We start from the raw sequence: 57,671 nt of genomic DNA, 5'->3' as shown, positions 1-57,671 counted from the left end.
GTCGCTGTCGAAGCCGCGTACCAGCAGGCGACCATCCAAGTACACGCGCTCCGAGTTGGCCAGGATGATGATGAACTGCTCACCGTTGGGCCCGCGCAGGCGGTACGGGCCCTGTACGTTCTCGATGGGTTCGACGGTAGTGCTGGCAAACTTACCCTTGGCTACGCCGGCGGCCACAGCCGTGGAACTGCGCCAGCCCGCGCGCTGCTGAAAATGCGCTTCCCCAGCTGCACCCTGTACGTTTTTGTAGAAGCGTAGGAAATAGTCCGGCTTGTTACGTAGCACCACGTCGCCAGCCGTCAGGGTCCAGTTTGGGTGGGTGAGCGTTACAAAAATGCGGTCAAACTCCTGCAGCTGCTGGGTGTTGCCTTCGGGCTGAAACGGTACGTTCTGGTCGCTGATAGCGGCCGTTAGGTTGATTTTTTCGGTGAGCTTACCTTCCAGCTGTAGGTTTAGGGCAGAATTGACGAACACATTCTGCGCGTTGCCGAAGGAAATACCACGCGTCAGGCTGCCGGTTTTGTTAATGCCCGGCGTGGCCAGTATCTGCTCTTGCTGCCCAAACGAGCCGTAGCCCATAAAAGGCCGCTCCTGAAAGCCGATAGAGTCCATGAGCGCCCGCGGCCTGCGCGCCATCGGCGCCGAGAGGCGCAACGGCAGCACGCGGTAGCAGACCAAAATGGAATCGGGCCGGTTGGTGACCAAGCGCATTTCCGCCTCCCCCGGCTCCGGCGACGCAATGCGGCTGCTAGGCCAATGAATCCGGTACCGATCCGTACGGGCATCGTAAGCCACCACGCGCCCCCGGGCCGTGACGGACGATGGCACCACCGTCAGTGCATCTCCCAGGCTGAACTCGGTGGTATCGCGCCCGGCCGGCACCCGCACCCACACGCACCGCCGCGACGAAGGCACCGCCTCCTGCGCCCACGCCCGCGCGCCCGCCAGCAGCAAAGCCAGCAGCACGGCAAAGCGCAGACAACAGCGTAAAGGATGCGGCATAAAACAACTCAACGAACGACGGGCAAACGTAGCATAGCGCAAGAAAAATCCACGGCGCGCGTGTGCCGCTGCGAGCTACTTTATCAACAGTTACAAGAGCCTCTGCGCTTGTCTATTTCGATTGATTGCTGCACTAGCTGAGCACCCTAGCGCGGTGCCTGAGGTAGTTCAATAAAGAACGTAGTGCCTTGCCCCTCCTGGGTTTCAAACCAGATCTGGCCTCCGGCACTCTCAATGCCGCGCCGTGCCACGGCCAGCCCGATGCCGGAGCCTTTTTCTTTGGTAGTAAAATTGGGCTTGAAGATTTTGTCGCGTACTTCTTCCGAAATGCCACTGCCGTTGTCCTGAATACTGATGCGCACCTTCCCCGGCGCATTTACCTCCACGCATGCCTGCACCTGGGCCTTCCGCTCTTCCGGCACTGACTGCAGCGCATTCAGTAGCAGGTTATTGAAAGTACGCACCAGCAAGCTTTCATCCGCAAACACTTCCGTATCCTCTGCCTGTGGCGCTACTTCCATGGTTACATGCTGATGCAGGGCTACGCAGCGCCGCAATACCGATGCAATGGCCAGCCGCTCGGGGCGCATAGCCGGCAGATTAGTGAAGTTTGAAAACGAAGTGGCAATGTCCGTCAGCACGTCGATCTGGGTGATGAGCGTTTGGGAAATGCGACCGATCATCTCCTCCAGGTTGCCGCGTTTTTCTGCCAAGGCCCGCTGCAAGAACTGCAAGCTCAGCTTCATCGGTGTAAGCGGGTTCTTGATTTCGTGCGCCACCTGGCGGGCCATTTCGCGCCATGCCGCTTCTTTTTCCTGCATGGCCAGCTCTTGTTTGCTGTCTTCCAACTTGTGCAGCATAGTGTTGTACTCCCGCACCAGCAGCCCAATCTCATCGTTCGACTCGTAAGCCAGCGGCTCGTTTTGGCCGGTAAGCGTGGTATGACGCAGCTTTTCCGTAATCAACTTAAGCGGCTGCGTGAGTACACGAGTGGCCACGAACGTGAGGAAAAGGAACAGAATGAACATCACAGTAAAGATGTTCAGGATGGTCGTTGTCAGTTCCGTCAGCTTGGTATCCAGTTCCTTTTCCGAGTCGAAGAACGGAATGCCTACGTAGCCCACTACTGCCCCGCCCCCCTGCGAAGCCGACTGCGACCGAATCGGCAAATACAACGTATTGAACGACAAGGTACCGGCCTGCTCCGTAAGCAGAATGCGTGGTTGCCCCCGCTCCGCCAGCGCCACCACGGCCTCCGGGTTCATCAGATTGCTGAGCAGGCCGGCTTCAAAAATGAGCGGCTGACTGCTTACCAGTAGCTGCCCCTTCGCGTCGTACAAGTTCAGATCGGTTTCCGTCAGCGTCGATACGTTTTCGGCCAGTTGAGCTAAACGCCCCCGGGTGGTAGAATCGGCAAGCAATGCCCGGTTCTTGAGCAGGTTGGCCTGAGCCAATTGGCCGCGTCGGCTGTAGCTGCGGCGCAGGTCCCGCTTGTAAGTATCGGTAAAGAGGCTGGCCGTAGCCAGGCTAACTACCAGCAGCGTCAATAAAATGCCTACGTTCAAGTACACTTGAATCTTGGCACTGAAGGTGGTTCGGAACAACCGCACATGCTTGCCGCGCACCGGTAGCAGCACCAGCCCGAACAGCAACCCACCGACTATGTGCAGCAAAAACCAGAACGAGAAGTTGGCCAGCCACTCCGTCGAGGCATAAGTGGGGGTAGATACCACCACTGTGCGGCGCTGTGGGCCGTTCACGCCGAGGTGATGCGCCCCGTTCAACGTAAGGCCGGTAGAGTACAGCCGCTCGTCATGGAGAATGGAGAACGGCAGTTGATTCACGTAGTCGAAGTCTCCTTCGCTGTACATCAGCCGCTGGTTTTCATAGCCGGCATAGCTTAAGTCTTTGCCTAGCTCCGGCTGAAAGTATTTCTGATCGACGAGCAGCTCCGGAACCAAGCTGTTAGCCGTGAGCTTCTTCAGCGTAAGCTCCAGCAGCACGGTAGCCGTGGTGCCGCCCACGGTAGGTACCGGCACAAAGGCCAAGTAGCGCCGCGATTCAAACGAGCCGGCTCCAGTTTGAAGGTAAAGGTTGGGCAGATCGGTAGGTAGGGCTTGGCGCAGTAGTTGGGCCCGGACTTCAGACAGCCTTGGCGCTGACGCGGGTGCTCCCATTGGACGGCCACTGCCGTCGTAGAGCGTTACGCGCACTTCGTACTTATCGAAATAACCGCGTAGGTAATACTTGGCAATTCTCAGACGCACTACATCCTGGTTGTCAAAAGGGCTGGCCAACTTGACGCGCACCAAAGGGTCGGCAGCAATATCCCGGGTCAGTGTAGCCAGCAAATACTCGCCCTGCAGGTCGTTATCGACAAGCAGATTACCCGCCAAGCGTTGTTTGTTCAGGATCAGCTGTTCATTAAAGTGCTGATACAGTGCCAATGCCCCAAGGCTGGCACTCATACCCAGCATCAGGAACACGAATACATACACCCGAAACGGTAGCACAACGGCCAGCTGACGCAACGCCGCCACGCGCAACAACAGGAAAAACAACAGCGTGAGCCCCAGCAGCACCACCAGCATTTCCCCCAGGGCAAAACCCACCGGTAGTACGAGGAATGGGGGCACGCCGAGCAGCAACAAGTGCACAGGCTTGGGTTGGTCGCGTACGGCCGCCAGATATAACTGCGTAAGCAGCCAGAAACCTACCATGTAGCTACCAGTATGCAACACAATTGCCAGGCATAGCAGTAGCTTAAAACCCGAAAACTGAATGCTTTGGGTTACATCGAGTACCAGCTGCGAATTGTTGACCGTGCTGAGGTAGAAATAGTATAGCGCTACCAGCACTCCGTAAAAGAGTAGCAACGCTACTCCAGCCAGCCCTGTGCGCAGCGGTCCTAGCGGTACCCGGCGCACGTAGCGTACCACCCCGTAGCGCCTAAATAACAGCAAGGCATACCAAGCAACTACCAGTAGCAGCATTGCATTGATGAGCAAGTCACCCAAGGATGGGGAAACCCACGAAGCTGCGAAAACCTTAGGGTCGAAGAGCGGCAATTCAATAAACGAGAACGGCAGGTTGTAGCTCAGCAACACTGAACGTAGCAGCGTTAGCGCCAGCACAATGGACAAAGCACCTGCCCACGATTGGCCGCGTCTGAACAGCTTGCGCGCCACCATTGTAAAAGCTGCTACGTAGAGCCCGATGCCTAACAACAGTAGCGCAAGCGGCACATATTTGCCCGTTATGGGATTTGGCTGCAGGCTTTCTACCGAAACGAGGTAACGCCCTTCGTGCGAATACAGCTGAGGTAGGTCTGGATTCTTTTCGGCATTGATTACCAATCGTATTTCTGTACCTCGGAACAGAGCCTGTTCACCACCCTCGCGTAGGTAACGATTACTAATCCCGTACTGCTGCCGCAGCGGTATGTAAGTCAGGATAACGTAACTGCCAGCGGTTCGCCGCACAGCGAGGTAGCTGCCAAAGCGCATTTCCACCAACCGGTCATGAAAGGCTTGGCGGGCATTTTCCAAGTCCGGCCGCATGGTGTGGTCCGACCAATACAACAGCGCATTGTTACGAACCACAAAAGTGGGGTAAGTAGCCGTTCGCAGGGTACTAAAGCTTCCCTGCCCGCGCAAGAGCTGCACAGCCAGCGTGGCCGCTTCGCGTTCTGCCTGCTGCTCGGCAGCAGAAAGCAGCCGTTGTAACCGGGCCACATCGGTGCGTACCAGCACCCCGGGGGCGGTAAAATGGTTGCTTAGATAAGCTCCCGTAAAGCAGAGTATGGCCGCCAGCAACAACGCCAGCGGTAAAAAGCGCTTGGTCACAAATTACGCCAATCAGATAAATGATGGGAAATGAGCCGCTTCGCAAGCGGCATTAGCCCGGCAATAAGCAAAAATGCCGCCATCAGGCGGCATTCCCATGCTCTAATTACTTGAAAGCCAGTTCTAGGTAACTACTACGGATACTATAGCGAGGCCTGCTGGCGCTTACGACGCACGTTACGATACCAGAAAAAGCCAACTAAGCCTCCCATTACATAAGGCGCAGCCATCATGTATAAAATGCCCTTGTTCAAACCAGAAATGTCGTAGCCATCCTTATCGGTGCGCGCCGACTCTACATTGTTCTTACATAACGTGCACTGCGCCACAGCTGCGAGTGGTGCGGCGCTCAGCAACATAAAAAGCAACAAGGGTAGCAGCGTGGCAAATACCTTTTTCATACTTCTTTCAACAGCAACGGGCAAGCAGAGTTCCGTCCGTTTTAGTGAGTGTAATACGGGGCAATCATGAAGTATACGATTACGCCCGTAACCGATACGTACAACCAGATGGGCAGGGTCCAGCGAGCAATGCCGCGGTGTTTGCCAAACTGGTTCGTAAGTGCAAAGTACAGCGTAAAAAGCACCAGCCCTACTGTCACCGCGGCCAGCAAAATGTGCGTGAGCAGTATGAAGTAGTACACGTAGCGGATCAACCCTTCGCCACCGAAACGAGTCGTTTCAGTTTGGGAGTGGTACACCACGTATGAGACTAAGAAGACCGACCCAAGTAGGAATGCAGTTCCCATCATAGCTCGGTGCTTGGCTACATCCTTGTTTCGGATGAAATAATACCCGGCTACCAAGCACAAGGCTGTTAACGAATTCAGGCCGGCGTTCAGGCCCGGCAGAAAGCTTACGTCTGCGCCTTCGATGCGGAAAAGCTGCGGAAAGTAATACAGAACGGCCACTGCCACCGGAATAATAATTCCTAAGGCTAGCATCACCACTTTATACCCGCGCGGCGTTGCGGGTCCAGCCGTCAGGCCGGGATTATTCGTGGTCATAGGTGTAAAGCAAAATGCGTATTTCGGTCATCAGCCGATCAACTTCCTTCGGGTCGAGCCCATCGTACATGCCGCGGATCTGCTTATCTCGGTCGACAAGCACCAGCCGCTGGCTGTGTACTAAACCGGGAGTAGAAGCAATAGTTGCGGGTCCGGGCAAGGCCACTTTGTATTCTTGCAAAGCCAGCCGATTGATACTGTCTTTGGCTCCCGTGAGAAAATTCCATTTCCCAGGAATAGCACCGTAGCGCTCAGCGTAGTCTGCCAGTACCGCTACTGAATCGTGCTGCGGATCCACGGTGTAGGATACCAGCTTCACGCGCGATTCTTTGCGAAACTTCTCTTGAACTCGCTGCAATTGGGAATTTAAACGAGGACAAACTTGCGGGCAGGTCGCAAAAAAGAAACTCGCGACATATATCCCGTTGTCGAGGTCTTTTTGGGTAATCAGTTGCCCTGTTTGATTGCGCAATCGGAAATTCCCGACCCGGTGAAAAATCGTATCGCGCTGCCACTTCCCCCCTACCTGCGTGGAATCCACACGGACGGGATAGTAAGTGCGCAGCGCGAAATGATTGGTACCGAAACTGAATAGGAACAGGAAGGCCAGTACCGGCGCAAGCAAGAGGAGGCCCAGAATCAGAACCTGCTGGGGCCTCATCCTTCTACTTGTATGCGCTGAAAATAGCTTCGCCTACAAAGCTACCCTCAGAAATCAGGGCCACCAGCAACCAAATGAGCAGGGCCATCGGAATCAGAATCGACCAGATCAAGCCTTTGGTTTCGTGGCGCAAGTGCATGAACTCGGCGACGATAAAGAAGGCTTTGAAAATGGTAAGGATGATAAAAATGCTGTTACGCAGCGTGCTGGCCGGCATGATGAAGGCCAAGAGGAATTCGAAGCCGGTGATGGCCACGATCCAGAGAAGCGCTTTCAGAATCGGCTTGACGTTTGGCTTGCCGTGTACTGCGTGCCCTTCGGCGTTGTAGTCGTGCTCGGAAGTGTGGTGAGCCATTTTATTGACAGTTTATATGGTGAAATGGCTAAATGGTTGATTGTTCTGCTTGAACATTCAGCCATTTAGCCATCGGGCCATTTAGCAAATTAGATGAGGTAGAAGAAGGTGAAGACGAATACCCACACCAGATCTACAAAGTGCCAGTAGAGGCCAATCTTTTCGACCATTTCGTAATGGCCACGCTTGTGAAAAGTACCGTTGGCGGTAGCAATGAAAGCGTACACCAGCAAGCAGACGCCCGAGAATACGTGCGTGCCGTGGAAGCCGGTGATAAAGAAGAACAGATCCGCAAAAAGTACCGGACCGTATTGGTTCATTGTAAGATTGGCCCCGAAGAAACGGGTGCCATCAGCCATCAGCGTACCTTCATCAGTACCGGTGATAAAGTGGCTCCACTCCCATGCTTGGCATCCTAGGAACATTCCTCCGAAGAGGATAGTCCACAACAGCCACTTCTGCACATCGTTTTTGTCCATGCGGTGGCCAGCCTCCACGGCTAGTACCATCGTCACCGACGACACGATCAGAATCATGGTCATCAGAGCCACGAAGGCCAACGGGATATCTACGCCGTGCAAACCTGGGAAGGAGTTGAACACCTTCTCTGGAATAGGCCAGTAAGCCGTGCTGAATTTGAAATCTTCGGGCGTGCCGGTGTAGGCAAGGTGGCGGTGACGCACCATGCCGTAGGTGGTCAAAAATGCCGCGAACGTGAAAGCATCCGACAGCAGAAAGAACCACATCATCAGCTTGCCATAGCTGGCCTTGAAGGGTTCATTACCGCCGTCCCAAGTGCCGCTGCGCGGGGCTTCGAGGGCCGCGGCGTTCTGCGGTGCCGTAGTGGAAGTGGCCATATTATGCGGGAAAAAACGAAATCAGTGGTTCAAAAGTAGAAACAAATACAGGTACAACCAAAGCCCACCGAGGAAGTGCCAGTAGATGGTGCCATTAGTCATAGCCATCATTTGCCGGGAATGCACCTGGTAGCGCAGGCTTTTCAGCAGAACTACCAACAGAAACACCAGACCTGTAATCAAGTGGAAGCCGTGCACTCCGGTCAGCACGTATACGAACGAGCCAGCCGGATTGCTGTCAGCCCCCCCAAAGAAAATCTTACTTTGAACTAATTCGCCCCAGACGCGCCACTGCCCGATCAGGAACAGAATACCTAAGGCGAAGGTGACTAGCATCGCCGTTTGTACGCGGCGCAACTCATCGCGACGTGCAGCATACCAAGCATATTGCATGGTGATACTGCTGGCAATAATAACCAGCGAGGTAAAAATCATACCGCCCGGCAAGTCAAATTCCAGCCAGTTGCCTTCGCCCCGCCGTACGATGTAAGCGCTAGTAAAGGCAGCGAACATCATGGTAATGCTGATAATCATCAGCCAAAGGAGGAAACGCAAAGGATGAATACCCAATGAAATTTCCTTGTTATTCAATGTTTCGGAGGGATGCATATCCGAAGAGTTAGAGTTTGTCGAAAACCAGGGCTATCTGTACTATCGGGAGGTACAGGAAAGAGCCGAACATGATGCGCATGGCCGCTTTCTTGGTACAAGTGCGCATTAGATAGAACGTCTGCATCAGGAATAAAACTCCGCACAGCACCGCAATAAGCGCAGAGGTTTTGCCTGTCATGCCAAACTGCATGGGAAGCAAACTGAGCGGAATAAGCAATAATGTATAGGTCATGATCTGAAAAGCCGTTTTCAGATTCCTTCCTCCTTCCGTCGGCAACATTCGGAAGCCAGCTTTACTGTAATCCTCATCAAGAACCCAAGCAATGGCCCAGAAGTGAGGGAACTGCCACATAAACTGTATTCCGAACAGAATCCAAGCCTCCACCGTAAGCATGCCGGTAGCCGCTACCCACCCAATCATAGGTGGCAGGCCGCCAGGTATCGCTCCTATTGCTACACAAAGCGGCGAGATACGCTTCATAGGAGTGTAAATGAACCCGTAAAGGATCAACGACACCAGTGAAATTACTGCCGTCATCAGATTGAAGTACAAGCCTAGCAGCAGCAAACCTGCTAGGCCGGTCAACAACACAAAAACCCACGCCTCAGTCACCGACAGCACACCTTGTGGTAGTGGCCGCTTGGCCGTCCGCTTCATCAAACGGTCCAAATCTTTTTCGTAGATCTGGTTGATGGTGTTGGCGGAACCGGTTACCAGCAAACCGCCCAGCATTACCAGTAACGCTTCGGCCCAATGAATGCGCCAAGCAAATTCATGCTGTCCCAATATGAAGCCAATGGCAGCTGAAAACGCTACTGTAAGCGACAGGCGGAATTTGAGTAACTGGAAATAGGCTCTGGCCTTGGTCATCAGCAGCGAAAACAAACAAGCTAGCCTTTCGGCTCCGAAACGGGCCGCAAAGTTACGCAACAACAAGCGGATGCTTGATGGTGTGGCTAGCTTCTACAGCTTGGCGGTAGCGAGTTAGGGTGAGAAACTGAACTCCAAATAGCAGAGTCCCCAACGTTAAGTGAATAGGTTGGGCAGCAGCAGGCATGGCAAAGTAGGCTAATGCGATGCCCGCAATTATCTCCAGAGCAATGACCACTAGAATACCAGTAGCCAACCGCTTCAGACCTGCCACCTGTGTTTGGTATAGCCGAATAGCAACGTAGACGTTAGCCAGTAACAGGACGGCAGAGAAAGTGCGGTGGAATCTGAAAACGCCACCCAATTGCTCCACCCATTGCTCGCGGTTTAGGTAGTTCAAGCTGAAAGCTACTACATCGATGTCCTCGCGCACCTGGGTGCCAAGTATGATTTGTAGAAAGGTCAATAATGTAATGCCAACCAGTCCCAACGTCAGCCCTGTAGCAACGGGCTTTTCGGATGATATTGAGAAGGGATTATCAGCTCGGATCAAGGCCCAAATCAACAGCGCCACTAGTACCAGCGCCAGGCTCATGTGAATCGTCACCATCACTGGCAGTAGGTTGGTTGAAACAACCAACGAACCCAGCCAGCCTTGTACGCCCACCGTAATAAAACTCAGGAATGCCGCCCAAAAAATATAAGGGTCTCGTCTGCGGTAGGGCCAAGCTGCTACGACTGTGGCAAAGATGAAAACACCAATAAGGGCACCAACCAACCGATTAACGTACTCAATCCACGTTTTAGTAGGATTAAAGTCTGTCTCGATGTACTGATTTGGGTGAGCAAAAATGTTGGCAGCAACTTCAGCGAAGCCAAATTTCTTAAGCGTATTTGCCAGCCGCTCGTTCTTCGCGACTCTTTGCGCGGTGTATATCTCTTTGTAATCAGCAGGTAGTTGGCTGATATGCGTTGGCGGTACCCATTGACCAAAGCACTTTGGCCAGTCGGGGCAACCCATTCCGGAACCAGTGCTACGCACTATGCCTCCTACCATGATCAGCACGTACACGGCTACAACAGTAAGCGTAGCTACCGCCCGAAAGCGGCGTGCAAAAACAGGTGTGTCCATCTTAAGTGTAAAACCAGAATAGCGCACGAAGTTCCGACCGAAATAGCTGAAAAAGAAAAGGGAAGCTCTTTTTCGAGCTTCCCTTTTCAGAAATCCTACAACTAGGATTATTCCATTTCCTTTTCGTACGGCAGGTTCGACGACACAGTCTGCGAATACGGTACGCTTTGCGGGATGAAGTCCTGCTCAGCACCAGGCTTGCTATAGTCGTAAGGCCAGCGGTATACAGCCGGAATAGCGCCGGGCCAGTTACCGTGACCGGGTTCTACCGGTGTAGTCCACTCCAGCGTATTCGAGTTCCAGGGATTTTCGGTAGCACGACGGCCACGGAAGATACTGTACACGAAGTTGAACAGGAACACGAACTGAGCGAAGAACGCCATGATGGCGGCAATCGAGATGAACATGTTCAGGTCGCCAAACTGGTTGAACGACTCGTACGCGGTGTAAGCGTAGTAGCGACGCGGGAAGCCAGCAATACCAACGTAGTGCATTGGCAAGAACACCAGGTAAGCTGCGAGAATGGTCAGCCAGAAGTGCACGTAGCCAAGCTTCTCATCCATCATGCGGCCAAACATTTTGGGGAACCAGTGATAGACGCCGGCGAACATGCCGAAGAAAGCTGAGCTACCCATTACCAAGTGGAAGTGAGCCACCACGAAGTAAGTGTTGTGCATCTGAATGTCCAGCGCCGCATTGCCGAGGATAATGCCGGTCAGACCACCCGAAACGAACAACGATACGAAGCCGATCGAGAAGAGCATAGCTGACGTGAAGCGGATGTTACCGCGCCATAGCGTAGCCAGCCAGTTGAAGGTCTTAACTGCTGATGGAACGGCAATGATCAGTGTTAGGAACATGAACACTGAACCGAGGAAAGGATTCATGCCCGTCACGAACATGTGGTGAGCCCACACTACGAACGACAGCAGCGAAATACCAATCAGCGAACCAATCATGGCGCGGTAGCCGAAGATGGGCTTACGAGCATTCGTTGCCAGAACCTCCGATACAATGCCCATAGCCGGCATGATTACGATATATACCTCTGGGTGGCCCAGGAACCAGAACAAGTGCTGGAACAGAATCGGGCTACCACCAACGTGGTTCAATGCTTCACCACCGATATAAATATCTGAAAGGAAGAAGCTAGTACCAAAGCTACGGTCGAAGATCAGCAGCAACGCAGCCGAGAACAATACTGGGAACGAGAGCAGACCCAGAATAGCCGTCAGGAAGAACGCCCAGATAGTAAGCGGCAGACGAGCCATGCTCATGCCAGCCGTCCGCAAGTTGATTACGGTGGTGATGTAGTTCACGCCGCCAAGCAGCGATGAAATAATGAACAGCGCCATCGAAACCAACCACATGGTTTGGCCAGCACCCGAACCCGGAATAGCCTGCGGCAATGCGCTCAGCGGCGGGTAGATTGTCCAACCAGCAGCGGCGGGACCCGTTTCCAGGAAAAGCGACATGAACATGATAACGCTCGACAGGAAGAAAAACCAGTACGAGAGCATATTCATGAAGCCCGAAGCCATATCACGGGCACCAATCTGCAGCGGAATCAAGAAGTTCGAGAACGTACCACTGAGACCAGCCGTCAGCACGAAGAACACCATGATAGTGCCGTGCATGGTTACCAGAGCGAGGTAGAACTCAGGATTGAGCTTTCCTCCTTCTACCCACTTGCCCAACAGCGGCTCCAGCCAAGTAAATTGAGCATCGGGCCAACCAAGTTGCAGACGAAATAGCGTAGAAAGCGTAGCACCAATAAAGGCCCAAATAATACCTGAAATCAGGAATTGCTTGGCGATAACCTTATGGTCGGTGCTGAAGATATACTTCGTAATGAAGTTACCTTCATGGTGCTCGTCGTGGTGCTCGTCATGGTGGTCACCAGCGACGTGGTGCTGGATATGCGGCGCACTAGTCGGCGACGAACCCATCGGAATATTAGTTGCAGCCATCAGAAAAGCATGCTTTGTGATTACTCGTTAGAGGGCGGCTTTCGCCATTTCGATTGAAGGCGTCACTGCAGCAGCAGCTTGTGCTTGTTCAACCGGCTGAGCCTGCTTCTGTTTGAAATCGGCCAGCACATCTGGGTTCTGCTCTACAAAAGGCTTCTGCTGAGCATACCAAGCGACGTAGTCATCCGGCTCGTCCACGATGATGGTCGCCTTCATAGCGAAGTGACCACGGCCGCAGATCTGATTGCAGGCAATTTCATAGTTGAAGTTAGGGTTACCCGTCTGGGCACGCATCTCATCCGTGGTCTTGGTAGGCGTAAACCAGAACTTGGTAGGCATACCTGGAACAGCATACATCTGCACACGGAAGTGTGGAGCGTACACTGCATGAAGCACGTCGCGCGAACGAATGCGCATTAGAACTGGGTGTCCTTTGGGTACGTGCACTTCACCAGCAGTAAAATCATCCATACCACGCTGATCGGCCAAGTCAAACCCAAACTCGTTGGTAGCGTCGATCAGGCGGTAGTTGATGTTGCCTAACTTTTGGTCACGACCGGGGTAGCGTACTAAGAAGTTAAACTGCTTACCCATGATTTCTACTTCGATAGCATCTTTGGGAGCGGGACCCATAATATTGGTCCACTCTTTCCAACCACCGAAGATCAGACCAGACATCACGACGGCTGGGATTACCGTCCAGATGATTTCAATCTTGTTGTTGTGCGAAAAGAAGAACGCCCGACGGCCTTCGCGGTACTGATAGCGGTACGAATAAACGAACAGTGCCACCTGAGTCAACACGAACACGATGCCGATAACAATCATCGTGGTCCAGAAGAGGCGTTCAGTATGCAAGCCGTGCACTGAGGCAATCGGCGGATTCATCTTGTCAAAGTTATCTACGAAGGAGTAGGCGAAAGCCGCACCACCCACAACTAAGAAAACCAACATCAAGATGGCATTAACCCGGTTGCTAAGGCCTACTGGCCGGTTGTAGCTACCTGAGAAAATGGAGGTGAGAATCTGGAGACGGAACAAGAGGCCGAAAACGACCAGCAAAAGCACCAACGCCAGTAGGATACCGAGAGCAATCATTAGTTCTACGTTGTGAAAGTCAGTCGTCCGAACAGCGCGACGCTTAGGTGGTGTGGTGTACGCTCTCCTCTACGAAGGGGTGGTTCACCGGAACCAACGGGGCCTGAGCAAGGCGCTTGGTCATCAAAAGCAGGAAGGCCCCTAAGAAAACCAATGCCGTACCGATTTCAATGATAAACCCGCTGTCAGCCTTCATCGTTCCGGGCATCACCATCATGTAGAAGTCAAGCCAGTGTCCGATCAAAATGGCCGTGGCAACCAGTTTCAGCATGATCATTTGACGCTTAGCGTCGCGGGTCATGAGCACCAAGAAGGGGAAGGCAAAATTGATGATTAGGTTGAAGAAGAACAGCCAGGTGTACTGATTGTTAAACCCACCTAGACGCTGATTGTAATACACAGCTTCCTCAGGAAGGTTTGCGTACCAGATCAGCATAAACTGCGAGAACCATATGTAGGTCCAGAAGATACTGAAGCCAAACATCAGTTTGCCGAGGTCGTGCAAATGGTTTGAATTCAGGAAACGCAGATAACCTGCTTGCTTTAGGTAGATAGCCGTGAGTGTGATGGCGGCAATGCCCGATACCCACCAAGAAGCGAATACGTACCAGCCGAACATCGTCGAGAACCAGTGGGTGTCAATAGACATAACCCAGTCCCAAGCGGCGATAGAAGAAGTTACAGCGTAGAGTACAAGGAACATCGCCGAAACATTAATGCTCTTGTCCCAAAAACCTGTGCCCCCGATTTGGTCTTCCTCTAGTGACAGCTTGCGCAGGCGCTCAGAGAAGAACCACCAGATGGCGATGAACGCCACCATGCGGAACAGATAGAAAGGCAGATTCAAAAAACCTGACTTACCTGCAATAATAGCATCATAGTGTTCCGAGCCCGGATCCATGATACCATGCGTACGCCAGTGAAAGATGTTGTGGCCGCTGGCAAAGAATACGATCAGCATGATGATGCCACCCGGAATCAGCCATACGCTGAAAGCTTCCGCGATGCGGCGCACCATGATTGACCAACCCGCGTAGGCTACCGTATTAATAGCTACGAAGACAGTCCCCACTGCTGAAATACCCAGAAAGAAAACGTTGCTTTGCCAAAGGCTGGTAAACAGACGACGCAGCCATATGGGTGTATCGCCATGCTCTACCGATGCACCAGCGCCCTCAGTAGCTGCGCCGTGCGCAGCACCGGCTACTTCGTGATGGCCACCAATGTTGAGAGCAGCCATAATAAGACCGATGGCCATAATCACGGCACCGGCGACAATGAACAGAATGAACCGACGCCGAGCGGCAGGAGCCAACTCCAGATACTCAGTCGTAATTGGTTCGTGGTGATGCGTTGCTGCCATATTGATTACTCTGCCGTGCCGTTACGTGCTTCAGTGCCACCTTGGCCCGGAGTCGCAGAACCCTTATTGGCCTGAGCTTGGCCATAGGGTTCCTGATTTTCGGGATTGGTTTTCTGTGATGGTTCGAGTTCGTCGCCTACCAGTTCGCTGATGCCCTCAGGGCCTTTGCCCTTTTGCAGCACGCGTACATACATAGCTATTTTCCAACGCTCCTCAGGGTTAACGATAGAGCCGTGAGGCATCATACGACCTTTACCCCATTGGATGACGTGGTAAATGTGCCCCTCGTTCATGTTGACGTAAGCTCCAACGGCGTAGTTAGGAACACCTTTGAACTTCTGGCCAACCAAGCCTTGACCGTCGCCCTGCTCACCGTGGCAATGCTGGCAAGCCCGGGTGTAAAGCACTTTCCCTTCCTCCAGGTTTTGGCGAGTATAAGGAACCGGATTACGCAGCGTAGCAGCGGCCGTCTCTACACCTTCCTTAGGAATGTGCGAGTAGTAATCCAGCTTGCCTAAAGGAACGGTTGCAATTGGAGGATTCCGCATGTTCATGCCGTACGGGTTAGCTTGGTTAGCTTCGTACTGCTTTAGCGGTTCGTACGGGATTGACTCGTACATCTGAGGCGCATACTCCAGACCAGTGTCGTTGGCGTCGTTACAGCTCGAAGCTAGTACCGAAGCAAACAGAATGGCCGAAGCCTGGACGCCGTATTTAAATGAGTGCGTCATTATTCTTTGGTCATTTCTTTCTCGTTCACTTCGGAAGCTCCATTCTGACGGAGCAGCTGAGTCAGTTGGCCCATATCGGCTCCTTCCTTCAGCTCAATCGCCATGACGAAACGGTCATCGGTAGAGCGTACATCCATAACCGGAACCTTCCAGCGTGGCCAGAGTTTGCTGATCAAAAAGAAGGTAATCATCATGCCGTGAGCTGTGAAGAGTACCGTCAATTCGAAGGTAACTGGGATGAAAGCGGGCAGACCAATGTGAGGTTTACCACCGACAATCATCGGCCAGTCAAAACCCATCATGTAAATCTGCATCCACAGCGCAAACGCCAGACCGCACATTCCATAAAAGAAGGCAGCAATCGGCAGACGGGAGCGTTCGATACCCAGTGCATCATCGATGCCGTGGACTGGGTAAGGAGAGAAAACGTCGTAGATTTTTACGCCGGCAGCACGGACGTTATCAATGGCGTGCAGAAGCACGTCTTCGTCCTCGAAGATGCCGAGCGCGTAACGCTTAGTCATGCTTGTTGTAGTTTACGGGGGCGGAGGCAGGAGCGCCAGTGGGACGGTAAGCTGACTGCTGGGCACCCGTGTTCGGGCCACCATAAGTCGGACCATTGTCCACACCGTATTTGAGGATGGATTTTACTTCGGCCATGTTAATCACTGGGAAGAACTTGGCGAAGAGCAGGAACAGGGTAAAGAACAGTCCCAGCGTACCAACATAGATGCCGATGTCGATGATAGAAGGCGAGAACATTGCCCAGCTTGACGGCAAGTAGTCACGGTGAAGCGAAGTCACGATGATTACGAAGCGTTCGAACCACATACCGATGTTCACAATAATCGACAGTACAAACGTAGCCGGAATGCTGTAGCGGATGCGGCGGAACCACACGAGTTGCGGGGAAATCACGTTGCAGGTCATCATCGACCAGTAAGCCCACCAATAAGGACCGGTTGCGCGGTTGATGAAGGCGTACTGTTCAAACTCAACTTGTGAGTACCAAGCGATGAAGAACTCGGTGATGTAAGCCACACCTACAATAGAGCCCGTAATCATCATGATTTTATTCATGAGGGCGATGTGCTCCAATGTGATATAATCCTCCAACTTAAATACTACACGGGTGATAAGCATCAACGTGAGTACCATAGCAAAGCCAGAGAAGATAGCACCGGCAACGAAGTAGGGCGGGAAGATGGTAGTGTGCCAGCCTGGTACTACCGAGGTAGCAAAGTCCATCGAGACGATGGTGTGTACTGAGAGTACCAGTGGGGTCGAAACACCTGCTAGGATCAACGACACGGTTTCGTAGCGGGACCAATGCTTGGCACCACCTTTCCAGCCAAAGCTCAACAGCGCGTAAGCGCGCTTGGCAATCGGGCCTTTGGCGCGGTCACGAATGGTTGCGAAGTCCGGAATCAGACCCGTGTACCAGAATACCAGCGACACCGAGAAGTAAGTTGAAATAGCAAATACGTCCCAGAGTAGCGGCGAATTGAAGTTCACCCACAAAGAGCCCCAAGTGTTTTGCAACGGTAGTACCCAATATGCAAGCCAGGGACGACCCATGTGCAGTACCGGAAACATTGCGGCGCAGATTACCGCGAAGATGGTCATTGCTTCTGCTGCTCGGTTGATAGAGGTACGCCACTTCTGACGGAACAGCAGCAGTACTGCCGAAATTAGAGTACCCGCGTGACCAATGCCGACCCACCACACGAAGTTGGTGATGTCCCAAGCCCAGTCAACGGTTTTGTTCAGGCCCCATTCCCCTATGCCGTACCACAACGTGCGGTAAACAGAATAAAAGAAGATGCCCAGAAAGAACAAGGCAACGGCTAGCGCGGCCATCCAACGGATGTTCGGCTTGGCCTCCACCTGGCGGCACACGTCCTGGGTGACGTCGTGGTACGTTTTACCGTTCGTTACGAGCGGTATGCGTACAGGCGAAACGTGCTGCATATTGAAATGTTAATTGGTTCGTGTTGACTTAGGCGTTGTGATGCTCAGCCTTCTTTTCAGCATGCTCAGCTTCAGGCGCAAAGAAGTTTGATACGTCGGTATTACGAATCTTGGTCAGATACGTAATATTCGGTTGCGTATTGATGGCTTCAATTACTTTGAAACCACGCTCTCCGTCTTCGCGACGCCAGATCTGCGATACGCGTGAGTTCGGATCTTTCAGGTCACCAAACACAATAGCTTGGGTCGGGCAGGACTGAGCGCAGGCAGTAACTACCTCCCCGTCGACCGGGCGACGCTTTTGCTTTTTAGCCTCCAGCTTGCCGAGTTGGATGCGCTGTACGCAGAACGAGCACTTCTCAATTACACCACGGGCACGTACAGTCACGTCCGGGTTCAGCACCATGCGGCCGAGGTCGGTGAACATGTGACCGTTTACCGTTTCGAACTTCTCGTTTGAGTAGTACGAGAACCAGTTGAAGCGACGCACTTTGTACGGGCAGTTGTTGGCACAGTAACGGGTACCTACGCAACGGTTATAGGTCATCTGGTTCAGACCTTCCGTGCTATGAGTGGTAGCCAATACTGGGCAAACCGTTTCACAAGGAGCGTGATTGCAGTGCTGGCAGAGCATCGGCTGGAAGATAACCTGCGGGTTGTCCGAAGGGTCTTCCATCATAGCGTAAGTCGACAGCTTGCCTTCCGTCTCAAACGAATCCTTGTGCGTGTCGGAGCTGTAGTAACGGTCGATACGCAACCAGTGCATTTCGCGACGGTTGATTACCTCCTGCTTACCTACTACGGGAATATTGTTCTCAACCTGGCAACCCAGCACGCACGAGCCGCAGCCAATGCAGGAGTTGAGGTCAATCGCCATTGCCCAGTGGTGATTCTTATACTCATAATCTTGCCACATCGACACCTTGTTAGGGCGCTCTAGGCCTTCCGGCGTAGCAATCTTATCGTATTCAGTTACCGCCTTGGGATTGGCAATGTATTGCGCCAGGGTCGCCTCCTGCACCACCGGCTTGCGGTCCATGATGGTGTGGTGGGTTTGCGTCTGAGCTATCGGTTGCTGAGCATCAGTTTTCTCAAGGGTAACCGTGGTATTGTATACCAAAGCACCATTACGCAACATTGCCAGTGGGTAAGCATTAGCGCCTACTTTATCGCCAACGCGGCCAGACTTTTCACGACCGTAGCCGATGGCAATACCTACCGAACCTTGAGCTTGGCCGGGTTGAACGAGCACCGGCAGTTCAATAGACTTGCCATTGGCCGTCACTTTTAGCACGTCGCCTTGCTCCCATCCTTGCTCCTTGGCCATGCTGCGCGACACTGTCACGTAGTTGCCCCAAGTTGCCTTCGACACTGGATCGGGCAATTCCTGCAGCCACGGGTTATTGGCGTGCATACCGTTGCCGATACCAACTTTTTCGTAGAGAGCAAGCTCGATGCCGTTGCCTCGTGCGGAGGCTACAGCCCCAGCAGCTTCACCAGCTGCCATTGCCGGCGCTACCTGCGCTGCATTGGCAGGCATCAGGGTACCAACAGCTACACCATCGTGGACAGCCTTGTCCCAACCAGCTTGGAAGTTAGCTCCAAGCACACCGCGCCAATTGTTGCGCAGGTAGTTGTAGTAGGTATTGGGGTTACCAGCCCATACCAGCAGGCTCTCTTGGGCCTGACGGGTTTTGAAGAGCGGCGTGATTACCGGCTGCGAAAGGCTGAGGGAGCCACGCTTAGGTTCGAAGTCATTCCACGACTCCATCCAGTGGTGGTCGGGGCACTGGTACTGGCACAGCGAAGTAGTCTCGTCCATTTTTTCATTGAACGAGATGCTGAGCAGATTTTTGTTCTGCAGTGCCTGCTTTATATCAGCGGCCAGCGGATGGTCGTAAGCGGGGTTAGCGTGGTAGAAGATTACTGCTCCTACCTGACCAGCCTTCATATCAGCGACCAGACGCTCCATACGAGCATCATCACCTTGACGCAAGAAAGAAGGCGTGTTAGGGTTGATGGTCGTGCCAGTGTTACCCAACGCAGCATTGATAGCCGTGACCAGCGTTTGTACCGCTACGTCATTCGACCCAGCAACCACTAGACCACGGTTGCCAGCAGCTTTCAGTTCGTTAATAGCTTTGGTTAACTGGGCATTTTTAAACGTTGCGCCAGCACCACCTCCAACGACACCATTATAAATGGCTAGGGCTACCTGATTTAACTCGGAAGGCTTTACAGCTACGCGAACGTCAGCATTAGCACCCGTGAGCGTCATGTTCGGCTCAAACTGGAAGTGCCGCGACATCGTCCGCTTATTGGAGGAAACCTTCCGGTTAACGATGTACTGCGAAGCGTATTCTACCGGCGAAATCCAAGTACCAAGGAAGTCGGCAGCAAGGCTGACGATTACGGCGGCTTGGCTGAAGTCATAACCGGGAACTACTCCCCCATTTGCCCGCAGCAGTGCAGTAGACGATACAGCATCATACTGAACATGTTCTGTGTTGGCGTAACGGCCAGCAAAATCAGCAATGGCACGCTTCGTGCTGGGGCTGATGATGGTTGGAGATACGATGGCAATACGACCAGTAGCGCCTGCCAGTTTGGTGCGGATTTCCTGATCGACGCGGTCCTTATCGGCAGCTTTACCATTGATGGCAAACGACTGCAGACGGTCCATATCGTATAGGTTCAACAACGAAGCCTGGCCGCGGGCGGAAAGTCCACCGCGGGTAACCGGCGACTCCGGGTTGCCTTCTACTTTGATCGGACGACCTTCGCGTGTCTTGATCAACACGCTATTGTAGTCTTGTCCGGTGAAGTAGGTAGAAGCGTAAAAGTTAGCAATGCCCGGATCGATTTCCTCGGGCTTGTTCAGGTACGGAATGGCTTTCCGAACTGGCGCTTCGCAGCTAGCCAGCGTGGCAGCAGCCAAGCCGAAACCCATGAGCTTGAGGAAGTCGCGGCGCGGTGCTACCGTGTCATCCGACGAGGGGTGGCTTTCCTTCACCGGCAACGACCCGAACTCGCTTAGGGCGTTGTGCAAAAATTCCGGCGAGTTTTCGAGCTCCTCGATTCCCTTCCAGTACTTAGGCGACTCTTGCATTTTTTTATGTAGTCAGTAGTCGGTAGGTAGTAGCTGGTGATGCACTCTTGGCAACCGCCAGCTACCCGATACCCTGTACTTTCAAATTAGTAGTGGCACTTCGAGCATTCGGTGCCGCCGTTCGACGACACGGTGAACGGAGCGCCGGCGTTGGCCTTGTCGTGCAGCTTCACGAGGTTGTCGTAGTAGCCGTTGCCCTTGGTGTTGAGCGGCGTTTCGCGGTGGCAGTTGATACACCAGCCCATGGTCAGAGCCGAGTACTGGTACACAACTTCCATGTTCTGAATGGGCCCGTGGCAGGTTTGGCACTCAATGCCACCCACTTGGGTGTGCTGCGCGTGATTGAAGTAAGCCAAGTCAGGCAGATTGTGCACGCGCACCCACTGAATAGGCTGGTTGCGCTGAATGGCACGGTAGATCTTCTTGATTTCGGGCGAGTTAGTCTTGATCTGCGAGTGGCAGTTCATACAGATGTTCGCCGAGGGAATGTTTGCCGACTTGCTCTTATACACAGAGGTGTGGCAGTACGCACAGTTGATCTGGTGTTCACCAGCGTGAAGCTTGTGCGAGAAGGCAATAGGCTGCGAAGGCTGATACCCCTGCTGCAAACCAATAGCCATCAGACCTTGAATGGACTCGTAGAGAACAACCAGTACGAACAGCGTACCAACAGCACCCTTGAACCAGCCTGACTTCAGGATACCCATCCAATCCGTCTTCTGCTCCAGAATCTCTACGTCACGGCCATCAAGGTCCTTGCGGCCACGCAGTACATCCTTCATGATGTTGGCGATGATAACAAGCGTTACCACCAGCACAATCAGTACTACTACAAGTACAATCAGTACGATATTGACATAACCACCAGCTCCGCCGGCAGCGCCGCTGTCAGCAGCCTGAGGGCCACCTTGAACCTCGGTAGCAGTTTGCCCCTGCAAACCATCTTTACCTTTACCTTCTTCCGCCTTGACGTAAGCGAGGATGGAGGTAATTTCTTGGTCGCTCAACGCGAAGCTGGGCATTTGCTGCTTCTGGTACTCGTTGAAGATCTTCACCGCGTACTCATCGCCGCTGGCTACCATCTTACTCGAGTTTCTGATCCAATTGATCAACCAAGGCTGCGAGCGGCGCTCATTGATGCCAGCCAGTGCCGGACCAACGACAACATCGTTGATGGCATGGCACTGGGCACAGTTGCCTTTGAAAAGGGCGTCGCCGGCGGAAATAACAGCGGGGTCACCGGCGGCGGCGGAAGCAGGAGCACCGGCAGCAGCCGCGGGGGCTGCTCCACTTGTTGCTCCGGGGGTCACACCTTCTTTGCTCACGGTTGCGGCGTCCTGCGCGGCCACTTGGCCAACGGCAGTAAACGTCAGAAACAGAGCGAGAAGCCAGTGTGAAAAAGGACGTAGTCGGAAGCTACTCATTGCAAAACGTGCTGGAAAAACGTAAAAGCAGGGCGCTTTAGGGCCACAAATGTAGCCCACGATTGCCAGAGAACAAACCGGGGTTTGCTAAAATTTAGCCTATTCGGCCTTATTAGAACTATTCTAAAAACCTTCGCACACACCTTATTATATATAGGTGTATACTCTTTCTCCCCGAAAGATTCAACTCCAATCTTCTTAGTCTCCATCTGCCTTTTACGCAACCTCAAGACGCATAAGAAGGTTTGCAGATTGACTATCAAATGCTTGCTGAACTTCATTCATAAAATTATTGTCAGCAACCAACTGAGCGTATCGGGAAACTCCTTACCTTTGCCGGCTCATTCATCGTCTCACATACTTTTTCTCTGTTCCGCAATGGAAAACAGAAACTATGAGACCGTCTTCATCCTGACGCCCGTTCTGAACGACGCGCAGGTTCAAGAGACGATCGAGAAGTTCACGCAGGTGCTTAAGGAAAATGGCGCCGACATCCTGAATACGGAAAACTGGGGCTTGCGCAAGCTCGCCTATCCGATTCAGAAAAAATCGACTGGGTACTACTACCTGGTAGAATTTGCTAGCCAGCCCACGCTGGTGGACCAGTTGGAACTGGCATACCGTCGCGATGAGCGCGTTATCCGCTTCCTCACCACCGCCCTCGACAAGCACGCTGTAGCTTACAACGAGCGTCGCCGCAAGGGCGAGCTGAATCAGCAAAAAGCAAAACAAACCGAAGCTGTAGCCCAGTAACATGAGCCTCGCCAACGAACGCATCCACAAGCAGGAGCAACGCAAGAAGTACTGCCGCTTCAAGAAGGCTGGCATTCGCTACGTAGACTACAAAAACCCGGACTTTCTGCTGAAGTTCGTGAACGAGCAGGGCCGCATTCTGCCCCGCCGCATCACGGGCACCAGCCTGAAATTCCAGCGTAAAGTGGCTCAGGCCGTGGCAAAAGCCCGCCACCTGGCCCTGATGCCCTACGTGGCAGACCAAATGAAGTAGTCCATCACCCGTAACGACGACTGACTAAGATGGAAGTAATCCTGAAAGACGACGTAAAAGGCCTGGGCTACAAGAACGATATCGTTAAGGTAAAGCCTGGCTACGGCCGCAATTACTTGCTGCCCCAAGGTCTGGCTGTATTGGCCGACGCTTCTAACAAAAAAATTGTAGCCGAAAACGTACGCCAGGCTGCGCACAAAGCCGATAAGGTTAAAGGTGACGCACAAGGCTTGGCCGACCGCATCGGTGACCTGAGCATCGACATTCCTGCCAAGGTAGGTGAGTCGGGCCGTATCTTCGGCCGCGTAACCACGCTGCAAATTGCTGAGTCGCTGAAGGCTAAAGGTTTCGACGTAGACCGTAAGCGCATCAGCCTTGACCAAGATCCTTCGACGGTAGGTGAATACACCGCCTCGATCGACCTGCACCGCGAGGTAAAGCACAAGATCCGCGTAAACGTAGTAGCTGAATAATTTAGCCTTTGCGTATACCACCAAAAAAGCCCTGCCGCTACGGTGGGGCTTTTTTATTGCTTCAAGCCACATAGTACCAAGTGCATCAATCTAAGCTTAAGTTTGGCCGTAAGAAGCTAGTTGCGTAGGTTGGCCTTCCGTATGCAGCCGAAGGGGCTGTTTTTTGCTAATGTTTCGTACTGAATTATCGCTTCGACCCGATGCGCAGCTGCTGTCCGTAAAGGCGCGCGTGCTCACGATAGGGTCGTGTTTTTCGGATGTGATTGGGGAGCGGTTGGGCCAGCACAAGGTCCGGACGCTGGTTAACCCATTCGGCACCGTGTTCAATCCCCTGGCTGCAGCCCGGCTCTTGCGGGCAGTGGCAGGCGAAGAAACGGATTGGCAACAGCACTTGGTGGAAGCCCGGGGCCGTTGGCAAAGCTATGACTTGCATGCCACTATAGGGGCAGACTCGCCGCCTGCGCTACTGCAGCGCATTGAGCAGCTCGTCAGCGAGACAACCGAGTTTGTGCGGACTGCCGACGTCTTGATTTGGACGCTTGGCACTGCATTCGGTTACCGGCTGGGCGATACGGGTGAGGTAGTAAACAACTGCCACAAGCTGCCTCAGGAGCGTTTCGCTAAGGAGTTGCTGACAGCGGAAGAAATTATCACGGCCGTTACGGAGACTTATGCGCTGCTACGCCAGCTCAACCCGAAGCTGCGGCTGATTTTTACAGTAAGCCCCGTGCGTCACTTACGTGACACGTTGCCGCTGAATGCTGTAAGCAAATCGGTACTGCGGGTGGCTTGCCACTACCTCAGCGAATTGCTGCCAGATGCCTCTTACTTCCCAGCCTACGAGTTGGTGCTGGATGATCTGCGCGATTACCGGTTTTACGCGGCGGATATGATCCATCCGTCGGACGTGGCGGAACAGTACGTGTGGGAGAAGTTCACCGGCGCGTACTTCAATGCTGATTTCCGGCAGTTTGCTCAGGAATGGGAAGGTATTCAACGAGCATTGGCGCACAAGCCGCTGCATCCTGGAGCACCGGAGCACCGGCATTTCTTGGAGCAGACGCAACAACGGCTAGAGCGCTTGGCAAATCGCGCCGACGTGCGTGCCGAGCTCCGCGAAGTGCACAAGCGCATTGTGGCACTTCCCCCACCCCCCAAGCCTGTTCTGCCGCCTGAGCCGGAGGATGATGAAGAGCGAATTGATATTGGCTTCGATGAAGGCGGTCGGCAGGAGCGAACGGCGGCTCCAGTTACGATCACGCCTGTTGCACCACGCATGCCTGCCCCAGAGCCTGTTGGCCCAGTAGCAGAAACCGAGGACGAGAACATCGAGGAAACCGCCGAAGCAGAAGAAGCTTATTCTTCCGATGAAGAGTCCGGTGTGGAGCTGTTGGAAGCAGAATCAACGGAGGAAGAAGGCCAGCCTAAGCGCCGCAAGCGTAAGCGTGGTGGCCGTAAGCATAAGAAGAAGGGCAACCGCTTACCTGCCGAGGAAGCGTCAGCCTCTATTACTGTTGTGGCACCTGATGAGCAGTCAGTCCCAGTGGATGCGCCGCAGGAAGCACTGCAACCGGGGCCTCGGGAAGATGCGGCACTGCTTGCTCCCTCCCCCACTCCCGAGGTGCAATCAGTGTCCACGGAACGCCCAGTGGAGCCCCCAATGCGCCGCGGACGCCCGAAGCGTAAGCAACCTGCCTTGTACGCTGAACAGGCGGCTCCACCAGCCGCTGAACCAGCGCCGCCTGCGCCAATCCAGGAAGCTCCGACGCCGATTGAAACCACACCTCTTGACACTCCTGCTTCTGCTGACGTCCCGGTAGTACCCAGCGCGGAAACACCCGCTCCTAAGGCCCGCCCGCGACGTGGCGGCGCTACTGGCCGCACAAAAAGCAAGATTAGCACGGCCGTGGCTGCGGCGGTGGAAGCACAGCCAGTTTCCCCTTCTGCTTCAGATGTACCTGCCCTAGTTCCAGTACCGGCTTCGGAAGAGGTAGAAGCCCCAAAAGGTGATACTCCGGCTCCCGCTCCACGGCGCCGGCCGGCTCCACGACGTAAACCCGCCGTGACCAAACCGTTGCAGGCACCTTCTGAGCAGTCATCTAATCCAAACCCAGAACCGGCACCGCAAGCCCCAGCCCCGACACAGGATGAGGTAAAAGGCCCGTCCAAAAAGCGGGGACGGCCGCCGCGGCGCCGGCCGGAAGAGCCCCCAACCAGTAGTTAAGACAAACCCGGCCGTAGTGGCCGGGTTTTGTTGTTTTCGGCAGGTACCGTAAAAGTCTTCATTAGGTCACCTTCGTTTCTTCGACACCATTACTTATGTCTACATCTGCTTCCAATGCCAAGCCCAACAGGCTCATAAATGAGTCGAGCCCTTACCTGCTGCAACATGCCCACAACCCCGTGGACTGGTATCCGTGGGGGGAACAAGCCCTGCAGAGGGCTCAGTCGGAGCAAAAACCCATTTTGGTCAGCATTGGGTACGCGGCCTGTCACTGGTGCCATGTGATGGAGCGTGAATCGTTTGAGCACGAACAGATTGCGCGCGTAATGAACGAGCGGTTTGTATGCATCAAAGTGGATCGGGAGGAGCGGCCCGATGTGGATCAAGTGTATATGGACGCTATTCAGGCTATGGGCATCGGGGGCGGCTGGCCCCTGAACGTTTTTCTTACGCCGGAAGCCAAGCCTTTTTACGGTGGCACCTACTTTCCGCCGCGCAACTGGTTTGAACTGCTTCAGCAGATTGCCAATGCCTACGCCGGTGAACATCGGGCAGAACTAGATAAATCGGCCGAAGATTTCGCACGGGTGCTACGGGCCAATGACCTGGAAAAGTACAGCGTGCAGCGTGCGACCGATGACGTATCGTTGCCCCAGCTACAGCAAATGCTGCTGAAGCTCGCCAAGCGCTTCGACACCAAGCTTGGCGGCACCAAACGGGCGCCCAAATTTCCTATGCCGGTAATCTGGCGTTTTCTGCTGCGCGCCCACAGCCTGACTGGTGCCGTGGCGGCGCTGGAACAAACCACACTCACCCTGCGCGAGCTGGCTTGGGGCGGCATTTACGATCAGGTCGGCGGTGGTTTTGCTCGCTATTCAGTAGACGAAGAGTGGCTGGTGCCGCACTTCGAAAAAATGCTCTACGACAACGGACAGCTGATTAGTCTGTACTCGGAGGCTTACCAACTCACCCAAGACGAACAATGGCGCGACGTGGTGGATCAGACCATCCGTTTTGTTCAACGGGAGCTGATGAGTCCCGAAGGCGGTTTCTATTCATCCTTGGATGCCGACAGCGAAGGGCAGGAAGGCAAGTTTTACGTGTTCACCACCGATGAACTACGCCAAGTGCTAGGCGAGGAAGCGGCGCTAGCCATCTATTACTACCAGTGCACCAGCGTGGGCAATTGGGAGCACGGCCTGAACATTCTGCATCGTCGGCAAAACGATCTGGAGTTTGGGCAGGCGCATCAATTAGCGCCCGGTGTAGTGGCAGAACTTACTGCAGGCTGGCGAGAAAAGCTTCTCGCCTACCGCGCTCAGCGCGTACGGCCGGGTCTCGATGACAAGATCCTGACGGGATGGAATGCGCTTATGTTGCGAGGACTGGTAAGTGCCTATCAGGCCTTTAACCAGCCTTGGTATCTGGAATTGGCATTGCAAAACGCGGCATTCATTGAAAACCACCTGCGCCGTGAGCAAGGCCTGTGGCGCACTTGGAAGAACGGCCGGGCCACCATCGTTGCGTTCTTGGAGGATTACGCGCTACTCGTTGATGCTTACACGGCGCTTTACGAAGCCACCTTCGCTGAAAACTGGCTGCGACGCGCCCGGGAATTGACGGAGTATGTGCTGGAGCACTTTCACGACCCAGCCGAGGCGCATCTATTTTACACTGATAGCACCGGTGAAGCACTCATTGCCCGCAAAAAGGAGTTGTTTGACAACGTCATTCCCAGCTCCAATTCCGTTATGGCGCACAACCTGCTGCGCCTTGGCACGCTGCTCGACATTGCGGAATGGCGTGAGCGAGCCGTTACCATGCTGGCCTTAGCGCAGGACTTGGTGGCAAAGGAGCCGCATCATCTGACCAATTGGGCATCGGTATACTTGAGCCTGCTGGCTCCATTGGCAGAGGTAGCTATTGTGGGGCCTGACGCCGAACAATTCCGCCGCGAGTTAAGTCGACGTACCCTTCCCAATGCGGTACTGACCGGCACCAGCCACAGCAGCGACTTACCCTTATTGCAGGGGCGTGGCGCTACGGGCGGCCAAACCACCATTTACGTGTGTTACAATCATGCGTGTCAGCAACCCGTGTATAGTCCGGCAGAGGCGCTGGCACAAATTCAACAAGCGAACCTACACACGTAACTGCTAAGGGGGTTAGGGCCGCATTTTTGCCCTGGCATTGCTTCATTAGCAGCATGTTTCAGTTACCGACCAGCCAATTACAATTTTCTTTTCGGCAGATCAGGCGCAAAGAGCTAATGCGGGGCTACATCGGGTTATAGCCATCTAAGCATCCTGTTTGTTAGCAGTTCAACCTACCTTCCCGGGGGCTATCTTTGTTGTTCGCCGCTGATTGAACCGTGTCCCAAACGCACCTTTTCGCCCTACCCCAGTCTGAGCCCACTCCGGTGGAGCGCGTCACGTTGTTTGCCGACGTGATTTTGCCGCTGCCGCTGCCCAAGCTCTACACTTACCGCGTGCCCTTCGAGCTGAACGACCAAGTTGTGATTGGCGGGCGGGTACTGGTGCAATTTGGAGCGAAAAAGACGCTCAGCTGCATAGTGGCAGCCGTGCACGAGACGCCGCCGAAAGACTACCAAGCCAAGTACATCCTGGAATTCATCGACGATGCGCCAGTGGTGACGCAGCCGCAGCTGAAGTTGTTTCGCTGGATTGCGGAGTACTACATGTGTACGCTGGGCGAGGTAATCAACGCGGCCCTGCCCTCGGCGCTCAAGCTCAGTTCAGAGTCGCGGGTGCAGCTGCACCCTGGCTACCTAGCCTCGGGTTCTGAATACCCCCTTTCTGAGCAGGAACAGAAGATAGTGGAGGCGCTGAGCACCGAAGACGGCAAGGCCTTGACATTTTCGGAAGTAGGCGAAATTCTGGGCATCAGCTCCTTCCACAAGGTTATCAAAAGCCTGATTCAGAAAGATGTTGTCTTTCTGTTTGAGCACATTGCTGATAAGTACGCGCCCAAAGTGGTGAAGAAAGTGCGGTTGGCCCACCATTTCGTGGCTGAGGCGGCACTGGAAGGCCTGTTTGAGGGCTTGGCCAGCAAGCCCAAGCAGCTAGACGTGCTGATGCGCTACATCCAGCGCGTACCGGTATATCAAAACGAACACCTTAACCACGGCGGCATTGAGAAAGCAGCTTTGACGAGCAGCCCGCACCTCTCGCCTTCGGCAGTAAACACGCTCATCAAAAACGGCATTCTGGAGCAGTTTGACCAGATCGTGTCGCGTTTCCCGATGGATGAGGTAGCCGCCAGTCAAATGCCGTTTGAGCTGTCGGAAGCCCAGACCAAGGCCCGTGACGAGGTGTTGGATTACTTCGGCCAGAAGGATATCACGCTGCTGCACGGCGTAACTGGGGCCGGTAAAACGGAAATCTACATCGACCTCATCCGCAAGGCCTTGGAAGGCGGCGGACAGGTGCTGTACCTGCTGCCCGAAATTGCCCTTACCGCTCAAATTGTTACGCGTCTGATGCGCGTGTTTGGCTCGCGCCTGGGGGTGTACCACTCCAAGTTTTCCGACAACGAACGCGTGGAAGTGTGGAACGGCGTGCTGTCGGGGCGCTTTCAGGTGGTAGTGGGCGTACGCTCAGCCGTGTTTTTGCCCTTTGATAACCTCTCGCTGATCATCGTCGACGAAGAACACGAATCGAGCTACAAGCAGTACGACCCGGCCCCGCGCTACAACGCCCGCGAAGTGGCGCTGATGATGGGCACTTTCCAGGGCGCCAAAATCCTGCTCGGCTCGGCTACGCCATCCGTCGAAACCTACTATCAGTGCCGCGCCGGACGTTGGGGCCTCGTGTCCCTCACCAAGCGCTTTGGCGAAGCCGGCCTGCCCGATATCGAGCTGATCGATACGCGACGCAACGCCCAGGCAGGGCAGAAACGGCCTTCGCACCACTTTACGCCGGAACTAACAGCTGCCATTGAGGGCCGCTTGACGCAGGGCGAGCAAGTGATTCTATTTCAGAATCGCCGTGGCTACTCCCCTTTTATCAGTTGCCTCGACTGCGGCTGGGTGCCTAAGTGCAAGAGTTGCGCCGTGAGTTTGAGCTACCACAAGCATGCCCATGAGCTGCGCTGCCACTATTGCGGCCACCACGACGAAATGCCGCGCGAATGCCCAGCCTGCGGCTCCCGAGCCATCAAAGCCATCGGCTTCGGCACGGAGCGTATCGAGGATGATCTTAAGATTATGCTGCCCGAGGCCCAAGTCCAGCGCATGGACCTGGACACGACCCGCGCTAAAAATGCTTACCAGCAGATTATCAGCGATTTTGAGCAGCAGCGCACCAATGTGTTAGTGGGCACGCAGATGGTGACGAAGGGCCTGGACTTTGGCAATGTGAGCTTGGTGGGCATCATCAACGCTGATAGCATTATTCACTACCCCGATTTCCGGGCACACGAGCGGGCGTACCAGATGTTTGTGCAGGTGAGCGGCCGCGCAGGGCGCAAAGGCAAGAAAGGCAAAGTCATTATCCAGACTGGCGACCCGCAGCAGCAGATCTTCGACAAGGTGATGCGCAATGACTACGTCAATTTCTACGAGTATGAAATTGCGCAGCGCCGTGAGCATATGTACCCGCCCTTTGCGCGCGTGATTAAGCTCACCGTAAAGCACGTGGAAGAGCGCGTGGCGCTGGATGCTGCCGTGATGCTCACTCAGGAACTGGTGGAACGGCTCGGCCGCGACTCGGTACTAGGCCCTGAAGCGCCCTACATATTCCGCATCCGTAATTTCTATCTGCAGGAAATTACCATCAAGCTTAGCCGCGAGCATACGGTGCTGAAGCACGCCAAAGGCCAGATTCTGGAAGCCCTGAACTTAGTCCGGGAACAAAAGGAATTCCGTCAGGCCCGCCTCGTGGCCGACGTCGACCCGATGTAAGCTTTCGGAAGCAACCTCAAACAAAGAGCCCCGGCTGCACTGCAGCCGGGGCTCTTTGTTTGTACCATAATTGTGAAGCCTTAAACGGACTCCAACAGGCCCAGGATAATGAATACCAAGCCGATAATGGCGATGATGGTACCCAAGATCGGGATGATAATACCTACCAGTACACCAACCAGCAGCAGGATGATACCCAACTTGATGTTGCGCGACAAAGCACTGGCGTCGTCGGCCGAAGCCGCATTCGAATGCTTGCGCACCTGAGCTTGGGCCGTCATTTTATCAACCTTCTTCATTGCTTTGGCCAGCAACGCCTTCTGCACGAGGCTAGGCTTAGCAGCCGGGGCAGCAGCAGAAGCCTCGGCACGCGGTGCAGCTGGAGCCATTTGTGTTTTAGCGGGCTGAGCGGCTACTGCTTTGGGCGCGGCCGGAGCAACTGGCGTGGCGGTAACGGCGGGTGCTTCAGGGGCTACCACTACCGGTTCGGCGGCAATTTCAGGGGCCACTTCGGCAGCCGGAGCAGCAGGCTGAGCTGCTACTGACCGGTGCACATCGCCGTGATAGGATTGAGTTTTGGGCAGCATGGCGTATTCGCGGTGGCTGCAGCTCGTGAGGGCAGCGGCAAACAGAGCCGCCGCTCCCAATTGTCGGAGGGTTGAGGCAAGTTGCTTCATAGTGTGGAAGAAAAAAGGGTTAAATGAAAGAGCCGAAATGGTACGTTTTCGAGCCGAAAAATAGAAGCAATCGGAGAAAAAACTACTACAGGTACGTAAATGGCTATATATGTTTGCCATTAATTTCCAATGAAAGGCTAATTATCAGTGCCTTGATGCCAATCGAACGGAAATAGCGAAAGACGTTGTTAAACCCGCAGTTGCCGTTTTCTTTGCAAGCATCTATGTCCACTGTGGTTTCTTTGTTGCAACGCGGCGCGCTGCCGGGCCTTGTGTCCGGCCTGCTGCTGTTTATTTCCTGCACCCAAACTCCCATCGCCGAGAGCGACGCTACCATGGTAGCCCAGCGCCGCATGGATGCGAGGCCTGATTCGTCGGGCTATCAACGCCGGGCCCCGCAAGACCCCAATGGCATTGGGAAGTACTACCTAGGGCGGCAAATTGCGCACGTGATGGGCCACGATGGGGCAGGCTGGTTGGAGCGCCCTGACCGCGAAAGAGAAGAAGGAACTAGCATTTTGCTGGGTGAGCTGCAGCTTAAACCCACTGACGTAGTAGCCGACATCGGTGCCGGCACGGGCTATTTCACCTTCCAGATAAGCCAACTTGTGCCGCAGGGTAAGGTGCTGGCGGTGGACATTCAGCCCGAAATGCTGCAGAAGCTGCGCACCATCAGTGCTGAAAAAAAGGTGACCAATGTACAACCCGTGCAAGGCACCACGACCAATCCTAATCTGCCCGCCAATAGCGTGGATTTGGTGCTGATAGTGGACGCGTACCACGAATTTGACCACCCGCGCGAAATGATGCGCGCTATCCGCAATTCCCTCAAGCCCGAGGGTCGGGTTGCATTAGTGGAATATCGTTCCGAAGACCCCAACGTACCCATCAAGCGCATTCACCGCATGAGCCAGGAGCAAGCTCGCCGCGAATTGGAAGCCGTGGGACTGAAGTTTGTGGAAAACATCGGCTCGCTGCCACAGCAGCACTTGCTGATCTTCAAGCGCTGATTGACACCTCACATCAATCAACTGAACCCCGCCCCTGCAGCGGGGTTTATTTTTAGCAGGCCGAATCACGGCATTCACAGCATAGTTGTCTTCTGCGGTCTAGTTTTGTAGCGATGAATACCCCCGACCCGCGCCATCTTTCCATTCACGACTTCACATACGACTTGCCAGCCGAACGCATAGCCCCGGAGCCGTTGCCGGATCGGGACGCTTCGCGACTACTCGTATACCGCAGTGGCCAACTGGCTGACCGATCATTCCGTGAGTTGCCCACCGAACTTCCGGATAATGCCTTGCTAGTGTTCAACAACACTAAGGTGGTACGGGCCCGCCTATACCTGCACAAGCCGACGGGCGGTCAGATAGAACTATTCTGCTTGGAGCCAGTAGCACCGCACCGCGCTCTTGAGCCGGCCATGCAACAAACGGGCGAATGTGTTTGGCGCTGCCTCGTGGGCAATGGTAAACGCTGGAAATCGGGGGTGGTGCAAGCGACCTTCACGGCGCCCGATGGCCAAATCGCGACGCTGGAGGCTGAGCGCGCAGCCGCAGAAGAAGGCAGCTCACTGATTCGCTTTCGGTGGCAACCAGCCCAGCTACCGTTTGCAGAAGTGCTGGCCGGTGCCGGCAAGTTACCCCTTCCGCCTTACCTGAACCGCCAAGCCACACAGGAAGACGACGAACGGTACCAGACGGTGTATGCCGTTCATCAAGGTGCGGTGGCAGCTCCTACGGCCGGTCTGCACTTTACAGACGCTATTCTGCATGCGCTGCAGGCCCGGGGCATCGGCAGTGCGCAGCTAACGCTACACGTGGGGGCCGGCACGTTTCAGCCGGTGAAAGCCGATCAGATGGCTGACCACACGATGCACTCGGAACCCATCAGTGCTACGCGTCAGGTGCTGCGTCAATTGCTAGAGCACGCACCACGGCCGGTTATTGCAGTAGGAACTACCAGCCTGCGCACCCTTGAGAGTCTGTACTGGCTGGGCTGCCAAGTAGTGCGTGGCGGTAGCATTGGAGGTATGGTAAGTCAATGGGAGCCTTATCAGCAGGCTGACGATGTACCAACCCAAGTAGCCCTGCAGGCCTTGCTAGACGAACTGGACCGTCGCGGCGACGATACGGTGCAGGCTAACACTCAGCTGCTCATTGCGCCGGGCTATCGATTCCGGGTTATTCAGGGGCTCGTCACCAACTTTCACCAACCCGAAAGCACCTTGTTGCTACTGGTTTCGGCCCTGATCGGCAGTGACTGGCGCCGCGTGTATGACCATGCGTTGGCCAACGGCTACCGCTTTTTGAGCTACGGCGACAGTTCTTTGTTGCTACCCTAGGTATCCTTGTGGAACGAGTTGCGTAGAAAGGTCGACCTTCAACTGACCTACGCTATGAAAAAGATAACTCTGTTCCTGTCAGCTTTTGCTCTGACCAGCATCACGGCTCTGGCCCAAACCGGTACCACTACCTCGTCGTCGACCACGACTACCGGAACTACTTCCGGTACCACGGGCACTACGTCGGGCGCTACTACTACTGGCACTACCTCGGGTACTGGCACCACATCGGGAACCTATAATACCGGTACGACAAGTGGCACGACCAGCGGTACTACTACCACGGGCTCCACGTCGACTGACATGAATACGAGTGGTACTACCACCACCGAAACCACTACCGAGGAGCGTACCAAAGCCGGCCGGGTCATCAGCAACACTGCTAGTGGCACGAAGCGCGTTGGTAAAAAAACGGGCCAAGCCATCGGCAAAGGCGCGAAGAAAGCCGGCCGTGGCGTGAAGAAAGGCGCTAAGAAAGTCGGTAATAAAGCTGAAGACATTGTAGACTAAGCATCTGCCCCAGCTACACCAAGCAAAAGCCCCGCTGCAGCTTTGCAGCGGGGCTTTTGCTTGGTGTAGCTGGACGTTTGTGCTACTGACCTACAAAGAAAACTGCGTTGCTAAAAAGCAGCTTGCCTGCTTGCCAGAACCCGCGGAATACGGGGTTGTCGCCGAAGTAAATCACTTGGCCGCGGCCCATTTCCTGCACGCCCAGCACTACCGTATCGGTAAGCTTGCGGCGTACCTGGCTGCCAGTAAAGCCAGCGGCGTATTGGTTTTTCTTTAGCACACCTACGTTCCAACTGCCCGCCCCCAGGAATTGATAGTTCAGTGGGTTGCGAACCATGGCGTAGTAGCTGTTGTCGTAACCGAAGGCCAGCGGGTGTGAGGTGTCGAGCTCCACTCGGTACACGCTGCCCTGCACCTGCTCCTGCAGTGACTCGCGCTCGGCGGTGCCGTAACGGCGCAACAGGCGGTACGGATCGGCTTTCTTGCTACGCGCGGTGTCGGCAGGCTTCTCCTTGAGGGCGAAGTCCTTCTTACCGGCCAGGTAGCTCATGGCGCCTTCCATGGCTATGAGCCGGCCGCCGGCCCGTACCCAAGCTTTTAAGTTGTCGAGTTGGCGCTCCGGCAGCACATCGGCATAGTTGCCATCGGGCAGGATGAGCACGTCAAAGCGGTTGAGCGGCACCGAGTTAAAATAGTCACTACCGAGCACCGTCACGGGGTAGCCGAGCTGCTGCTCAAAGAAATGCCAGATAGCGCCGAAAGCCGTTGGATCGGTACCCTGCCCGCCGAGCAGGGCCACTGTAGGCTTGCCCACGCTGTGCACGTTGCTGGAACCCAAGTCACTTCCAGTGCTGGCAAAACCAGTCTGTACCGGCGTCAGCTCCGCCCCTACCGAGTCGGCCATGGCCCTTACCATGGTGTCAAAGCGGCTACCTAGTCCCTCGTTGTTACCCCGGTTCAGGATAAGCGTACCGGCTGGAAATTTCTGCCCAGCGGCTTCAAAGGGCTGATACGCCACTCGCACCCGAATTTGCCGCTGCAGCAAAGCCGCCAGTAAACGGGCATCGCGCAGGGAATTCCAACGAGCGAGATATGCAAACGGGCGGCCGGAAGTAGGACTGCCCGCAGCAGCAGGCTCGGCGGAACGCTTAGCAGCCGAAGTGTTATTGCTGCCCTTCAGGTTGGTTGTAAGGGCGTAGCCTTGCAGGCCATATACATAGGGCAAAGCCCAAGCGGTAATATCGTATGTAAGCGAATCCTCTAAGGTTGCTTGGGGCTCGAACAGCACCTTCACCAACGTGGATTTGGGCTGATACATATTTACCACCACATCCGTTGGCTGTAACGTCACGCTTTCACGCTTGCCGGTGGCGTAGTTAAAGGCCTGCGCTTTGCGCCGCTCGCCCACGTACCCGTATTGAATTTGCTGACGTTTCAGAAACTCCACTAACGGCGCTACCCGCTCAGAAGAACCGCTTACCACAAAGCTTTTGTACGTACCGCGTGGCTTCTGCTGGGCGCTGGCGTAGTACTTACCAAACTCCGACAACAGCTCCGGCTGGTGGTCGGAAGCAGCACGGACGGTAGCCCAGCTGGCCGCGTAGTGGTGGGCAATGCGCTGATCCAAGGTGAGCGTATCCCCATCGGATTTGATGTAGCGCACCCCAGCTCGACCACTGCCGCCCTGTTCGTACGTCATGCCGATGGCGCCATTAAAGGAAGGCCAAGTGTCGCCGTATATCGGTGCAAACAGGTCGTAGCTTTCGCGGGTAAAATACAGCCAGCCGTTCTTGTCAAACACCTGCCGGTTGTAGTCGCCGATACGCTCCTGAAACTTGCGCTGGTAAGCGGTAATGTCTTCGTGAAACGGTTTGGCAGCCGGCGAGAAATAGTACGGCGACTCAGGACCCATCTCGTGGAAGTCGGCATGTACCTGCGGGAGCCACTGATTGTAGAGCGTAATGCGCTGCTGACTTTCCCGCTGCGTCTGCCAAGCCCAGTCGCGGTTCAAATCGAACAGGTAATGATTGAAGCGGCCACCGGGCCAGGGTTCCCGGTGCTCCCAGCTCAGGGGCGAGGCATTGGGCGAAGCAGCGGCTACCCGGCCATACCACTGCGCGTACCGTTCGCGGCCGTCAGGGTTCACGCAGGGGTCAATGAGCAGCACCACCCGCTCCAGCAGGTTCTGGGCGTCTTGGTTCTGAGGGTTGGCAAAATCGTACAGCACTTTCAACACCGCTTCCGATGATACCGCCTCGTTGCCGTGCACATTGTAGCTAAGCCATACCACGGCCGGTTGGTCGGCAGCCGGACTGCCGCTTTCCAACCCGGCCCGACGCAGGTTGCTGCGCCGAATATCGTCTAGGCGCTGCAGGTTACGTGGAGTTGCAATCTGTACTACTTCGAGCGTGCGTCCCTCATAGGTTTTGCCGTACGGAACTACCCGCATGCGGTCGGGATTTTGCTGGGCGAGGTAATCAGCGTAGCGCAGAATATCGGCGTGGTACGTAAAGCGGGTGCCGAGCTGATAGCCCAGAAACTGCTCGGGCGACTGTAGTGCCTGCTGGGCATAACTACCGGAGGCGGTCGTCAGCGCGGCGGCCACAAGGCCAGCTCGCAGAAACCGCGAAAAAGGGAAGGTCATGGTGGGCCTGGAAATGTATAATGGAATGGGCTGCGGGGCAGGCACCGGGCAAAACTGCTGCCCGGCGCTTCTGCTCGCCTGCAAGTTGCTTACTTCACGCTGCCCGGTGCCAATATATGGCCCTTTTCAGTAGTGCTCCGAGCCTAACTAAATCCGACTCCTATGGACATTACCCTTACTACCCCTGCCTTACTTTTTCCAGCGCTGTCACTATTGCTACTGGCTTATACCAATCGTTTTCTGGCGTTAGCCAACTTGGTGCGCACCCTTAAAAGGCAGTACTCCGAAACGCATCGTGAAGCGCAGATAAGGCAAATTGCCAACCTGCGCCGGCGCTTACTCATTGCGCGCAACATGCAGGCCGTGGGCACGGCCAGCATGTTTGGCTGCGTGCTCTGTATGTTTCTGCTTTATGCGGGCTTCGCGGCGGCCGCTAAGCTCGTCTTTGGCTTTAGCCTAGTGGCATTGCTGGTGTCGTTGGGCATGTCACTGTGGGAAATTCAAATTTCCGTAGATGCCCTACACATCGAGCTGCGCGACCTACAGGCCGAGGAACGGCACCGCGAGTAAGCAGCGCTGCCACGTTCCTAACCTGCATATCGACGCTAGCGTTGCCTAGTCAATCGGCGACGAAGTGTGAGCTTTGTCTGCCTCTGGCTTCTCTTTTATTTGATACAGTACGCTTTCCGCGACTCCTCTACCAAACAAGCTTACACCTGCATTGAATACCCCCAGCGCTACGGTTCCGGCTACCACCCAATCTTTGGTAGCGGCTCCATCCTGCATGCGTTTGGAGGCCCATTGAATCAGGCAAACTCCGAACCCGATTACGATCAAGCCACTCGGGGCAAAGACCAGCCATTTGGTTTTGTGCGTCATAGCGAAAAGTCAGTAACTGAAGTTGAGGAAAGAAACCACGAGCATTATGCCTTGTTCGGAACCTACGTAAAAGGCTTATTTCCGATGTGCTCACGCGCCTCGCCAGCCCGATGCATTGGCTGCCATCGTTTCTCCGTTCCTTTGCAGCTCATTCTGTACTTCCCATATGCCCACGCCTCCTTTCCAGCAGCTGCTCGATGCGGCATTTCGCCAAGACGGTCCGGATTATCTGCAGCCCGAAGACCTACGCGCTTACGTAGCGCTGGAACGAGCTGCCCCCAACGACCTGGCGTTTCGCTTTGAGCGCGTGCGCCTGCTGGTGGCCATGAGCCTAATGAAGGCCCTAGCCGACCTCGGTGACCACGACGAAAGCCGGCAAGTGCTACAGGTGTTGCATAAGGCTGCCGGAGCCCGCTCCATCGACCAGATCGATGCCGTTATTACGAAAGAAGCCAAGCGGTTCGAGCGACTGTACACCGATTTGTACGTCAACCGCGAAGGCGAGCAACTACTGCACCTCTTTGAGCGCACCCTCGATGCTGACTCGATGGACGCTATGGATGAAGTAATCGAAGAAGCCGCCGACCTGGTAGCTGAACTGGATTTTGACGCGCCGACTGATACCGACGAGGACGAATAAAACCGCGCACTCCAGCCTTTTCATAACATCAGGTCAACAAGCCGTACCATTTTCTGTGCAATAAAAAAGCCGCCCCAGACATACTGGAGCGACCTTTTTACAAAGGTAGCTAAACGACTTTAGTAACCTGGGTTCTGCGGTAAAGCATTGCCAAGGTTGATTTCGTACTGCGGAATAGGCAATACGAGCAGGGGGCTATTGGCAGGAAGTGCACCCACTGCCCGACCTGTGCGCTTGAAGTCATGAATGCGGAAGCCTTCGAAGGCAAGTTCCAGCTCACGCTCGCGCAGAATATCGGCCAAAGTCACGGTTGTTTTCGGCGAAGCGCCGGCACGTCGGCGGATAGCATTGACGTCAGCTAGTGGCGTGGCTCCTACTGTGCTGCCCAGGCGCTGGTTGGCTTCGGCCCGGATCAGCATCATTTCAGCCAAGCGGATGAGGGGAATGTTCTGGTCAGGAGTATTCCACTTAAAAGAACGAATCCGACCTGCCCGACGACCGTCACCCGTATAGAGCAAACTGCTGCCAATGCCATTCTGGGTGCTAGCGTCGATGCCCCGCTGGTCGGTAGTCTCGTACAGATCGGCAAACGGTTGCAGAATTTGTACGTCGCCGCGGCCTCCAAATCCTTCATTATTGCTGGAATAAAAGGTAGCCAAACCGTCGTTGGCAGTACCAGCATTGTTTTGCTCGTTCTGCAGCACCTCGAATAGAACTTCAGCAGTGCCCCGGGCCGTAAATGCATCCAGCACCGTAGGGTTCAAGCTTGCGTTGCTGTTCTGAATTACGTCGTTGGCCTTGGTAAGAGCATCGCTGTAGCGCCCCAACTGCAAGTACACGCGAGCCAAGATGGCTTTTGCATCGTTTTTATCGAAACGACCCAGTGCGATGGAAGCAGGCAGTTTGGTTTCGGCAGCTTGCAAGTCTTGCAGCACCTGATCATACACTGCTTGTACCGATGCCCGGCTCAGGCGTTCCTGGGCTTGATCGACGTTTACCACTCCAGTAAGTGCCAAAGGTACTCCCAAGGGGCTGTTCACATCGGGTTGGCCAAACAACCGAACCAATTCAAAATACATCAGGCCGCGCATCATGCGCATCTCTCCTTCGTACTGGTCACGCCGCGTGGTATTGGTTACCACCGGCAGTTTTTCCAGTACTAGATTGGAAATATTGATGAGCCGATACGCTTCGCGCCAAGTACGTTGGGCCTCCGTGTTAAAAGTCGGGATGGGCTGACGCAATTGGATTTCGCGGTAACTGGCAAATGTACCTTGCCAGTTGATGTAATCATCATTGGCTAGCAACTCTGGCAACAAAACCAGGTTGGTACCATACAGAGCCGGGTTATACAAGCGCGAGTAAGCACCAATTACGGCGCTTTCTACGGCTTGCGGAGTATTCAGGGCAGTTTCGGCATCTATTTCCTGCTCGGGCTGGAGGTCTAGTTGCTTTTCGCAAGCTGTATTAAGGAAGCTCGCTCCCAGCATTAGCGCTACCGTAGCAACGCGAAAGAATTTCGTATTCATAGTATTGGGAAGGCAACAAAAATTTTAGAAGCCCAGGTTCACGCCCACCAACCAAGTCTTGGCCAATGGCGGGGTGTAGAAGTCGTGACCTAGCAGATATGAAGGCAACCCGAATGCCGTGGTGTTGATTTCAGGGTCGTAGCCATCATAGTTCGTGATGGTAAGCAGGTTCTGACCGGTGACGTAAATCCGGGCGCTCTGCAACCGAGCCTTCTCCGAAATAGTCTTGGGCAGTGTGTAACCTACGGTCAGGGTTTTGAAACGCAGGAACGAGCCATCCTGAATCCAGCGCGACGAGGGCTGGGTACCGTTGGCCTCGTACAAGCGAGCCTGCGGCACATCGGTCACATCACCAGGATTCTGCCAGCGGCGGAGTTGGTCGCGTGATTGGTTATCCCAGTAATCGGCGTTAACTGATTGGAACACGCCGCCGATGTTGTACACATCGTTGCCGTAAGTAAACTGGTTCAGCAATGTCAGATCAAAGCCTTTGAAGCTGAACGTGTTCGTTAGACCACCGGTGTATTTCGGGTTCGGGTCACCAATCTTCTGAAGCGGAGCAGCGGCGTAATCAGCCGTGGTGCCGCCATCGGCGGTGTAATACAAAGCATCCCCGTTGTTAATGTCTACCCCAGCATACTTCTTGCCCCAGAATACCCCAATAGGCTCTCCCTCGCGCACTTGACCAAGCTGACGGCCACCCGAAGTCAGGATCTGGCCATTGAGGTTGGTAATTTTGTTACGGTTGAAGGTGATGTTGAAGTTAGTGCTCCACTTAAACTCGCTGTCAATGTTGCGAGTGTTCAGCGACAACTCGATACCGCGGTTGCGCAGGCTACCTACGTTGCGGTTGAAGTTGGAGTAGCCACTGGTAAATGCCAGTTGATCCAGTAACAACAGATCATCAGTATCCTTTTGATAAACGTCCACCTCACCGCTGATGCGGTCGTTCAGGAAGCCAAATTCGACACCGATGTCAGCTTGCTTGGTGTTTTCCCAAGTCAGGCGTTGGTTGCCCAGTGTTGCGTTGGGAATAATACCCGGAGTCGTCTGGTAAGGGTTAACTGAGTACAGCGTACGCGAAGCGAAATTCAGGATTTCGGCATTACCCGTTACGCCATAGCTGGCACGTAGCTTCAGCAAACTCAGGATGCTGTTTTCACGCAGAAAATCCTCCTCAGTGATTACCCAGCCAGCAGACAAGGCCGGGAAATAGCCCCAGCGGTTGTCACGGCCAAAGCGCGACGAGGCGTCACCGCGGATGCTACCCGAAAGCAGGTACTTGTTGCGAAAAGTGTAGTTCACCCGGCTCAGCACCGAAACAAAGGAGTAAGCAGTTCCAGAGGTGCTACCCGACGTGATACGAGCTGCCGACGCAATCTTGCGGAATTGGTCGTTTGGATACCCACGACCTTCCACTGAGGTTTGCTCGTTGTCGTAACGTTGGTAAGTGAAACCTACCAGCGCCTCGATGTTGTGGTCTTCACCAAGGGTGCGGAAGTAAGTAGCTGTGTTGTTATTAGTCCAGTTTACAGCCTGTACCTGGTTGCTATACCCGTAGCCATCAGGGGCACCATCTTCGGTGAAACGGCCACGGTAGATTTCTTCACGCAGGTTCAGGAAGTCAGCACCGAACTCAGTGCGCAAAGTCAACCCGGTGATGGGCTGATAGCTTAAGGAAGCATTGCTGAACGAGCGGAAAGTGCCGGCGCGGTTGGTAGCGTTGCCTACCTCTACCAGCGCATTGTAATACAAAGTGCCCCGGTTCAATCCTGTCGGATCGTTTGGGTCGTCCTTTGCCTGAATGGGCGGAAGAGCATTCAGCTGAACAGGGTTAGAAAAGGCATTATCATCGGGCACACGGTCGTTGACGGAGCGCGACAACGACAGGTTGAGGCCTACTTTAAGCTTTTCAGTGATGCTGTGGTCGAAATTGGTACGGAAGGAGCCCCGGCGGTACCGGTTACCCACAATGATACCCGTCTGATCGTTGTAGTTAGCGCTCAGGAAAAAGCGGGTTTTAGCATCGCCGCCGCTTACGTTGGCATCGTATTGCTCGACACTGCCTTTGCGGAAAGCCAGCGTTGACCAGGGCGTGTCAAAATTAGAGTTGAAATCCAGGCCTGCTTCTTCGCGGAACACTTCGGCAATGTCCGGATTGGCACCATAAAAGTCCCGGACGTACGAGTTTGGCATAGCAGCAGCATTGCGGATAGATTCTGCAAACAGCTCCTTATACTCCGCAGCGTTGATGAATTCACGCAGACGAGTTGCTTCGCTCGTACCACGGTAGTAACCCACGTTTACGCGAGTAGCACCCTGACGTCCTTTCTTCGTCGTCACCAAGATTACCCCGTTAGATGCGCGCGCCCCGTAAATGGCAGCTGCAGCGGCATCTTTCAGAATGGTAATCGATTCGATGTCATTCGGGTTCAGGTCGGCCAGTGGGTTGATGGGCTCATCGTTAGCTGAACCCACATCGTTTGACGTTACAACAATACCATCGATAACGTACAGCGGCTGGTTAGATGCCGATACGGAAGAGGCACCACGCACACGAATCTGTACGCCAGCGCCGAGTTTGCCCGAGCCCTGGTTGATTTGTACGCCTGGCGTGCGCCCCTGAATAGCCTGCTCAAAACTGACCGTAGGTACGTTTTCGACTTCCTTGCTGCCGAGCTGGGTTACAGCTCCTGTCAGTTCGCGCTTGGTTTGCGTGCCATAGCCGACTACCACTGTCTCGCCGAGGACCTGTTCATTGCCCTGCAGTTTGATGTTCAGACTAGTCTGGTCACCTACGGCGATGTTTTGCGTGGCAAAGCCAATAGAGCTTATGACGATTGTTGCACCGGGCTGTACTGTCAGGCGAAAATTGCCGTCGGCGTCGGTGCTAGTTCCGTTGGTGGTTCCACGCTCCAAGACGGTGACGCCAGGCAGCCCCGTGCCATCGGCGACGGACGTGACTCGTCCGCTCACGGCCCGCGTCTGGGCTTGGGCTACCACCGCCATGGGTACCATCAGGCCCAGCGAGAGTAGAAATTTGTGTTTCATGTGTATGACCTTGCGGCCTAGTTAGTGAGTGAGTGGCGCTAAAATCAGGAAAATGTAATTTATATACAGCAGAATGAATGGAAACCAATAATAGCTAGAGCTACCTCCAAGCGATGAGCAGCATGACGTTTTTGGCCAACAAAGTGTTTTTTATCAGTGGTTTGGTTGTCAAAAAAAGAGCCCCCTGAAAACAACGCTTTGTGCGATACTTAAAAAGCAGCTTCCGGACTTCATATGAAATATAAATATTTAATATTGAATTAATATCATAACATCGGTCATCTTTCAATGCTTTTTCTATTGCAAAAAATCAAGCGGTATCCTTCGCCTCTCGAAATAGCATGACAGCAGGTCAATACCCTTTCGCGGCACGGCATACAGTGTTGGAGCATATGGCTTACTCAGCCATTACTGTTTGGTTGGGCTTAGTCAGCGCTCCTGCCTACCTTTACCCTCAAAGGTGATAACCTCGTGGCCTACTCATTACTTAATGGCTGAAATTCAGTACCTCTCTACGCCCTCTGCTATTCAGCAAGCCGCTGATTGGCTGCGTACCCAACCTCGTATTGCTGTCGACCTGGAGTTCGACGACATGCGTCATCATTACGGCCGCAATCTTGCCCTGATTCAGCTTTTCGACGGCCAGACGGTTTATCTAATTGATCCTATACCTCTTACCAATCCTGGTCAGGAGCTAGAGCCTCTGTGGGCAATTTTCGGTGATACAGCCGTGGAGAAAGTATTTCACAGCTGTAAGTCGGATATTCTACTGCTCGACGAGCTATATGATGTGCGCGTCCGCAACATCACCGATACCAGCGTGCAGTATACCATGCTGGGCGAATCGGATAATAATATCTCGCTAGGCCGACTAATTCAAAGCGAGTTAGGCATCGAGGTGGATAAAGGCGAGCAGAAGTCCAACTGGTTAAAGCGCCCCTTGTCGGAAGCTCAGAAGCTGTACGCGGCCAACGACGTCCTGTACCTCCTGGAACTGGCCGATCGGCTGGCAGTGAAGCTCGACACGCTGGGCCGTACGCACTGGGCAGCCGAGGAAAACTTGGCACTTGAGGATGTGCGCTACACCCGCGACGAGCGTCCTTACCTGCGTATTGCCGGCAAGTACCGTATCCTGCCCAATGAAATGCCGCTGTTCCGCGACTTATACCTGCTGCGCGACCAAGTGGCGAAGGAGCTGGACCGGCCGCCGTACATGGTGTTTTCCAATGACCGCCTAGCAGAGCTGGCCCGTGACACTCCCCGCAGTGTAAGCGACTGGAAAGCGGCCCGCGGCTTGCACCCCGAGCTAAAGCGGACTCCATACCTAGAGCAACTGGCTGCTCTCTGCCCCGATACTTTCGTGGCCGTGCCTGAGCCGCCCATGACTTCCGAGTCGCGTCGCTTCCCATTCCGGCGCCGTCTCAACGGTGAAAAAGCGGCCCGCGCCGACGCCCGGGAGCAAACCTTGCTGACGCTGAAGAACCATGTAGCCACTGACCTCAACGGCTACGTAGCCAACTTGGTCTTGTCAAACCGCCTGGTGTCGGATATAGTAGAGCTGGGCGCTGAACGCGTATTGCGCCCTTGGCAAAAACAGATTTTGCAGGAGGTAGCCCAGCGCCACGGCCTCGACTACAGCCAGATTTCGGAACCCTTTGACGTTATCAGCACTAATTGATTTGGCTGAAAAGCGGCAATGAAAAAGCCCGGTCAGTTTGACCGGGCTTTTTCATTGCGGCATATGTAAGTAGGTTCAGTGTTGAAACTGCTCTTCTTCCGTAGAGCCTACCAAGGCCGCCGTGCTGGCCCGTCCACTCGATACCACATTCTGTACAGCATCGAAGTAACCGGTACCCACGAAGGCTTGGTGCTTCACGGCCTTGAAGCCGTGCTGCTGTAGGGCAAACTCGCGCTGCTGCAGCTCCGAGTAACCAGCCATACCCCGGTCGCGGTACGCCTGAGCCAGCTCAAACATGCTGGTATTGAGTGCATGGAAGCCGGCCAACGTGATGAACTGAAATTTGAAGCCCAGAGCCGCTAACTCCTCGCGGAAGGTTTCCATCTGCTCCACGCTAAGCTTTGAAGCCCAATTGAACGACGGCGAGCAGTTATAGGCCAAGATCTTGCCGGGGAACTTGGCATGAATACCTTCCGCAAACTGCCGGGCTTGTTCCAGGTCGGGGTGCGAGGTTTCCATCCAAAGCATATCACAGTACGGAGCATAGGCCAAGCCACGGGCAATGCAAGCTTCTACGCCGCAGCGCACCCGGTAGAACCCTTCGCTGGTACGCTCAGCTTCCTGTAGCACGAAGGGTTTGTCACGATCGTCCACGTCGGAAGTAATAAGATCAGCGGCATCGGCGTCGGTTCGGGCCACGATGAGCGTGGGCACACCCAGCACGTCCGCGGCGAGGCGGGCGGCTACCAGCTTTTGCACTGCCTCTTGAGTAGGCACCAACACTTTGCCACCGAGGTGGCCGCACTTCTTAGCTGAAGACAACTGATCCTCAAAGTGTACGCCCGCGGCGCCAGCTTCAATCATCATCTTCATGAGTTCGAAAGCGTTTAAATTCCCCCCAAAACCGGCTTCGGCATCGGCCACAATGGGTACCATCCAATGCACATGGCCGGCTTGCCCCTGCTCGCTGTTTAGGTGCTGAATCTGATCGGCGCGCAGCAGAGCGTTGTTGATGCGGCGCACTACGTTTGGCACCGAGTCGGCAGGATACAGGCTTTGGTCAGGGTACATCTGGCCGGCCATGTTGGCGTCGGCGGCCACCTGCCAGCCCGAGAGGTAGATGGCGTTAAGGCCAGCCTGCACTTCCTGTACGGCTTGGTTTCCGGTGAGGGCGCCGAGGCCCGCCACGTAGGGCTCGGTGCGCAATAGTTTCCAAAGCCGCTCGGCGCCCTGGCGAGCCAGCGAATACTCAATCTGCACGGAGCCCTGCAGCTTTACCACGTCTTCGGCAGAATACGGGCGTTCAATGCCTTCCCAGCGGGGGTTGGCAGACCAGTCTCGGTTGATGGCAGCAATGCGTTCGGCGCGGTTCATAATCGTGGGGTGTTTTGGTTGTGGGAAAGAGGAAAACTTAGGCAATGGGAAGCCAGGCTACCGTTTTCGGGCAGCTTGAGCTAGGTGTGGCGCGTACCTCAGTTGGCGTCTATAATGAGTTTTAGGTCTGATGCCCGAAAATTGTCCCGGTACAGGCGGACCAAGGTCCTTACTATATCACCTTCACGGCAGCTGCTCGTAAGCTGGCAGCGTCAGGAAGTCGGCGCAGTTATCGGCCAGCACCAAGCGGTCCAGCAGATGCACTGCTGGGCGGTAGAAATCGACATAAGTTTCCTCCCCTACTTCATGGCGCAGCTTATCGGCAATTTCTGTCAGCAACATCCGGTATAGCTCCATGGTGACGGGACGCCCGTCGCCGAGCGTCGTTTCGGGGATATGCAGCCACTGCCAGAGCTGCACGCGGGAGATTTCAGCGGTGGCGGCATCTTCCATCAGGTTGTAGAGCGGCACGCAGCCGTTGCCCCCGATCCAAGCTCCCAGGTAGCGCAGTGCTACGTCGATGTTCTGCCGCAGGCCGGCTTCGGTGATGGTACCTTGTGGAGCTTGCAGTAAGTCTTTGGCCGTAGGCAGTGGCTCGCTGGAGCGTAGTTTATCAATTTGATTGGGCTGCGGCATCAGCTCATCAAACACTTCCAGCGCAATGCCAACCAGCGCCGGATGCGCCACCCAAGTGCCATCGTGGCCCAGCGTAGCTTCACGCACCTTATCGGCATGCACCTTATCCAGGGCAATGGCATTTTCAGCCTGGCTGTTTTTAATGGGAATCTGAGCAGCCATTCCGCCCATAGCATGCACGCCGCGGCGGTGGCAGGTATCGATTACGAGGCGCACATAAGCAGCCATATTGGGTACCGTCATGGTTACCTGCGCTCGGTCGGGCAGGCGATACTCCTCCTTTGCACCGAGGGTTTTGATGTAAGAGAAAATGTAATCCCAACGGCCGCAGTTCAGGCCGGCAGAGTGCTGACGCAGCTCCCACAGGATTTCGTTGGTTTCGAAGGCCGCTGGCAGCGTCTCAATGAGCACAGTGGCCTTGATGGTGCCTTTGGGAATTCTCAACTCCCACTGGGCAAACTCAAAAACCTCATTCCACAGGCGCGCTTCCAAATGACTTTCCAGCTTGGGCAGGTAGAAGTATGGCCCGGTGCCGCGGGCAATCAGCTCGTGCGCGTTGTGAAAGAAATACAGACCAAAGTCGAACAGCGCGCCGCTTACTGCTTCGCCATCTACCAACACGTGCTTCTCGGTTAGATGCCAGCCCCGGGGACGTACCATCAGCGTGGCTGTGCGCTCGTTTAGCCGATAAGTTTTGCTTGGCGTTTCGAGCGAGATAGTGCGGCGCACAGCATCACGCAGATTGATTTGGCCTTGCACCACGTTGTCCCAGGTCGGCGAAAGAGAGTCTTCGCAATCAGCCATGAAGACTTTAGCGCCCGAGTTCAGCGCATTGATTATCATCTTCCGCTCGGTTGGGCCGGTGATTTCCACACGACGGTCCAGCAGATCGGTGGGCAGAGGGGCGACTTGCCAGTCGCTCGCGCGTAGCTGCTGAGTTTCGGGAAGAAAGTCAGGCAGCTTGCCAGCAGCAAAATCGGCACGGCGCTGCTGACGGCGCTGTAAAAGCTCCTGCCGCCGATCGTCAAACTTTCGGTGAAGGGCAGCTACAAAGGCCAAAGCCGAGGGGGTAAGAATCTCAGCATAGGCTGAGCTACAGGCTCCGAGCACTTTCACCCGTGCTGGGCAAAGCAAATCTGACTTGGCTGTAACAAGCGGGTGGTCAAGCGTTTCCATAGGGCCTGGGTTGGCTGTGTGTTGGTAGAGTTCGATAATGATCAAACATACGTAAGCGAATTATTAATGACAAGCGAATATTCGCTAAAAGTAAATATTTAGCTAAAAACAAGTTATTCTCAGCATCTGACTGAGGTTTCGTTTCTTTGCTAGCCAGCGCTTTTTTCTCATTCATGCTAAGCCACGCCCAAGTAGTTCGCCTCATCTTCGGATTGAAACTTCGTCAGCTCCGCCAGGAACGAGGCTTTACACCGGCAGCCCTGTCGCAGGCTGTGGATGTATCCGTATCGTATCTGAATGAGATAGAGAAGGGCAAGAAGTACCCTAAGGCCGATAAGATTATGGCCTTTGCGCGGGCGCTGGGCGTGAGCTACGACGAGCTGGTTTCCTTACATCTAGGCAAGCGCTTGGCGCCGATATCGGAGCTACTGCAATCGGATGTGTTGCGGGAATTCCCGCTGGATATGTTTGGGCTTGATCCTAGCCGACTGATTGAGTTGGTTTCCGATGCGCCCACGCGGGTAATGGCTTTTATTAGCACGTTGCTGGAGCTGGCCCGCAACTACGAGATGCGTCAGGAACACTTTTACCTGGCCGCGCTCCGCTCCTACCAGGAAATGCACGATAATTACTTCGATGACCTCGAAGACGCCGTGCGCAGCTGCGTAGCCCGCTTCCGCCTGCGCACCGATCCGCCCTTCGACCTGCACCAGTTGGAAGATCTGCTCGGGCAGGAATACTATTACCTTATTGATAAGCATTCTTTAGGCGAGCATCCTGAGCTACACGGGTTGCGTTCGGTATTTCAGCCGGCAGCGCGGCGCTTACTGTTACGCCCAGGACTTTCGCGGGCGCAAGAAATCTTTGTATTAGGCCGAGAAGTGGCCTTCAATTACCTGGGGTTGAAGGAGCGCCCGTACACCAACGTGCCAGCCGTCACGCCGGGCTCATTCGAGCAGGTTTTGAATCACTTTCGAGCCTCATACTTCGCGGTGGCGATGCTAATGGAGGAAAGCCAGCTGGTGGCCGACTTGCAGGCCTTGTTTTCAGCTCCGCGCTGGAATGCGGCCCTGGTGCTGGGCCTGCTCACCCGCTACGAGGTGTCGCCGGAGATGCTGCTACAGCGCGTGACCAACTTGCTGGCGCGGCACTTTGGCATCGGCAGCTTGTTCTTTCTGCGTTTCGACCAAGCGCCCGGCGACTCCCATTTTCAGCTGACCAAGGAGCTGCACCTCTCGCGCCTGCACAACCCGCACGGCAACGAGCTGCAGGAGCATTATTGCCGGCGCTGGGTAAGTCTTTGGTTGATGGAACAAGCTCGACAGTCCGGTAGCCCCGGTCTGCGCGTAGCGGCCCAACGCTCACGCTACTGGCAAACCCCCGACGAATACCTCTGTCTCACCATTGCGCGTTTTGATGCCTCGGGCCACGCCACCAGTGTAACGGTAGGCTTGCCCGTCGACGACAACCTCAAGCAAAAAGTGGCATTTTGGAACGATGAAGCCATTCCGCTGCGCTGGGTAAACGAAACCTGCGAGCGGTGCTCTATTCCGGACTGCGAAGTGCGTGCTGCGCCGCCTATAAAGATTATGGAGCAGCAACGCCGCGCAGAACTAGCAGCGGCCGTAACGGCGTTGGTGCAGGGGCAGTAACCACAAAGGCTACTCCCGCCGTTATCCACCGAGTAAACTCACTGCGGAGGCATTGTAAGCGGTGCCGCTTGGCACACTGACTGGCGCTTAAAAGCACCGGCTCCAAAGAAGTGCAACGTACTTTTATCTGGTTTGACAACTCAGAAATCATCATCTGCTACCGTTTGGCGGCGCATCGGTTGGGCGCTGTTAGGGTTATTGCTACTACTTGGCGGCGCAGGTTTTTACGCCGCTTGGCGGGTGCTCTGGCGACCCAATGTAGAACCGTCAGCTTTTGGCCCGGCCTATCTCTATATCCGCACGGGCGGTACATTCACCGAGGTGCTTGACTCGCTGCAACGGCACGAGCTGCTGCGTGAACCAGGTACCTTCCGTTGGCTTGCCGAACGGCGCGGCTACCCATCAGCTGTGCGGCCGGGTCGCTACCGACTGGATTTTGACCTCAACAACGAGCAACTTCTCAATCGCCTCATGCGCGGCGAGCAGGACACATTGGAATTTGTGCTCGACGCCTTTAAATACAAGCCCCAGCTGGCCCGGCAGATAAGCCGGCAGTTGGAGGCTGACTCCACGCCCTTGCGGCAGTTGCTGAACCGGCAGACTTGGTTGCAGCGCCAGTACGGCGTGGACACTACCACGGTGCTTACGCTGTTTATCCCCGGCCGCTATCCTTTGCTGTGGAACACTTCGGCGCAACAGTTTGTGGACAGCATGGCCGCGCATCACCGCCGCTTTTGGAACGAGCAGCGGCAGCGCCGGGCCGACTCCTTGCGCCTCTCCCCGGCCCAAGTGCACGTGCTGGCCAGCATTGTGCAGCGCGAAACGGCGAAGCCCGAGGATAAACCAATCATAGCGGGCGTGTACCTGAACCGCCTGCGCCGCGGCATGCGCCTGCAGGCTGACCCGACGCTACTTTGGGCCATCGGTAATTTTGGGGTGCGGCGCGTGCTCAATAAAGACAAGCTGGTGGACTCCCCCTACAATACTTACAAGCACAAGGGGTTGCCGCCCGGCCCTATCACATCAGCCAACCGCCAGAGCCTAGACGCGGTATTGAAACCGGCTCAGCACAAGTACCTGTTTTTCTGTGCGCAAGCCGGAGGCAGCGGTTATTCCGATTTTGCCGAAACCTACGAGGAGCACAAGCAGAATGCACGGCGCTACCAACGCTGGCTTGACAGCCTTAAGATTAAGCGCTAAGTGTTACGGGAAGCCTTGTCCATAGGGGCGAAGTGCCCAACTATTAAGATCGAGTAAGCGCAGCTGAACCGTGTCGCGGGCTGATTGCCGCTGCCGTTTTAAAGTCTGAGCATAACCCAGGCCAGTATACTCTGAGTGCTCCAGGTACAGCAGCGGTGACGTAAGCATCGGCTCAGGCCAGGCTGCTACGAAGGGCAATTGTCGCAATGAATCGAACTGCTGGACCCCGGCCACCCGATAATAATCATCAAGTAAAACATAGCGATAACCCTGCTGACGTAAGGCTTGAAGCTGCTGCCATGAATTTGCCGCAGCTACCGCGACTTGCCGCGACTCGCCCTGGGGCATCAAGCTGATTCCGACGGTAGTAGCTACCCGCTGAATCCCTTGGCGCTTGAGCCACTCCGCCACTTGCTCGTAACGAGAAGGGCCGTAAGCCAGCACCTGCCGCTGTACCTGCCAGCCGTTGTAGCCCACGGCGGCGCAAAGCAGCGTCAGGGCCGCTGCCCGCGGCCACTTTTGTAGCAACAGCACCGGCAGCGCATACAGCGGCACGTACCCGAATAACAGCCCCCGAGGCGCTTTGACCAGCAGCGACATGCCCGCCAGTGTGCAGACAGCCCACACCAGCAGGTAAGTACCAATGGGTAGTGGCCGCTGCCGAAGACCTCCCGCAAACCACACCAGCGCTACGCCCAGGCCCGGCAACAGCAGCGGCGACTCAAAATCCGTCAAGAAGCGCAAGTAATAGGCAAAATCTACCTGTACGGTACCCCGGCGGCCGGCAGCATTGGCAGCGGCCGGAAACATAATGACGAAATATACCGCCGGCCACCGGTAAGGCGGCACCCCCGAAATCAGCCAAGCCAGCAGGCCGAGTACTACAAACGGCGCGGCAAGGATGAGCATGATGCGCCACCAATTGCCGCCGCGCCAAGCCAAGCCATCGGCCTGCTGCCATTCCAACACAGCCAAGATCGGTACGGTAAGCAGGAATTTGTAGTTAATGCTCAGTCCGAACGCCAGCCACACAGCAACCCGCAACACATTCCGCCGCGACGGTTGCTGCAGCCGCTGCCAATGAGCCCGAAGCATGCCAGCCAGAGCCAACAGGCTCAACGAACTCATGGTAAAGTCGCGGCCCGAGAAGGTAAGGAAGACAGATGAACCGGCTAGTAACACCAGTAGCGCCGCTTCGGGCCCGCGCAGGCGGGCTAGACGCGCTATCCATTCTATTATCAGGCCCAAAGCCAGCACCGCTACCAAGGCATTCAGCGCCAAGAACACGCGGTAATCTGCCGTGAGCCAAGCTATGGGCGCGTAAAGCAGGTAAAAGCCAGGGCTGCCGTGGTGGAACAGGTGGCGCCAATCCAGCCTCGCCACCTCCTGTACTATCTGCCAGTTGCGCACCGAGTCATAGTCCGGCAACGACAGGGTGGGCAAGCCCCACAGGCGCAGCACCAGCACGGCGAGCAGCGCCAGCAGCAGCCAACGCAAGCGGTGGGGCACAGCAGAAGGATGGGCGGAATCAGGCAACACGACGGCGAAGATGGTCATTTGCTGCCTTTCTTTGCGGCTCCACATTCATCTTCTACCCTGCCCTATGCGCGTAGTTGTACAGCGCGTCTCGGAGGCTTCGGTCACCGTCGACGGCGAAATCACCGGCCAGATTGGTGCTGGCCTGCTGGTACTGGCTGGCTTCACCCATTCCGATACCTCCGTTGAGCTCGACTGGATGGCCCGCAAGTTGGTGCAGCTGCGCATCTTCTCCGATGCCGACGATAAGATGAATCTTTCGGTGCAAGACATAGGCGGCGACTTGCTGGTGGTAAGCCAGTTCACGTTGCTAGCCGATGCGCGCAAGGGCACTCGCCCCAGCTACATCGAGGCCGCGCCGCCACCCGTAGCCATTCCGCTTTACGAGCAGTTTGTGAAACTGCTGGAGCAGCTTATGGGCCGCCCAGTGGCCACCGGCCGCTTCGGAGCCGATATGAAAGTGCGCCTGCTGAATGATGGCCCCGTCACTATCGTGCTGGAACGGTGAGCTGATGAGCTCCGTTTGACAGCCGCACGTTTCCCCTCACGAAAATTAACCTCTTGCCCTCCCGCTCATGACCATTGAAGAAGCCCAGCAGACCGTCGACCAGTGGATTCAGACCACGGGCGTCCGGTATTTTAACGAGCTGACCAACATGGCCATGCTCACCGAGGAAGTAGGCGAAGTAGCCCGCATCATTGCGCGGCAGTACGGCGAACAATCCTTTAAAGCCTCCGACCGCGACAAAGTGCTGGCCGATGAGTTAGCCGATGTGCTGTTCGTGGTGATTTGCCTAGCCAACCAAACCGGGGTAAATCTGACCGAAGCCTTGCAGCGCAACCTAGAAAAGAAGACCCAGCGCGACGCCGACCGGCACAAACAAAACGAGAAGCTGCAGTAGCAGCTTCTCGTCACGCCTTTTGCTTTAGCCTGCTTGGTGCACTGTCACCAGTTGCTCGGGCACCAGCCGGTCATCGCGCCAGATGGGAAGCACCTCGGGGTACTCATCCATACGTAGGCAAAACTCAAAATCCTTGTTGGCTTCCAGGGAATTCAGCCGCCGTACGTGAGAAGATTGGAGCAGATAGCCTTGCAGGTCAGCTTTGGCCTGCTGCCATAGGTGCAGAGCGGCCAGCGTCGCATCAGAGCTGCTCACGTCAAAATCGGTGGCTAATCGCTCGGCTAGCGCTCCGCCGAAAATGGTGTCTTCGAGGCAAAACTTCCCTTTCCAGCCAGCGCAGACCACTACCACATCCTTCTGCTGCGCCCGCGCAAAATCGGCTACCGCTTGCAAATTCAGGAAAGCGCCCACCACCACGGCATCGGCACTCAGGGAGCGGCGCAGTGCCAGCGTTCCGTTGGTGGTGCTGATGGCCACGGCGCGGCCCCGCACCGGCAGCACACTATCCAGGTAACCAAAGGGTGAATTGCCAAGGTCGAAGCCTTCGGCGGCGCGGCCGTCGCGCTCAGCGGCGGTGAGGCAGCCGTGCTGCTCGCCCATAGCTCGGCATTCGGCCAATTCTGCCACCGGAAATACGTGCGTCACGCCATTGGCCAGCGCGGTGACGATGCTGGACGTGGCGCGCAGAATATCGACTACCACGGCCACGCGGCCGCGCAAGTCATAAAGCGGCAGCAACTCCGGAGAAAAACAGATATCGACGGAAGGCATCAACTAGAAAAGACCAAGTGAAAGAACGTCATCCTGACGCGGAAAGGACCTCATCACGTATGAATGCCCACCGTACAGGCGTTTCATTCTCGCGCGACAAGGTCCTTCCTGGGTCAGGATGACAGATGAATTGCTGAGTATTAAACCTCCTCCGTGCCTTTCACGAAGGGCAGCTTCGTGATGGTGGCGGGCAAGTTCTTGCCGCGTACCTGCACAAACACTTTGCTGCCGGGCGCGCTAAACTCGGTGGTTACGTAGCCCAAACCGATGCCCTTGCTCATGCTCGGCGACTGGGTGCCCGAAGTCACTTCCCCAATCTTCTCACCGGCTTCGTTTACCAGCTCGTAATGGGCGCGCGGAATGCCGGGGCCATCCATTACAAAGCCCACCAGCTTGCGCTGCACGCCTTGCTCTTTCTGCTCCTTCAGCGCGGAGCTGTTTGTAAACTCCTTGGTGAACTTGGTAATCCAGCCCAAGCCGCCTTCCAGCGGGGAAGTTTGATCGTCGATGTCATTGCCGTACAGGCAGTAGCCCATTTCCAGGCGCAGCGTGTCGCGGGCACCGAGGCCGATGGGCTTCAGGCCGAAAGGCTTACCGGCTTCCAGAATCTTGTTCCACACTTCGTGGGCCGACTCATTCGGAATGTATAGCTCAAAGCCGCCCGCACCAGTGTAGCCCGTTGCTGAGATAATCACGTTGGGCTGGCCCGCAAAGGTGCCCTGCACAAACGAGTAGTACGGAATGCTCTTCAGGTCCGTATCGGTCAGGCTTTGGAGTGCGTCGATGGCTTTGGGGCCCTGCACGGCGAAAAGACTGATCTGGTCCGATACGTTTTCCATGTCGGCCCCGAACTCCTCGTTAAAGCGGCTGATCCAGTTCCAATCCTTTTCGATGTTGGAAGCGTTGACCACCAGCATGTAGTCCTCGTCGGCCAGCTTGTATACCAACAAATCGTCCACAATACCGCCCTGCTCGTTGGGCAGGCAGGAATACTGGGCTTTGCCGTCCTGCAGTTTGCTGGCATCGTTGGTGGTTACGCGCTGGATCAGGTCCAGAGCCCGGGGGCCGCGTACGCGGAACTCACCCATGTGCGACACATCGAAGATACCTACGGCCCGGCGCACAGTGTGATGCTCGTCGAGGTCGGAGGAGTAGCGCACGGGCATGTTGTAGCCGGCGAAAGGCACCATCTTGGCACCGAGTTGCTGGTGCACGTCGTTCAGCACGACGGTCTTCAGGTCGCTCATGGAAAAAGGGAATTGCGGTCTGGTGGGGAAACGGCCACCGGGCAACACGGGCAGCCCGGCGCGCAAAAGTAGCTCAAAACTCCCGGCACCCAATCGGCCCTGTTTGTCGTTCAAGTACCAGCGGCTCCACCTACGCCCTAGTATTTTTTGGTATGGATGAAGATATCAAGCGTGACTTTGACGGTGCCCGTCTGCGGCATATTCTCTTCAAAGCCAAGCTCCGCTCCTTCCTGTATGGCAGCGGTTCCGACGAAGAACCCGTACGCGACGCTGATATTTGTGGCTTAGGAAAGTGGATCAAAGACACCGCGTTGGCCCGGTTTGGGCACCATCCCGAGGTGCATGAGCTGGACCGTATGCACCGCTTGGTACACGTTCGGGCCAATACGCTGATGGATCTTTATCAGACCGGGCAGGTAGACGAGGCCCAACGCCGCCTACGCGAAATCAATCCCATCACCGATCAGATCTTGCAGCTGATCAATACCCTTGAACAAAAGCTGCGTAAAGAGGCCCGCTGACGCAGCGCTTTTTACATGAAGCTCAAGCTTTCTACTCGCATCTTTATTGGCTTTCTCACCATTGCGTTGCTGTTCGTGACGGTTGTTTTCGTCAACTATCAGCTGTCACGCGCGGTATTGAGGAATTCCCAACGCATTGCCGATTCGCAGAACCGGACGGCGCAGGCCACGCGCATGCTGCGTCACATCGTCGACATGGAATCCGGCTTTCGGGGCTATCTGCTGATAGGCAACGAACGCCTGCTTGAGTCTTACTACGAAGGCGAGCGGCAGCTTTTGGGCGCCTTTATGGATTTGCGGGATGACTTTCCCATCGATGATCCGCAATACGCCCGCCTGCTCCGGGCCCAGCAGTTGTACGAGCGTTGGTCGGCCTTTTCGCACCTGCTTATCAGCGAAAAACGCAATGCCCGCAAGAGCAGCGCCAAGCAGGAAGGCATCGACAACATGGAGCACCGCACGTTGGTGGAGGACCTGACGGGCAAGCGGCTGATGGACCAGATCCGGGTTATTTTCCGCGGGTTCGATCAAACGGAGTTGGCCTCGCGCGACAAGCAGCGGGAAAAACTTACCGATAGCATTCGGCAAACGCGTGTCCTTTCCATTGTGCTTACGCTGGTTGCCCTTGCCATGGGCCTTACCGGGGCCTTGCTCATCACTAGGCTACTAGCGCGCCGCATCAACATTATGGTGCAGCTGGCCACGCGCATCGCCGACGGCAATTACCAGGTGCGCCTCGAAGATCAGGACCAGGATGAGCTAAGTGAGCTGGCAACCTCACTGAACTCCATGGCCAGTACCATCGGCTCGACCATCACTCAGCTGGAACGCCGCAACCAGGAACTCGATCAGTTTGCCTACGTGGTGTCGCACGACTTGAAAGCCCCCTTACGCGGCATCGAAAGTGCTTCCCGCTGGATCGAGGAGGATATGGATGTAAGCCTGCCCGAGCACATCCGGGAGTTTCTGGAGCTGATGCGGGCCCGGGTGCATCGCATGGAAAACCTTATTAGCGGCATCCTGGAGCTGGCGCGGGTAGGGCGCGTGCAGCAGGCCCAGGAGCGCGTCAACCTACGGGAGTTGCTCGGCGAAATCGTAGATTCTCTTGCTCCGCCGGCTGGTTTTCGCGTGCAATTGCCCCCCTACTTGCCCACGCTTACGGCTTCGCGGGTAGAGCTGCAGCAGGTTTTCAGCAACCTTATCAGCAACGCCATAAAGTACCATCACGACCCGGCCAGTGGCTTGGTGCACATTCGGCTCCGCGAAACGCCCGACGAGTACACGTTTTCCGTAGCCGACAACGGCCCGGGCATTGCTGCTGAGTATCACGAACGGGTTTTTGTGATTTTTCAGACGCTTACCGAACGCGACACGTTGGAAAGTACTGGCGTAGGGCTGGCTATTGTAAAGAAGATTATTGAGCGTCACGGCGGTAAAATCACTTTGGATTCGCAGGAAGGCGCCGGAGCCACTTTCACTTTCACCTGGCCTAAGGCTTCTAAAGCGCGCAATGCTAGTGGTCAACGCGCCGGTGCCATTAGCCAATAGGCTTTTTTCCACGTATAGGAGTGGTGTCTGCTCCAGAAGCAATCCTTCCCACTTCTACTAGCTTTCCAGATGCATAGCCATAATTCAATTCCTCCAGGCATTCTGCTCGTCGAAGACGACCAGATGGATATTATGAATGTGCAGCGTGAATTGCGCAAGCATAACATCAACGCTCCCCTCTATGTGGCCCGCAACGGCCGCGACGCCCTTTCCATGTTGCGCGGCGAAAATGGCAAGGAGCAAATCCCCAAGCCTAGCGTGGTAATGCTGGACATCAACATGCCTCGGATGAATGGCTTAGAGCTTCTCGAGGTGCTCCGCTCCGATACAAATTTTGTGGGCCTGAACGTGTTTATCATGACCACTTCCGACCTCGAAAATGACCGGTTACGAGCTCAGGAATTGGCTGTGAGCGGCTACATTATCAAGCCCCTGACCTTTGATAAATTTGGCGAAGGTGGCGCTACCGTCGACGGCTTCAGCCTGTTTTTGGACTTGCTGCAGTTGAAAGAACAGCACCAG

General features: G+C 55.1%; 47 protein-coding genes (1 of these 47 running past the window's edge). 19 read left to right on the top strand and 28 right to left on the bottom strand.

The window, feature by feature from the left end:
• The 18 genes from AC5FXY_RS19825 to AC5FXY_RS19740 form a co-directional block, all read right to left on the bottom strand.
• Nucleotides 1-1,002, bottom strand: the 5' end (the start) of a protein-coding gene (locus AC5FXY_RS19825; protein WP_493558456.1) for a DUF8818 domain-containing protein. Its footprint begins 2,586 nt before the window's first position; 1,002 of the gene's 3,588 nt are visible here — the first part of the coding sequence; the start codon lies at nt 1,000-1,002; its stop codon lies beyond the left edge, outside the window.
• A 146-nt stretch (nt 1,003-1,148) separates the two neighbouring features.
• Nucleotides 1,149-4,847: a sensor histidine kinase gene (locus AC5FXY_RS19820; protein ID WP_493558455.1), complete on the bottom strand. Its 3,699-nt coding sequence runs from the start codon at nt 4,845-4,847 to the stop codon at nt 1,149-1,151.
• A 143-nt stretch (nt 4,848-4,990) separates the two neighbouring features.
• Nucleotides 4,991-5,248, bottom strand: coding sequence for a hypothetical protein (locus tag AC5FXY_RS19815; RefSeq protein ID WP_493558454.1), 258 nt, complete (start codon nt 5,246-5,248; stop codon nt 4,991-4,993).
• Nucleotides 5,249-5,289: 41 nt separating this feature from the next.
• Nucleotides 5,290-5,853 carry a DUF420 domain-containing protein gene (locus AC5FXY_RS19810; RefSeq protein ID WP_493558453.1) on the bottom strand — a complete coding sequence of 188 codons (564 nt, stop codon included), beginning with the start codon at nt 5,851-5,853 and terminating at the stop codon, nt 5,290-5,292.
• A complete protein-coding gene (locus AC5FXY_RS19805) occupies nt 5,840-6,478 on the bottom strand; it encodes an SCO family protein (protein WP_493558452.1) in 639 nt (212 codons plus the stop codon). The genes AC5FXY_RS19810 and AC5FXY_RS19805 overlap by 14 nt, the downstream gene beginning before the upstream one ends.
• A gap of 40 nt (nt 6,479-6,518) precedes the next feature.
• A complete protein-coding gene (locus AC5FXY_RS19800; protein WP_493558451.1) occupies nt 6,519-6,869 on the bottom strand; it encodes a cytochrome C oxidase subunit IV family protein in 351 nt (116 codons plus the stop codon).
• Nucleotides 6,870-6,958: 89 nt separating this feature from the next.
• The gene (locus tag AC5FXY_RS19795) at nt 6,959-7,726 is read right to left on the bottom strand and encodes a cytochrome c oxidase subunit 3 (RefSeq protein WP_493558450.1); all 768 of its coding nucleotides are present in this window, start codon (nt 7,724-7,726) and stop codon (nt 6,959-6,961) included.
• Nucleotides 7,727-7,747: 21 nt separating this feature from the next.
• Nucleotides 7,748-8,335: a cytochrome c oxidase subunit 3 gene (locus AC5FXY_RS19790; protein WP_493558449.1), complete on the bottom strand. Its 588-nt coding sequence runs from the start codon at nt 8,333-8,335 to the stop codon at nt 7,748-7,750.
• A gap of 10 nt (nt 8,336-8,345) precedes the next feature.
• On the bottom strand, nt 8,346-9,209 hold the full coding sequence (gene cyoE / locus AC5FXY_RS19785) for a heme o synthase (protein WP_493558460.1): 864 nt from the start codon (nt 9,207-9,209) through the stop codon (nt 8,346-8,348).
• A 52-nt stretch (nt 9,210-9,261) separates the two neighbouring features.
• Nucleotides 9,262-10,341: a COX15/CtaA family protein gene (locus AC5FXY_RS19780; RefSeq protein ID WP_493558448.1), complete on the bottom strand. Its 1,080-nt coding sequence runs from the start codon at nt 10,339-10,341 to the stop codon at nt 9,262-9,264.
• Between the two features lie 107 nt (nt 10,342-10,448).
• Nucleotides 10,449-12,290, bottom strand: a complete 1,842-nt coding sequence (locus tag AC5FXY_RS19775) for a cytochrome c oxidase subunit I (RefSeq protein ID WP_493558459.1) — start codon at nt 12,288-12,290, stop codon at nt 10,449-10,451.
• Nucleotides 12,291-12,338: 48 nt separating this feature from the next.
• Nucleotides 12,339-13,409, bottom strand: a complete 1,071-nt coding sequence (locus tag AC5FXY_RS19770; RefSeq protein WP_493558447.1) for a cytochrome c oxidase subunit II — start codon at nt 13,407-13,409, stop codon at nt 12,339-12,341.
• Between the two features lie 43 nt (nt 13,410-13,452).
• On the bottom strand, nt 13,453-14,772 hold the full coding sequence (locus tag AC5FXY_RS19765; RefSeq protein WP_493558446.1) for a quinol:cytochrome C oxidoreductase: 1,320 nt from the start codon (nt 14,770-14,772) through the stop codon (nt 13,453-13,455).
• Nucleotides 14,773-14,777: 5 nt separating this feature from the next.
• A complete protein-coding gene (locus AC5FXY_RS19760; RefSeq protein WP_493558445.1) occupies nt 14,778-15,503 on the bottom strand; it encodes a c-type cytochrome in 726 nt (241 codons plus the stop codon).
• Nucleotides 15,503-16,027: a DUF3341 domain-containing protein gene (locus tag AC5FXY_RS19755; protein WP_493558444.1), complete on the bottom strand. Its 525-nt coding sequence runs from the start codon at nt 16,025-16,027 to the stop codon at nt 15,503-15,505. The genes AC5FXY_RS19760 and AC5FXY_RS19755 overlap by 1 nt, the downstream gene beginning before the upstream one ends.
• Nucleotides 16,020-17,474 carry an NrfD/PsrC family molybdoenzyme membrane anchor subunit gene (gene nrfD / locus AC5FXY_RS19750; protein ID WP_493558443.1) on the bottom strand — a complete coding sequence of 485 codons (1,455 nt, stop codon included), beginning with the start codon at nt 17,472-17,474 and terminating at the stop codon, nt 16,020-16,022. The genes AC5FXY_RS19755 and nrfD overlap by 8 nt, the downstream gene beginning before the upstream one ends.
• 28 nt (nt 17,475-17,502) lie before the next feature.
• A complete protein-coding gene (locus AC5FXY_RS19745; protein ID WP_493558442.1) occupies nt 17,503-20,583 on the bottom strand; it encodes a TAT-variant-translocated molybdopterin oxidoreductase in 3,081 nt (1,026 codons plus the stop codon).
• An 86-nt stretch (nt 20,584-20,669) separates the two neighbouring features.
• Nucleotides 20,670-22,007 carry a c-type cytochrome gene (locus AC5FXY_RS19740; RefSeq protein ID WP_493558441.1) on the bottom strand — a complete coding sequence of 446 codons (1,338 nt, stop codon included), beginning with the start codon at nt 22,005-22,007 and terminating at the stop codon, nt 20,670-20,672.
• 378 nt (nt 22,008-22,385) lie between these two features.
• On the opposite strand from AC5FXY_RS19740, the gene rpsF reads away from it, so the two are divergent.
• The 6 genes from rpsF to priA all read left to right on the top strand — a co-directional run bounded on the left by rpsF (nt 22,386) and on the right by priA (nt 30,631).
• Complete coding sequence (gene rpsF / locus AC5FXY_RS19735; RefSeq protein WP_493558440.1) at nt 22,386-22,760, top strand: 30S ribosomal protein S6; 375 nt, start codon at nt 22,386-22,388, stop codon at nt 22,758-22,760.
• Nucleotide 22,761: 1 nt separating this feature from the next.
• On the top strand, nt 22,762-23,013 hold the full coding sequence (gene rpsR / locus AC5FXY_RS19730; protein WP_119443225.1) for a 30S ribosomal protein S18: 252 nt from the start codon (nt 22,762-22,764) through the stop codon (nt 23,011-23,013).
• 29 nt (nt 23,014-23,042) lie between these two features.
• On the top strand, nt 23,043-23,486 hold the full coding sequence (gene rplI / locus AC5FXY_RS19725) for a 50S ribosomal protein L9 (protein WP_493558439.1): 444 nt from the start codon (nt 23,043-23,045) through the stop codon (nt 23,484-23,486).
• A 169-nt stretch (nt 23,487-23,655) separates the two neighbouring features.
• Entirely contained in the window at nt 23,656-25,710 is a 2,055-nt protein-coding gene (locus AC5FXY_RS19720; protein ID WP_493558438.1) for a GSCFA domain-containing protein, read from the top strand.
• Between the two features lie 95 nt (nt 25,711-25,805).
• Nucleotides 25,806-27,863 carry a thioredoxin domain-containing protein gene (locus AC5FXY_RS19715; protein ID WP_493558437.1) on the top strand — a complete coding sequence of 686 codons (2,058 nt, stop codon included), beginning with the start codon at nt 25,806-25,808 and terminating at the stop codon, nt 27,861-27,863.
• A 218-nt stretch (nt 27,864-28,081) separates the two neighbouring features.
• Nucleotides 28,082-30,631 (top strand): replication restart helicase PriA, encoded by a 2,550-nt coding sequence (gene priA, locus AC5FXY_RS19710; protein WP_493558436.1) that lies wholly within the window; start codon nt 28,082-28,084, stop codon nt 30,629-30,631.
• Between the two features lie 80 nt (nt 30,632-30,711).
• On the opposite strand, the gene AC5FXY_RS19705 is transcribed toward priA, so the two are convergent.
• Nucleotides 30,712-31,308 carry a hypothetical protein gene (locus tag AC5FXY_RS19705; protein WP_493558435.1) on the bottom strand — a complete coding sequence of 199 codons (597 nt, stop codon included), beginning with the start codon at nt 31,306-31,308 and terminating at the stop codon, nt 30,712-30,714.
• 224 nt (nt 31,309-31,532) lie between these two features.
• On the opposite strand from AC5FXY_RS19705, the gene AC5FXY_RS19700 reads away from it, so the two are divergent.
• The 3 genes from AC5FXY_RS19700 (at nt 31,533) to AC5FXY_RS19690 (ending at nt 34,165) form a co-directional block, all read left to right on the top strand.
• Nucleotides 31,533-32,318 carry a class I SAM-dependent methyltransferase gene (locus tag AC5FXY_RS19700; RefSeq protein ID WP_493558434.1) on the top strand — a complete coding sequence of 262 codons (786 nt, stop codon included), beginning with the start codon at nt 31,533-31,535 and terminating at the stop codon, nt 32,316-32,318.
• A 113-nt stretch (nt 32,319-32,431) separates the two neighbouring features.
• Nucleotides 32,432-33,655, top strand: a complete 1,224-nt coding sequence (locus AC5FXY_RS19695; protein ID WP_493558433.1) for an S-adenosylmethionine:tRNA ribosyltransferase-isomerase — start codon at nt 32,432-32,434, stop codon at nt 33,653-33,655.
• Nucleotides 33,656-33,709: 54 nt separating this feature from the next.
• A complete protein-coding gene (locus AC5FXY_RS19690; protein WP_493558432.1) occupies nt 33,710-34,165 on the top strand; it encodes a hypothetical protein in 456 nt (151 codons plus the stop codon).
• Nucleotides 34,166-34,247: 82 nt separating this feature from the next.
• Here AC5FXY_RS19690 and AC5FXY_RS19685 read toward each other — a convergent pair whose 3' ends face one another.
• A complete protein-coding gene (locus AC5FXY_RS19685) occupies nt 34,248-36,809 on the bottom strand; it encodes a M14 family metallopeptidase (RefSeq protein ID WP_493558431.1) in 2,562 nt (853 codons plus the stop codon).
• A 162-nt stretch (nt 36,810-36,971) separates the two neighbouring features.
• On the opposite strand from AC5FXY_RS19685, the gene AC5FXY_RS19680 reads away from it, so the two are divergent.
• A complete protein-coding gene (locus tag AC5FXY_RS19680; RefSeq protein ID WP_493558430.1) occupies nt 36,972-37,379 on the top strand; it encodes a DUF2721 domain-containing protein in 408 nt (135 codons plus the stop codon).
• A 45-nt stretch (nt 37,380-37,424) separates the two neighbouring features.
• Here the strand turns inward: AC5FXY_RS19680 and AC5FXY_RS19675 are convergent, their stop codons facing one another.
• Entirely contained in the window at nt 37,425-37,688 is a 264-nt protein-coding gene (locus tag AC5FXY_RS19675) for a hypothetical protein (protein ID WP_493558429.1), read from the bottom strand.
• Nucleotides 37,689-37,854: 166 nt separating this feature from the next.
• Between AC5FXY_RS19675 and AC5FXY_RS19670 the strand changes: the two genes are divergently transcribed.
• The gene (locus AC5FXY_RS19670) at nt 37,855-38,328 is read left to right on the top strand and encodes a hypothetical protein (protein ID WP_493558428.1); all 474 of its coding nucleotides are present in this window, start codon (nt 37,855-37,857) and stop codon (nt 38,326-38,328) included.
• A gap of 119 nt (nt 38,329-38,447) precedes the next feature.
• On the opposite strand, the gene AC5FXY_RS19665 is transcribed toward AC5FXY_RS19670, so the two are convergent.
• Both AC5FXY_RS19665 and AC5FXY_RS19660 read right to left on the bottom strand, forming a co-directional pair.
• The gene (locus AC5FXY_RS19665; RefSeq protein ID WP_493558427.1) at nt 38,448-39,857 is read right to left on the bottom strand and encodes a RagB/SusD family nutrient uptake outer membrane protein; all 1,410 of its coding nucleotides are present in this window, start codon (nt 39,855-39,857) and stop codon (nt 38,448-38,450) included.
• A 24-nt stretch (nt 39,858-39,881) separates the two neighbouring features.
• Nucleotides 39,882-42,908 carry a SusC/RagA family TonB-linked outer membrane protein gene (locus AC5FXY_RS19660; RefSeq protein ID WP_493558426.1) on the bottom strand — a complete coding sequence of 1,009 codons (3,027 nt, stop codon included), beginning with the start codon at nt 42,906-42,908 and terminating at the stop codon, nt 39,882-39,884.
• A gap of 490 nt (nt 42,909-43,398) precedes the next feature.
• On the opposite strand from AC5FXY_RS19660, the gene AC5FXY_RS19655 reads away from it, so the two are divergent.
• Nucleotides 43,399-44,586 (top strand): ribonuclease D, encoded by a 1,188-nt coding sequence (locus tag AC5FXY_RS19655; RefSeq protein ID WP_493558425.1) that lies wholly within the window; start codon nt 43,399-43,401, stop codon nt 44,584-44,586.
• 75 nt (nt 44,587-44,661) lie between these two features.
• Here AC5FXY_RS19655 and aceA read toward each other — a convergent pair whose 3' ends face one another.
• Both aceA and aceB read right to left on the bottom strand, forming a co-directional pair.
• Nucleotides 44,662-45,960, bottom strand: a complete 1,299-nt coding sequence (aceA, locus tag AC5FXY_RS19650) for an isocitrate lyase (RefSeq protein WP_493558424.1) — start codon at nt 45,958-45,960, stop codon at nt 44,662-44,664.
• A 183-nt stretch (nt 45,961-46,143) separates the two neighbouring features.
• Nucleotides 46,144-47,772 carry a malate synthase A gene (aceB, locus tag AC5FXY_RS19645; RefSeq protein WP_493558423.1) on the bottom strand — a complete coding sequence of 543 codons (1,629 nt, stop codon included), beginning with the start codon at nt 47,770-47,772 and terminating at the stop codon, nt 46,144-46,146.
• Between the two features lie 173 nt (nt 47,773-47,945).
• On the opposite strand from aceB, the gene AC5FXY_RS19640 reads away from it, so the two are divergent.
• Together AC5FXY_RS19640 and mltG are read left to right on the top strand one after the other, a co-directional pair.
• A complete protein-coding gene (locus tag AC5FXY_RS19640) occupies nt 47,946-49,424 on the top strand; it encodes a helix-turn-helix domain-containing protein (protein WP_493558422.1) in 1,479 nt (492 codons plus the stop codon).
• 132 nt (nt 49,425-49,556) lie between these two features.
• A complete protein-coding gene (gene mltG / locus AC5FXY_RS19635; RefSeq protein WP_493558421.1) occupies nt 49,557-50,624 on the top strand; it encodes an endolytic transglycosylase MltG in 1,068 nt (355 codons plus the stop codon).
• A gap of 3 nt (nt 50,625-50,627) precedes the next feature.
• Here mltG and AC5FXY_RS19630 read toward each other — a convergent pair whose 3' ends face one another.
• A complete protein-coding gene (locus tag AC5FXY_RS19630) occupies nt 50,628-52,133 on the bottom strand; it encodes a glycosyltransferase family protein (RefSeq protein ID WP_493558420.1) in 1,506 nt (501 codons plus the stop codon).
• A gap of 94 nt (nt 52,134-52,227) precedes the next feature.
• On the opposite strand from AC5FXY_RS19630, the gene dtd reads away from it, so the two are divergent.
• Nucleotides 52,228-52,668: a D-aminoacyl-tRNA deacylase gene (gene dtd, locus AC5FXY_RS19625; protein ID WP_493558419.1), complete on the top strand. Its 441-nt coding sequence runs from the start codon at nt 52,228-52,230 to the stop codon at nt 52,666-52,668.
• Nucleotides 52,669-52,735: 67 nt separating this feature from the next.
• On the top strand, nt 52,736-53,062 hold the full coding sequence (locus AC5FXY_RS19620) for a nucleotide pyrophosphohydrolase (protein ID WP_493558418.1): 327 nt from the start codon (nt 52,736-52,738) through the stop codon (nt 53,060-53,062).
• Nucleotides 53,063-53,086: 24 nt separating this feature from the next.
• Here AC5FXY_RS19620 and AC5FXY_RS19615 read toward each other — a convergent pair whose 3' ends face one another.
• Both AC5FXY_RS19615 and gcvT read right to left on the bottom strand, forming a co-directional pair.
• Entirely contained in the window at nt 53,087-53,833 is a 747-nt protein-coding gene (locus AC5FXY_RS19615; RefSeq protein WP_493558417.1) for a 2-phosphosulfolactate phosphatase, read from the bottom strand.
• Between the two features lie 140 nt (nt 53,834-53,973).
• Nucleotides 53,974-55,080 carry a glycine cleavage system aminomethyltransferase GcvT gene (gcvT, locus tag AC5FXY_RS19610; RefSeq protein ID WP_493558416.1) on the bottom strand — a complete coding sequence of 369 codons (1,107 nt, stop codon included), beginning with the start codon at nt 55,078-55,080 and terminating at the stop codon, nt 53,974-53,976.
• Nucleotides 55,081-55,232: 152 nt separating this feature from the next.
• Between gcvT and AC5FXY_RS19605 the strand changes: the two genes are divergently transcribed.
• The 3 genes from AC5FXY_RS19605 to AC5FXY_RS19595 all read left to right on the top strand — a co-directional run.
• Nucleotides 55,233-55,601 (top strand): CZB domain-containing protein, encoded by a 369-nt coding sequence (locus AC5FXY_RS19605; RefSeq protein ID WP_493558415.1) that lies wholly within the window; start codon nt 55,233-55,235, stop codon nt 55,599-55,601.
• A 15-nt stretch (nt 55,602-55,616) separates the two neighbouring features.
• Nucleotides 55,617-57,149: a sensor histidine kinase gene (locus tag AC5FXY_RS19600; RefSeq protein ID WP_493558414.1), complete on the top strand. Its 1,533-nt coding sequence runs from the start codon at nt 55,617-55,619 to the stop codon at nt 57,147-57,149.
• Nucleotides 57,150-57,218: 69 nt separating this feature from the next.
• A partial coding sequence (locus AC5FXY_RS19595) for a response regulator (protein ID WP_493558413.1) occupies nt 57,219-57,671 on the top strand: 453 nt, incomplete at its 3' end.

It is taken from the genome of Hymenobacter sp. FMD4 (assembly GCF_058932745.1).
Note: the sequence above shows the minus strand (reverse complement) of the source record. Positions and strands in the feature narration are given on the sequence as shown.

Excerpts from the sequence above, each read along its gene's own strand:
- AC5FXY_RS19815 (WP_493558454.1), bottom strand. The coding sequence starts at position 5,248 with ATGAAAAAGGTATTTGCCACGCTGCTACCCTTGTTGCTTTTTATGTTG.
- AC5FXY_RS19810 (WP_493558453.1), bottom strand. The coding sequence starts at position 5,853 with ATGACCACGAATAATCCCGGCCTGACGGCTGGACCCGCAACGCCGCGC.
- AC5FXY_RS19800 (WP_493558451.1), bottom strand. The coding sequence starts at position 6,869 with ATGGCTCACCACACTTCCGAGCACGACTACAACGCCGAAGGGCACGCA.
- AC5FXY_RS19795 (WP_493558450.1), bottom strand. The coding sequence starts at position 7,726 with ATGGCCACTTCCACTACGGCACCGCAGAACGCCGCGGCCCTCGAAGCC.
- AC5FXY_RS19790 (WP_493558449.1), bottom strand. The coding sequence starts at position 8,335 with ATGCATCCCTCCGAAACATTGAATAACAAGGAAATTTCATTGGGTATT.
- cyoE (WP_493558460.1), bottom strand. The coding sequence starts at position 9,209 with ATGACCAAGGCCAGAGCCTATTTCCAGTTACTCAAATTCCGCCTGTCG.
- AC5FXY_RS19780 (WP_493558448.1), bottom strand. The coding sequence starts at position 10,341 with ATGGACACACCTGTTTTTGCACGCCGCTTTCGGGCGGTAGCTACGCTT.
- AC5FXY_RS19775 (WP_493558459.1), bottom strand. The coding sequence starts at position 12,290 with ATGGGTTCGTCGCCGACTAGTGCGCCGCATATCCAGCACCACGTCGCT.
- AC5FXY_RS19770 (WP_493558447.1), bottom strand. The coding sequence starts at position 13,409 with ATGATTGCTCTCGGTATCCTACTGGCGTTGGTGCTTTTGCTGGTCGTT.
- AC5FXY_RS19765 (WP_493558446.1), bottom strand. The coding sequence starts at position 14,772 with ATGGCAGCAACGCATCACCACGAACCAATTACGACTGAGTATCTGGAG.
- AC5FXY_RS19760 (WP_493558445.1), bottom strand. The coding sequence starts at position 15,503 with ATGACGCACTCATTTAAATACGGCGTCCAGGCTTCGGCCATTCTGTTT.
- AC5FXY_RS19755 (WP_493558444.1), bottom strand. The coding sequence starts at position 16,027 with ATGACTAAGCGTTACGCGCTCGGCATCTTCGAGGACGAAGACGTGCTT.
- nrfD (WP_493558443.1), bottom strand. The coding sequence starts at position 17,474 with ATGCAGCACGTTTCGCCTGTACGCATACCGCTCGTAACGAACGGTAAA.
- AC5FXY_RS19745 (WP_493558442.1), bottom strand. The coding sequence starts at position 20,583 with ATGCAAGAGTCGCCTAAGTACTGGAAGGGAATCGAGGAGCTCGAAAAC.
- AC5FXY_RS19740 (WP_493558441.1), bottom strand. The coding sequence starts at position 22,007 with ATGAGTAGCTTCCGACTACGTCCTTTTTCACACTGGCTTCTCGCTCTG.
- rpsF (WP_493558440.1), top strand. The coding sequence starts at position 22,386 with ATGGAAAACAGAAACTATGAGACCGTCTTCATCCTGACGCCCGTTCTG.
- rpsR (WP_119443225.1), top strand. The coding sequence starts at position 22,762 with ATGAGCCTCGCCAACGAACGCATCCACAAGCAGGAGCAACGCAAGAAG.
- rplI (WP_493558439.1), top strand. The coding sequence starts at position 23,043 with ATGGAAGTAATCCTGAAAGACGACGTAAAAGGCCTGGGCTACAAGAAC.
- AC5FXY_RS19720 (WP_493558438.1), top strand. The coding sequence starts at position 23,656 with ATGTTTCGTACTGAATTATCGCTTCGACCCGATGCGCAGCTGCTGTCC.
- AC5FXY_RS19715 (WP_493558437.1), top strand. The coding sequence starts at position 25,806 with ATGTCTACATCTGCTTCCAATGCCAAGCCCAACAGGCTCATAAATGAG.
- AC5FXY_RS19705 (WP_493558435.1), bottom strand. The coding sequence starts at position 31,308 with ATGAAGCAACTTGCCTCAACCCTCCGACAATTGGGAGCGGCGGCTCTG.
- AC5FXY_RS19700 (WP_493558434.1), top strand. The coding sequence starts at position 31,533 with ATGTCCACTGTGGTTTCTTTGTTGCAACGCGGCGCGCTGCCGGGCCTT.
- AC5FXY_RS19695 (WP_493558433.1), top strand. The coding sequence starts at position 32,432 with ATGAATACCCCCGACCCGCGCCATCTTTCCATTCACGACTTCACATAC.
- AC5FXY_RS19690 (WP_493558432.1), top strand. The coding sequence starts at position 33,710 with ATGAAAAAGATAACTCTGTTCCTGTCAGCTTTTGCTCTGACCAGCATC.
- AC5FXY_RS19685 (WP_493558431.1), bottom strand. The coding sequence starts at position 36,809 with ATGACCTTCCCTTTTTCGCGGTTTCTGCGAGCTGGCCTTGTGGCCGCC.
- AC5FXY_RS19680 (WP_493558430.1), top strand. The coding sequence starts at position 36,972 with ATGGACATTACCCTTACTACCCCTGCCTTACTTTTTCCAGCGCTGTCA.
- AC5FXY_RS19675 (WP_493558429.1), bottom strand. The coding sequence starts at position 37,688 with ATGACGCACAAAACCAAATGGCTGGTCTTTGCCCCGAGTGGCTTGATC.
- AC5FXY_RS19670 (WP_493558428.1), top strand. The coding sequence starts at position 37,855 with ATGCCCACGCCTCCTTTCCAGCAGCTGCTCGATGCGGCATTTCGCCAA.
- AC5FXY_RS19665 (WP_493558427.1), bottom strand. The coding sequence starts at position 39,857 with ATGAATACGAAATTCTTTCGCGTTGCTACGGTAGCGCTAATGCTGGGA.
- AC5FXY_RS19660 (WP_493558426.1), bottom strand. The coding sequence starts at position 42,908 with ATGAAACACAAATTTCTACTCTCGCTGGGCCTGATGGTACCCATGGCG.
- AC5FXY_RS19655 (WP_493558425.1), top strand. The coding sequence starts at position 43,399 with ATGGCTGAAATTCAGTACCTCTCTACGCCCTCTGCTATTCAGCAAGCC.
- aceA (WP_493558424.1), bottom strand. The coding sequence starts at position 45,960 with ATGAACCGCGCCGAACGCATTGCTGCCATCAACCGAGACTGGTCTGCC.
- aceB (WP_493558423.1), bottom strand. The coding sequence starts at position 47,772 with ATGGAAACGCTTGACCACCCGCTTGTTACAGCCAAGTCAGATTTGCTT.
- AC5FXY_RS19640 (WP_493558422.1), top strand. The coding sequence starts at position 47,946 with ATGCTAAGCCACGCCCAAGTAGTTCGCCTCATCTTCGGATTGAAACTT.
- dtd (WP_493558419.1), top strand. The coding sequence starts at position 52,228 with ATGCGCGTAGTTGTACAGCGCGTCTCGGAGGCTTCGGTCACCGTCGAC.
- AC5FXY_RS19620 (WP_493558418.1), top strand. The coding sequence starts at position 52,736 with ATGACCATTGAAGAAGCCCAGCAGACCGTCGACCAGTGGATTCAGACC.
- AC5FXY_RS19615 (WP_493558417.1), bottom strand. The coding sequence starts at position 53,833 with ATGCCTTCCGTCGATATCTGTTTTTCTCCGGAGTTGCTGCCGCTTTAT.
- gcvT (WP_493558416.1), bottom strand. The coding sequence starts at position 55,080 with ATGAGCGACCTGAAGACCGTCGTGCTGAACGACGTGCACCAGCAACTC.
- AC5FXY_RS19605 (WP_493558415.1), top strand. The coding sequence starts at position 55,233 with ATGGATGAAGATATCAAGCGTGACTTTGACGGTGCCCGTCTGCGGCAT.
- AC5FXY_RS19600 (WP_493558414.1), top strand. The coding sequence starts at position 55,617 with ATGAAGCTCAAGCTTTCTACTCGCATCTTTATTGGCTTTCTCACCATT.